Below are 56988 nucleotides of genomic sequence, written 5' to 3'. Positions count from 1 at the left end.
CCGGAATGACCGCGACGCCGAGGATCTCGATCTGCGCCTCCGGCTGCCACAGGGCGGTGCAGCCGATGCCCGCCATCGCGGGATAGACAGAACCGGCCAGTTCGCGCCACACGCGGCCGATCTCCCTTCCATGAGACTGGTAGTCGGGGATGTCCGTGAGGTACAGGGTCACGCTCACCAGGTCTTCCGGCTCTCCTCCCGCAGCGCGCAATGTGGTCAGCACATTGCCGAACGCCTGGCGGAACTGCTCGACGATCCCTCCCGGGACGATCTTCATCTCGGAGTCGAGGGCGGTCTGGCCGCCCAGGTGGAGGGTGTTGCCGGCGAGCGTCCCGTGCGAGTAGCCGCTGGGAGCGGGCAGGGCTGAGGGGTTCACGGCGACATGAGCCATCGGGGCCTCCGGTTCGAAGTTTCACGCCCTGATCGTCACAAGGCGTATTGACAATAAATGACGGTCGTGAAAAAAACGAGATGTCGAGTCACCGTGGTTGCGGCCCTTTCCCGGGCCGCGAGGGCCGTACGTCGACCTCTCACCAACTGCAGACCGCTCCTTCACCGACTGAAACGGAGCCTCCCCATGGATCACGAGCCCAGCGCCTACCGCCTCGAAGGCGATAATTCGATGTACCGGCTACCGAGCGGGATTGTCGCCCCTGTCGTGACCCGCGGCGGCCTGGAGGATGCCGGCGCCGCCGACTCCGGCGGCGCCGTGCGCGTGGCGGGTGTGAGCAGCGTGCACACGCCCGCCACCAAGCTCTGGTACGGCAAGGTCAGGAACGAACCCGGCTACCGCTCGGTCACCCACCATCACGGCGAGGCTGAGACCGGGGGGTACGTGTTGTCCGGTCGCGCCCGGATTTACTTCGGGGACCGCTTCGAGGACTACGTCGACATGGAGGAGGGCGACTGGGTCTTCGTCCCGCCGTTCATGCCGCACGTGGAGTGCAACCTCTCGCGGACCCAGCCGCTCACGTGGATGACCACGCGCACACCGGACAACATCGTCGTCAACCTCGCCGACGTCGCCGACGCCGACCTGCGGGATTGGCTCGACCGATGACAACGAGCCACCAGGCGACGTCCGAGGTGTTCACCTCGGCGGTCACCCTCGCCCCGGTCCCGACGGATCCCGGCAGGCTGTCGTTCACCGCCACCACCCAGCCCTGCCCGTGGCCCAAGGCGTACGGTGGTGACCTCGTGGCCCAGGCCGCGGCCGCTGCGATGCGGTCGGTCGCCGAAGGCAAGTCACTGCACTCCGTGCACAGCTACTTCCTGCGCCCGGCCGACATCGGGGCCGAGGTCCTGCACGAGGTCGACGTGCTCCGCGACGGTCGCGGCTACAGCACCCGCCAGGTCCGCACCAGCCAGAACGGCAAGCTCGTCTTCACCTGCCTGGCAAATTTCGCCGCAGGAGAGTCCAGCGGCGCCTTTCGAGCCGACCTCCCACGGACGGTGCCCGACCCCGAGAGCCTGCCTTCCGCAGCGGCCTACCTCGCGCCACTGGGGGGCGGGACCATGACGGAGGGGTCCAAGGCGTACTGGTCCGGCGGCCGCGGCTTCGACATGCGGCACGTTCCCGGCCCGGTCTACCTCACCGTCGAGGGCGGGCGAACCGCTCACCAGGCGGTGTGGCTGCGGCCATTCGACGGACTGCGGCCCGTCGAGGGCCTCACCACGGCCCAGCGCGACACCGCGGCTCTCGCCTACGTCTGCGACTACACCATCCTCGAACCGGTCCTGCGGGTACTCGGCCTGCCGTGGGCCACTCCCGGACTGGTCACCGCCAGCCTCGACCACTCCATGTGGTTCCACCGCCCCGTACGCATGGACGACTGGCTCCTCTATGTACAGGAGGCCGTCGCCGCCGACTCCGGCCGCGGCTTGGCGTTCGGCCGCTTTTTCACCCGCGACCGCCGCCACGTGGCCACCGTCGCCCAGGAGGGCATGATCCGCACGGCCTGAGCCGCCGTCCCGTCGGCAGCTCCCCGAAGGACTTATTGGTGCCTCTCGCGCCTCGGCCCGCCGGCTGCTCCGGCACACCTGCTGCCGTCGCCGCGGAGGGCGTGATCCGCGCCGACTGACCCACCGCACGCGCGGCGGGCTCACCGAAGGGCAACGAACGGTGTCTCTCTCGCCTTCAGTTCACCTCGATACCTTTACCCGCGACCATCTGCCAGCGGCCACACAGTGGCCGACGATCGAATTCACCACGCCCGAACTCCACTACCCGGAACGCCTCAACGCGGCCACCGAGATCATCGATGCGGCCGTTGCCTCTCTCGGGCCCGATCGCCCCGCGCTGTGCACTCCCTCCGGTGAGACCTGGTCCTACGGCCTGCTGCTGACCAGGGCCAACCAGGTCGCACAGGTCCTGGTCGAGGACCTCGGCGTGGTCTCCGGGAACCGGGTAATGCTGCGCTCGCCCAACACCCCCTGGGCGGTGGCGTGCTGGCTCGGCGTGCTCAAGGCCGGCGGAGTGGTGGTAACCACCATGGCCGCACTGCGTGCCCGGGAGATCGCCCAGATCGTCGAGCGAACGCGCCCGGCCGTCGCCCTGGTCGACCACCGCTTCGCCCAGGAGGTCGGCGCCGTGAAAGACAGCACCCTGCCGACGCTCAAGGTTGTCGAGTTCGGCGGCGAAGGCCGGGAAGACCTGGTCACACGCGCACACACCAAGTCGGGCCGGTTCACCGACGTGCCCACGGCCGCCGACGACGTGGCGCTGCTCGGCCCCACGTCCGGCAGTACAGGTACGCCGAAGATCACCATGCACTTCCACCGCGACCTGCTGTCCATAGACCGCACCTTCGGCCGGAAGGTGCTGGGGCTCGCCCCCGACGACGTGGTCGCCTGCTCGGCCCCGCTCGCCTTCACCTTCGGCCTGGGCATGCTGGTCGTCTTCCCCCTGCTCGCGGGCTCCTGCGTCCTACTGACAGAGTCCTCCACGCCGGCGCAGCTCGCCGGCATCGTGCGGCAGAACGGCGTGACTGTCCTGGCCACGGCGCCCACCGCCTACCGGGCAATCCTTCGCGAGGGGCTGGCCGGTGAACTCGCCGGGCTCCGGACTGCGGTGTCCGCCGGGGAGAGCATGCCCAGGAGGATCTGGGAGGAGCTCCACGACACGCTCGGCCTGAAGGTCGTCGACGGCATCGGCGCCACCGAACTGCTGCACATCTTCATCTCCGCGACCGGAGACGACATCCGCCCCGGCGCGACCGGCAAAGCGATACCCGGCTACCGCGCCGCGATACTCGACCTCGACGGACGCCCACTCGGCCCTGGGGTGCCCGGCCGACTGGCGGTCATCGGCCCCGTCGGCTGCCGCTACCTCGACGACCCCCGGCAGGAGACCTACGTCGTCGATGGCTGGAACGTGACCGGTGACATCTTCACCGCGGACGAGGACGGATACTTCTACTACCAGTCGCGTAGCGACAACATGATCGTCTCCTCCGGTTACAACATCGGCGGGCCCGAGGTTGAGGCGGCCGTCGAGACGCACCCTGACGTGCTCGAATGCGCCGTCGTCGGTAGACCCGACCCCGAGCGCGGTGCGGTCGTGTGCGCGTTCATCGTCCTGCGCGAAGGCGTCGAGGGCGGCGCGGCCAAGGCCAAGGAGATACAGGACCACGTCAAGCAGGTCATCTCTCCCTACAAGTACCCGCGCGACGTCCGGTTCCGCTCATCACTGCCGCGCAACGCCAGCGGTAAACTCCAGCGCTTCGCCCTCCGCGGGCTCATCGAGGAGGAGCAGGCGGCGCGGCCGGGATCGCGGGAACCACGGCCGAAGCTCCGTCGGGGGCCACGTCCAGTGCCGGATCCGGAGCCACGTAATGGCACCTGACCCCGCTCCTACGGGGCACACCCCGCCACCGGGCCGGCGGACCGGCCGAAGGCGACCGGGCTCCCACCTGGCAGACGGGCCGGCTGTGGCACACAGGGCGTTGAGAAACCGCGTGCCTCCGGTCCGTATCCCGGCTCCGGCTCGCGCGGTCTCCGCGACAGCCTCTCTACCTCGAAGGATCCACCCATGAAGATCGCAATTGCCGGCGGCGGTCCCGGCGGCCTGTACTTCGCCACGCTGATGAAACAGCTCGACCCCGCGCACGACATCACCGTCTGGGAGCGCAACGCCCCCGACGACACCTTCGGGTTCGGCGTCGTCTTCTCCGACGAAACGCTCGACGGCATCGACAACGCCGATACCGTTTTCTCCGCCGCGATGGCCCGGCGATTCGCCCGCTGGACCGATATCGACATCCACTACGGCGGTACCACCACAACGGTGGGCGGACAGGGCTTCGCCGCGATGAGCCGCAAGGAGCTGCTGCGGCTGCTACAGGAGCGCTGCCGAGCCCTCGGCGTCACCGTGCTCTACTCCACCCCCGCCCCGGACACTGAACTGCTCCGTTCCACTCACGATCTGGTCGTCGCCGCCGATGGCCTCAACTCAGCGGTCCGGCAGACATACGCCGAGGTCTTCAGTCCCACGCTCGACCACCGCCGCAACAAGTACATGTGGCTCGGGACGGACCGCGTATTCGAGGCGTTCCAGTTCTTCGTCAAACAGACCCAGTGGGGCACCATGCAGGTCCACGGGTATCCCTACTCCGACGGCGGCTCCACATTCATCGTCGAGATGCACGAGGACGTGTGGCGCAAGGCCGGCTTCGACGTCACCGAAGACACCCACTTCCCCCCCGGTGTCTCCGACGAGCAGGCCGTACGGCGTCTGGCCGAGCTCTTCCCGGAAGTGCTCGCCGGCCACGAGTTGCTGACCAACAACTCCAAGTGGCTCAGTTTCACCACCGTCCGCAACGCGCGGTGGCATCACGGCACCACCGTCCTCATCGGTGATGCGGCGCACACCGCGCACTTCTCCATCGGCTCCGGCACCAAGCTCGCGATGGAGGACTCCCTTGCCCTCGCCGCCTGCCTGCACGAACAGCCCCGCGTCGAGAGCGCTCTGGCTGCCTACGAGGCCGAACGGCGTCCCGTGGTCGAGTCCACTCAACGGGCCGCTCAGGCATCGCTGGAGTGGTTCGAGAACATCGGCGCGTATGCAGGGCAGGACCCGGTCCAGTTCTCCTTCAATCTGCTCACCCGGTCTCGACGGATCACCTACGACAATCTCCGCGCCCGCGACGCGGACTTCGCCGACCGGGTCGACGCCGTTTTCGCTTCCTCGCACAACCTTCCGTCCGTCGCACCGGCGATGTTCCAGCCACACCATCTGGGGTCGATGCGACTGGAGAACCGGATCGTGGTCTCTCCCATGGACATGTACACCGCGGTGGACGGCGTGCCCGGCGAGTTCCACCTTGTCCACCTCGGCTCCAGGGCGATGGGCGGCCCCGGACTGGTGATGACCGAGATGGTCTGCGTCTCCCCCGAGGGCCGCATCACCCCCGGCTGTACCGGGCTCTGGAACGACGAACAGCGCGACTCCTGGGAGCGGGTCGTCTCCTTCGTACACTCCAACAGCAACGCCCGCATCGGCGTCCAGATCGGCCACTCCGGGCGGAAGGGCTCCACACGCCTGATGTGGGAAGGCATCGACGACCCGCTGGAGAGCGGCAATTGGGAGGTCGTCGGCCCCTCTCCGCTTCCCTATGGAAAGGGGTCGCAGATTCCCCGCGAGCTCACGCGCGCCGACATGGACCGGATCACCGCCGAGTTCGTCGACGCCGCCCGGCGAGGCGCGGCGGCCGGGTTCGACCTGCTCGAACTGCACTGCGCGCACGGTTACCTGCTCTCCTCCTTCCTCTCCCCCGCCGCCAACCTGCGGACGGACGAGTACGGCGGATCGCTGGAGAACCGCCTGCGCTACCCCCTGGAGGTGTTCGACGCCGTCCGCGCGGTCTGGCCCCACGAACGGCCGATGAGCGTACGCATCTCAGCGACCGACTGGCTGCCGGAGGGCAACACCGTGGAGGAAGCCGTAGACATCGCCAGATCCTTCGCCGCTCACGGCGCTGACGCGATCGACGTCTCCTCCGGACAGGTCGCCAAGGACGAGCGGCCCGTATACGGCCGCTCGTACCAGACCCCCTTCGCCGACCGGATCCGCCAGGAGATCGGCGCGGCCACCGGTATCACCGTCATCGCGGTAGGCGCCATCTCCTCCTATGACGACGTAAACACGATTCTGCTCGCGGGCCGCGCCGACCTCTGCGCCCTCGGCCGCACACATCTGTACGACCCCCACTGGACGCTGCACGCCGCAGCTGAACAGGAGTACCGGGGTGCCGCCGCCCTGTGGCCCCTGCCCTTCCGCGCTGGACGCCGCAAACCGCCCTCTGCCCGAACCGACGCGGTACGCCCCCGCCTGTCCCTCCTGCGCGCCGACGAACCCGACAACCGGCACGTCCACCTCCGCTGGACCCCGCACCGTGACCAGGAACCCGTCGCGTGACTCGGTGCACGGCGCCGAACCGGTGGCCGCCGTGCACCGTGCCCGAATCGAGTGGGCGGACACCGACGCCGCCGGACACCACCACAACACCGCAATCGTCCGTCTGGTCGAGGCCGCCGAGGCCACCCTCATGCAGGAGCGCGGCATCACCGGCTACTTCGGTGTCGCTCCGCGTGTCCACTACGAGGCAGACTTCCACGCCCGTTTGTGGTTCGGGCAGTTCATTACGGTCACGCTCGTCATCGAACACGTCGGAAGGTCCTCGCTGACGTTCCGCTTCGAGGTGTGGGGCGAGGAGACCACCGATCACCCCCGGGCGCTCGCCGCAACCGGACGCTACGTGACCGTCCACGTCCCCCGAGCCGCACACACCGGCGTCCCCTGGCCTCCCGAGTGGCTGGCCGCGCTAACCCAGAACCTGGCTCTGCCTCCGACCGATTAAGGCTTAGGAGCACCCCCCGCGCGCACCAGCCCCGCGACCTGCAATTTCACGGTGCATACATGCCAATGGGGCGCGAGAGGCAACGTCAGGCGTTCAATGAGTCGGGAATGCGGTCGTGACATCACTGGTGACAGACACCAGGAGTTTGCCGGCGGTCGTCGCGTCGACGCGCACGTGGGCCTCACCGGGTCGGGTCGTCCCATAGCCCCTCCCTGAGCCCGGTGAAGGTCAGCCGTCCTCGGGGGCGGCAACGATGCCGCGCTTCGAGATCGACCAGGCTGATCCGCAGAGCCCCACGGGAGACGGCTTCACCTGCTAGCGCTTCCCCTGAACGTCACTCTCAACTCGGTGGTCGAGAGCAGCCAACGCCTCAGCCGTATCCCCTCCATGTGCTTGTCGGCCGTGATGTCCGCGCCGACCGACCGCGTGGCGGGCCGCCCCGACCACGACGAGGGCAGCAGCGGGATCACGACGTGCATGCCGACGCCCAGCGGATCCGGCCAGGCCGCCGCGCCGCTGAAGGCGATGGTGGCGGCGGTCAGGACATAGGTTCAGGTGCGTCCTCGGCCGAACAGCGGATGGTCCGGCTCCTCCCCGTCCGCGCGGGGACATTCCGTTCCGTGGCACGGCGGCTTCCAGGTCAGGAGTCGCTGACGTCTAATCCATCCCCCATCTCCAGCGGCGCCTCGCTGTCGTGCATCTCTCCGGCACGGATCGCTCCGGTGATCGCCACCGAGCGCAACCACCGCTGCCATCACAGATCCACTCATTCGACAGACCAGCGTCTGTGCCACTCGCGGAGCGCCTGGGCGAGACTCATCGCTGTTGTAGCTATGATGGTTACAATCAGGAGGTCAGAGAGACATACACGGCGTAGCCCAGGACCAGACCATGGCCCAGCAGCTGCTACCGCTGTGGAAAAACTTCAGGACGCGGGCACCTCACATCGAGGCTGTGACTACCCCTCAGTTCCACAGTTGAAGTGCGAACGGGCACACCTCAGCTCACGAAAAGGACAAGCGCAATGGCAACAGATACACAGACGTCTCGGGCCGTGGCGGAGCGGTTCCTGGACCGACTTGGCCATCAGGACCAAGACGGCATTCAGAAACTATTTGCCGCGGACATCGACTGGCACGTTCCGGGCAGCACGGCGCTGCCCTGGACCGGCCGTCGTACTCGTCGCGAAGAAGTAGCACCGTACTTCACCACGATGTGGCCACACTTCGCTCCCGGGAGAAGCCAAGTCACTCTGGAGCGCGTGATCGTCGATGGTGGTGATGTGGTCCTGCTGGGCAACTTCACTCACACGGTCACAGCCAACGGCAAGGAGTTCACCACACCTTCAGCCATGCACCTGGTTGTCGAGGACGGGCAGATCGTCCGTCTTCATCTCTACGAGGACACGCTGATCGTCGCCCAAGCGTTTGGAACAGACTGAACGACACGCAAACCTCCCTAGAGGCACGCGGAGAGTCAACATTCCGCCCTGATCTCCGTAGAACTGCTGCTGGGGTTGCCATACGGTGCCGTCAGCAGGCGTCCGCAAAAGCTGGCCATCAGAAAATCGCACGGTGTATCCGTGCTCGGCCAGGAGGGACTGAAGTTGGCGAACTGTCCTGGTGACGGTGCTGTCGTTGACCCGGAAACTGCCTAACTCACCAGTACGCCTCGAGGCTCCTGGGGGGCTCGGCTGCCCAGCGCAGGGGTGACTGCGAATCGCCCTGTTCGTCGGGTTCCGCAGTTCCAGCAGCGCCGGCCACCCGCCACTCATGCCGGACCATCGACACCGCAGGAAGTCGTGTCGTGTTGCTGACCGAGATTCCGTGAGGGCCGTCGATGCCTTCGCTCGGGCCGGCCCTGGCGCGCAGCGGAAGTCAGTAGCAATGCCGGCCTGCACCTCGAAGTGCTGGAGGGTGCGGACCGGTTCCAGCGGATGCGGAATAGCTCAGACGCCTGGGGATCGGCGCGGAGCGGTATCTGGAGGCGCTGACAAGGGGGAGATGCCCGCCAAGGTGATCGGGTAGATGAAGAAGTCTGCGCCGGGCGTTACCCCACCAACAGGAAGCGGCCGATGAAAGGTGTTGTCGATGGAGCACCAGTCGGTGGAGGCCACCGCCCTGGAGGCCAGAGCCGCCGCCGACACGCACCTCACGCGCGGTGTCGTGAGCTGCGGCATAGACCTCGTTCAGGCGGGGCGCCCTTTCAGGGCGCCCCGTCGCTTAGGCACTGTTCCAGCCCCCGATCAGCCGAGTGAACAACCCCAGGGGTAGGGCGTACCGGGGGTAGCGGACCTCACCACGATTGTGCGGGCAATTCTCAGCCCGGCCACTGAACGAGTGACATCTCCACGTCGACGAAGCACAAGGCTCCGCGCCGGTGCAAGAAGTGTTTGAGGTCCTACCCGGTCGCGAGCGTCTCCCTGAGCACTTCGGCCAGCGTAGTGCGGGCCAGCTGGGCGCGCAGTGCGATCTCGATCTCGCCATAGATGCCTCGCAGAGCTGGCTGTATTCCCGCGCCTACCACGCAAGCCTGGTTAGGAGGTGCGGTATGCATTGAAAACAGCGGACTCGGCTCCACTGCCTCATACACGTCCAACAGGGTGATGGCCTCGAGATCCCGCCCCAGCCGCCAACCCGCGCGGGCACCACGCCGGGATTCGACCAGGCCCGCATCCCTCAACAGCCCGAGCAGGCGTCGAATCACCACCGGATTTGTATTCACGCTCGTCGCGATCTGCGCAGATGTGGCCACATCGTGGCCCTGACGCTGGTACAGCCCAATCCACGCCACCGAGTGTGCCGCGATCGTCAACCTGCTATTTGCGCTCATCCCTCGCCCCGCCGTCAGTGTCCGCAGTTGCAACGCTAGGGGTTACAACAGCAGGGAGTCAATGATGATCAAACCTGATCGGAAGCGCCTGCGCCGCCCAGCTCCGATCCGAGTCACTCGGGGCGTGACGCCACCGGCCTTAGACAGCCCCTACGCCACCCTGCTCATTGGACGCTGTGTGGGGTGGGAGGGAGTCCAGGATCGCCGGGTGCGCATCGCCCATGGCCACATGGCGACGCCGGACCATTTCCGCACCCTGAGGTGGATGTTCCGCGCTGCGCACGGGCACGCTCCGGGAGAACGTGGCGATGACGAAGCGGGTGCGTGGCACTCTTTGGGCGCACTGTGAAGTGCGCCCGAGCCGGCGAGCAGCAACGCCTTGCGTTCCGCAAGAACTTTAGCGAAGACCATTTCCTCGGCGTCGTCCCTGCCCCAACTCCACAGGAAACCGACGGAGACACCCACGAGTCGCCCGCCAGTATCCCGAACGCCATCGGCGATGACCTTCATCAGGCCAGTGTCCGAGCCGCCCCACACCAGAGTGTGGCCTCCCTTTCCCAGCAGTTCAGCAAACTCCCGCGCCGGGCCGACGTAGCGCTCGTCGAGGTCGGCGGCGGAGAGGAAAACGCACATCTTAATGATGAACCCACAACTCTTGTCGGGAACGGTGTATGTGTCGGCCATCGTCTCGGACGACTGCGCAAAATCCCTCTGGGCGCTGCGACTGTCGAGTCACTTTGCTCGGGCAGGAGGTTGAGATTCCAGCAACCGACACTGGCCACGCTTCTGTCGGTTCACGGGAGCGGAGGGGCTGTGAAGCCACCGAAAGCCTCCTCCATTAGCTCGGCAAATCGAATGGGAGTGCGGTCCTCGTTCATGGGGCCAATAATTTGCGCACCTATTGGCAGGCCCTCCGCAGACCGGCTGACCGGTACCACCGTCGCGGGAAGGCCCGAAGTCGTTGCCATCCCCGCCCACACGAGCTGGTCCGCGTAGTTGTAGTCTGCGCCATCGATCCTGATTTGGCGGGTCCACTGGTCGGAGGTGTGGTCGTGCGGAAAGGCCGGCGTGGGCATAGCCGGGCACAGCACAACGTCGAATTCGGTGAATAGTTCGCGCCAGCGCGCGCGGTGCACAGCTCGCGTAGAGTCCGCGGCGATCCAGTCGCGGTGGCTGAGGACAGCACCGCGTGTACGTTCGGCTGCCAGACTCAAGTCCTCGGCGTCCACTCGTGCAGCGGCATCGCCCATCTGCTCATAGATCGCATCTGGGTAGTTGGCTGCCATGGCTGACAACAGCAGACGCATGTAGAGGCGAGCCGTCTCAGTCTGGTCGGGCAGCAGACCACTGCGTCGAGCCACGGTAACGCCGACGGCGGACAGTTGTTCGGCGAGAGTGGCGAGGGCATGGCGGACGCCCGATGCACTGGGTATGAGCGGGTGGGTATCGATGAAGAGAACCCTGAAACCGCCCAGACTGTCATGGCGGGGCGGTGGCAAGCGCAGTTTGTAGGCGACTCCGAGGGTGGTCTCATCCGGCCCCGCCAGGACGTCGAGCAGGAGGGACAGATCGGCGGCGCTGCGCGCCAATATGCCCGGTACCGTCAAATCCCGGTCGTAGGCGAGCGGCGGTAGGGGCGGCGGGGTGTGACCACGCGAGGGCAGCAAGCCGAACGAAGGTTTGTGGGCGTAGATCCCGCAGAAGTGAGCAGGCGCCCTTACCGAGCCAGCGATGTCGGAGCCGATGGACGCTGCACCATAACCAGCTGCGACAGCCGCGGCCGAACCCCCGGACGAGCCGCCCGGGGTCCGCCCAAGGTCCCACGGATTGTTCGTCGTACCGTACAAGTCGTTGTACGTTTGCAGATCCCCAAGCCCGAAAGGCACGTTCGTCTTACCCAAGATGACAGCGCCGGCCTCCTTGAAGCGGGTGACAGTGACCGCGTCCTCCCTCGGTGCGAAACCGCGGAATCTCGGCATGCCCCATGTAGTGGGTAGACCAGCCACATTGAAGGATTCCTTGACTGTCACCGGTACTCCGAGAAGTGCCGTCGCAACACCACGCGCCCGTGCGGTGTCGGCTGCCTTTGCCGCGGCCAGGGCGCGGTCGAAGTCGGGAGCGCATATCGCGTTGATTTCACCGTCGTGGCGCTCGATGCGCCTGATCGCAGCTTCCGCCAGCTCCACAGCGGAGACCTCTCCGGCATCCATGGCAGACAGGAGCTCGCGTACCGTAGCGAACGCATACATGTCGCTTGGTGTATCCACCATTACGATCCTGCCTCCCGATGGGACCGCTCGATGGTCGATGGGTCTGGCCCCAGGGAACCGGGCTTCGGCTGGGCTCCTTGGACTTTGGCTGCGGTGTTGACAATGACCACGCCGTGACCGGTGACCTCATCACCGGTACCCCGGTCGACGAAGACCGGAAGCAGCGTCCGCCCTGTCTGGGCATCGGCCACCCACACCTCACCCCGTTCGGGCGGGTCATACTTCTGCCCCCACGTGGCAAGACCGACGAGGACTGGCAGGAAATCCCTTCCAGCGTCAGTGAGCACATACTCATAACGCGTCGGAAGGTCCTGATAGGCCCTTCGCTCCAGCAACCCCTTACCCACCAGGTCACCCAGCCTGCGCGTGAGGGAGTTGTCAGAGATACCGAGGCTTCTCTGAAACTCCCCGAATCGCGACAGCCCCTGGAATGCGTCCCGCAGGATCAGTAGCGACCACCACTCACCTGCCCGATCCAGCGCACGGGCAATGGGGCACTGCACCCCTGCGAAACTGGTATGCCTCACCACGGCCTCACCCACTTCCTCGGCTCCACCGTACGTGACTCCCATCATGGAAGTCACTCAGGCTTTCGCCGAACGAGCCATGACGGTTTTGGAGGAGGGTCACCGCTCGACCCCACGCGGTCAGCTCATCAGCCACTTCTGCTAGTGACTTGTCGGAGCCCCTTCGGTAGTTCTCACCAGCAAACGGGCGCCGGCACGACGTATCCCGGACATCGTCCAGGACCTCCTCGGCGTTCCACTCGATCCGGTTCAGCAGCCGGTGGACGCGGTCAGGGCCTGCGTACCCGGCCTCCCCCGCGAGCGTCGAGCCGTTCTTCCGCTCCAGCGGAGCGATCAGCCCCCGCATGTACGTGTGTGAATGCCTGGACGGCTGCCGCATCCGCGCCTGGCTCCGATACTGGGAAGCAAGTGCCCCGTTGGTCAGGCTCTCGGCTTCATCGACGGCGGTGGGCTGCTGGGGCGCCTACTGCCGCTATGGATGTAAGTGCTGTGTCCACGGCGGCGATGAGGCGTCGCGGGTCACTGTCTGCCTTCACGAGCACCTGCAGCCCTTCGAGCAACATCGTCAGCATGGCAGCGCACGAGGGCAGGTCCAGAACCTCGGAGACTTCCCCGTGCCGGGCTGCTGCACGCAGGCCCTGAAGGAATCCGTCCTCGATGACGGACAGGATGTCGCTCACGCTGCCTGCGACTTCCTGGTCGGCCGGGAGCAGCTCTCCGGCGGCGTTGGCGATCAGGCACCCGCGGGGCGAGTCCTGCTCCGCGGCCAGTTCGATCCACCCGATCAGGACGGCACGGATCCGGGGCAGGACGGGACCTCCTGAAAGCAGAGTGGGTGCAAGGGCCTGGGCCCTGCTGTCGCGATAGTGGGCCAGCGCTCTCAGGAACAGTGCGTGTTTGTCCCCGAAGGTGCGGTACAGCGAACCCGGGTGGACGCCCAGTTCGGCGGTGAGGTCGGAGACGGACGTCGCTTCGTAGCCGCGGGTCCAGAACAGTTCCATGGCACGGTCGACGACGTCCTGTTCGTCGAAGTTGCGAGGCCGTGGCATGCCCCCAGCGTAGCCCTATTTGAGCAATCGCTCACAAAGCAGTAGCTTCGTTTGGGAATGATCCTTCACTTTCAGGTCGGGGTGTCGTGTGCCGCACCACGGAATCCCCCGGGCTGTTGTCGCAAGAGCTGAGGACGATGATGATCGAAGGTTTCACGAGCGGTTTCGCCGAGGTCAACGGCACCCGGTTGCACTACGTCGCCGGGGGTCAGGGGGATCCCCTGGTACTGCTCCCCGGATGGCCACGGACCTGGTACCAGTTCCACAAGATCATGCCGTTGCTTGCCCAGCGCTACCGCGTGATCGCCGTGGACCTGCGTGGTATGGGCGACTCCGACAAGCCCACCGCCGGATACGACAAGAAGACGATGGCCCGTGACATCTACGAGCTGATCCGCGCCCTCGGCTACAGCGAGGCGAACATCGCCGGCGAGGACATCGGGTCGATGGTGGCTTACAGCTTCGCCGCGAATCACCCCGAAGCGACCCGCAAGATCGCTCTGTGGGAGGTGGGACACCCTACGGAAGCATTCAACGACCTGCGCATGCTTCCGCAGCAAGACCGGCCGACGGCACCTTGGTGGTTCGCGTTCAACCAGATCGACCAGTTTCCCGAGCAGCTCCTCGAAGGCCGCTTCCGGCTCCTCGTCGACTGGCTCATCGACCACCAGGCCACGGATCCCGGAGCCTTCAGCGAGGAGGCCCGCGCCCTCTACGCCGCCGCGTACGACACACCGGACGCGATCCGCGCGGGAAACGGCTGGTACCAGACCTTTGGCCAGGACATCGCCGATGCGAAGAACTATCCGGTACTGACCATGCCCCTGCTCGGGCTCGGCGGCATCTACTACCCGTTCGTTCCCGCACTGCTGGAGGGCAAAGCGGCAGACGCACGCTACGTGGAATTCGCGGGTGCGGGCCACTACCTCGCCGAGGAACGACCCGACGACCTCGCACGGGAACTGACCGCCTTCTTCGCATAGTCCCGGGCTGGTGCGCATCAGACGCGGCTCAGCGGCTGACGTGGCCGGCACGACCGCCCGGCCGGACCAGTCCGGCAACCTTGCAGGCGTCCTGGATCGGCGTCTCGAACAGGTAGAAGGTCGACAGGAGCTTGCCGTGGCTGGTGCTGCCGACGACGTAGGCCAGGCCGTTGCGCAACGCGATCCGGGCCACCGACCAGTGCATCGCCATTGGGCATCGCCCCTGTTGACGCACTGATCTCGGTGACCAGCATGACGGCCCGGCTGTGCCGTGTAGAGGGGCGCAAGGGGCAAATCGCGCCTGGAGCCAACGCCGACCTGCTTGCCGTCAACGGCGATCCCAGTCAGGACTGCGCCGCACTCATGGATGTGAAAGCTGTTTTTCGCGCCGGTGTCCGTGTGAGGTGACCGCGGCCAGCGGGGCGGGGCGGTCGATTGCGGCAACCCGCTGGACGGGACGGCTCGGAAGGCTACCCGTATCCGAGATCGCCGATCGGCCGGCCACAGCACTCACGCATCGAAGGTTCCAGACACGCGGAACCCCTGCCCACCCGGCCGAAGCCACCCATTCATCCTTCACTCAACCGTTCGGTATTCGCCAGAAGGATTGAAAACGAAGTATCTTAGCAAGCACTATAGTTCCCAGCTGGATGGAGACGCGGCCATGGCAGGAGGACGACCACGTTCCTTCGACAGTGATGTCGCTCTTGATCAAGCACTGGAAGTGTTCTGGCGCCAGGGCTACGAAGGCACCGCAATCTCCGACCTGACCAAGGCCATGGGCATCAACAACGCTCCCAGCCTCTACAACGCCTTCGGCAACAAGGAAGAGCTTTTTCGCAAGATTCTCGACCGCTATGCCGAAGGCCCGGCGCGCTACATCAGCGAGGCGTTCGCCGAGTCGACCGCACGTGCTGTCGTACACGCCCTCTTGCACGGCGCCGCCGATGCGACGACACGGCCCGACGGACCACGTGGGTGCATCACCGTGCAAGGAGCTCTCGCCTGCTCCCCCGATGCTGAGGCGGCACGCGACGAGCTGACACTGCGCAGGGCTGCCGGCGAAGCGGCTCTGTGTGAACGACTGCGGCAAGCCGGCAAGAGCGGCGAACTACCCGCAGGTAGCGACCCCGAGGGCCTCGCTCGCTACTTCACCACTATTTACCAGGGCCTGGCTGTCCAGGCAGCGGGGGGCGCCACGCGTGAGCAGCTCCATAGCGTCGTGGATGCGGCCATGACTGTGTGGCCGCAGGAGCCAGACGACTGACAGGCCCGCTCCAGCGAGTCGGACCGCGCTCGGACATTGCGCCGTAGGTCCGCGTGTGCTGCACGTGGTCCGCGCCATGGGCCCCGCCGCGGCTTGACGGGTCGGTACCGTTCTGGTGCGGCGAGGACAAATGCAGTAGCTGTTGACAGGTGGCTGCCTCATGGGGTAGTTTTTTAGCGTTCACTAAAAAACAAGTCCGGGCGAGCGGCTTGAGATCGCCGTATCGCCTCTTCATAGAAATAAGGGCTCCTCATGGGACAGCTTGACGGAAAGACGGCCATTGTGACCGGGGGTACCAGCGGTATCGGTCTGGCAACTGCAGAGCGCTTCGCGGCGGAGGGCGCGTACGTTTTCGTCACCGGGCGCCGGCAGGACGCGCTCGACGCAGCTGTCAGCAAGATCGGCCCCAGCGCGACGGGTGTTCGCAGCGACGTTGCCAACCTGGCCGATCTCGACCGGCTCTACGCCGCCGTCGCGGAACAGAACCGGCGCGTCGACGTGCTCTTCGCCAACGCGGGCGGTGGCGAGTTCTCCACCTTGGAGCAGGTCACCGAGAAGCACTTCGATGAGACTTTCGGCATCAACACCAAGGGCATGCTCTTCACCGTGCAGAAGGCGCTGCCTCTGCTGAATGACGGCGCCTCGGTCATCCTGGCGGCATCGAACGCCGCCTCGCTGGGCAACGCATCGTTCGGTGTGTACGGAGCATCCAAGGCGGCAGTGCGCTCCTTCGCCCGTACCTGGGCTGCCGAGCTCAAGGACCGCTCGATCCGGGTCAACGCCATCAGTCCCGGAACCATCGACACCCCAGGCATCGACGGTCTCTCTCCCGACCCGGACCAGCTCAAGTCCTTCTTGGCCAGCGCTATCCCGATGGGCCGCGTCGGGCAGCCCGACGAAGTAGCCGGCGCTGCTCTGTTCCTCGCCTCGGACCAGAGCAGCTTTATCACAGGCATCGAACTCTTCGTCGACGGTGGTCGCAACCAGATCTAGCCAGCCTTACGGCGCCAGAGCAGTCCCTGCCGAGTCGGCAGCCGCCTCGTCCTACGAATGGCTTGCGACGTACCGGCATCCGACCCGGCGTCGATAGAGCTGTGGGAGTTGTTCCAGGGGGCGGTACCGGAGGTGCCGAACTCGCTTCACAAGGCGGCGGTCGGGGACGGCACGGTGACCGTGAAGTGCCGGCCGCGATCTTCTTCGTCACTTCGTCGAGCTGCACACGACAGCAGTTTCCGGTGTGGCCGCCGGCTCAGGTTCTGGTTGGTCTGTTCGTGGGCAAGAGGGAATCGCGTCCGTGGATCGTGTCGGACGAGCTGTGGTCACTGGTCGAGCCGTTGTTGCCGGATCCGGATCCGAAGCTGGTCACGGGGCGGTCGAGGATTTCTGACCGGCAGGCTCTGTGCGGGATTCTGTTTGTTCAGCCCGGTCGACCGAGCACGGCCGGTCAGCAAGCACCACGTCCTCGTCGACGGACAGGGCATCCCGCTCGCGGTGTAGCTGACCGGCGAAGACCGCAACGACGTCACGCGACTGCTGCGACCTCTCGCCGAGGCCCCGCCCGCCCCGCGCCTGATCGGTCATCGTCAGGGGTGACACCACTGGAATCGGTCTCGCCGCTGCGCAGCAGGCCCCCCGGCTCAAGAGCTACCCGGCGGCCCGGCACGCTTTCCCAGAAGTAGCGTCGTCCGCCCGCAGGGCGGGGCCCACGGCGTCTGGTGCGTGCGATCGCAAGGCGGAAAAAATCATGCTCGTACTGGACGTACGTGGATGACTTTCGACAACGCAGGGGGCTCCTCCCGTGCCCGAAGGGCTACGGGAGGAGAGCGTGCGTGCCAGGCGCCGTGGGCCAGACGGGACTTCTGAAACACGCCCTTGCGCGCATCGCCTACCCGCGGGGGATCGCCGATGCGGCAATCCCCTCGCCTCAGCCCAGAGCGTTTTCACCACCGGCACCGACATTGTCGTCGACAGGGGGCGCAACCAGATCCGACCCCCGGCACGACAGTCACGCCGGTGGATAAGCGGTGGGGGTCGGACGCTCGCAGCGACCCTGGCCCCGCCGGAGAAGTAATGCGGCTCGCCTCTCGGCGACGCCTGATTCGGCCACGAGACCATTCATCACAGACGGGACATGCAATGCAGTTGGGACTGACCGGGCTCTGGAGCATCGAGTTGCGGATGGCGGATCCCGCGGTGATCACGGACACTGCGGCAGAGCTGGACGAACTGGGCTGGGGAGCCCTGTGGATTCCGGGACTGGGCGGCGGCGACATCCTCGGCGACTCGGAACGTCTGCTGCGTGCCACCAGCAGGACAAAGGTGGCCATCGGCGTACTCAGCATCTGGCGGCACCAGGCCGAGGAGATGGCCGCCGGACACGCACGGCTGCAGAGTGATTACGATCGACGGCTGCTTCTCGGCCTCGGTGTGAGCGACCCTGCGGCCGCCCGGGCCGCAGGACACGCCTACCGCCCGTTGGCGGACATGGGCGCCTACCTGGACACGCTCGACCAGGCGCCGGTCCCTGTGCCGGAAGACGAACGCGTCATGGCCGCACTCGGACCCAAGATGACCCAAATGGCGGGACAGCGCACCGCGGGCGTGCATCCCTTCATGGTTACCCCGGAGTACTCGAGCGCGGCCAGGAAGCAACTCGGCGACGGTCCTCTCCTGGCCCCTTATCAGGCTGTTGTACTGGAGAGCGACCCCGGCAAGGCGCGTGCCGCCGCTCGGGACTTTCTCGGCGCGTTCCTGCAGATGGACCACTACGCGAGAAGCCTGCTCCGGCAGGGATTCACCGAGGAGGATCTGGCCAATGGCGGCAGCGACCGTCTTATCGACGGTGTTGTCGCTTGGGGTGACGTTGACGACATCGGTACGCGCGTCCGCGCACACCATCAGGCCGGCGCCGATCACGTCTGTCTGCACGTAGTTGGATCGGACTCCGACATCCCGCTGCCCCAGTGGCGGGAACTGGCTGTACTCACCCACTGACGTGTGCCGGGCGGGGCGTACGATCGCTCGGAGCGGTCCGACGGTGACCGGTCGCGGCCACACAGTCGTGGCGACGTCGACGATCTCGTGCAACTGCTCGCGTGTCGCGACGTCGGCGGCCTTCACGGCTATCCCCTGGTGGATCGTGGTGAAGTTGCGGGCGAGGAGCTGGGGATCAGCCCCCGCGGGGAGTTCGCCGGCGGCGCTCGGCTGCCGCAGCCTCTCTCGCGGGGGCCCACTTCACCCCCGGCCCTATCGCCGCCAACTCATGGCGCGCGGGTCAGCGTCCTGAACCACGCCAGGGCACCCTGGGCCGTCATGCAGCCGCGCGGTGGGGCGAGGTTGTCGCTCTTCCCTCCCCCCACCGCCACCGTGTGACGGCACGGGAAACAGCTTCTGTCCCCGGCCGGGTACTTGCCGACCAGGTCACCGCGGACAGGCCCACACGTTCGGAGGATCCCGCCAGACGCAGGGCCGGACCTGCGGGCACGAGCAGGGGCATGACGAGGCGGCCGCCGGTCAGATCACGTGTACGCCGGTCGACGGGAGTCGACGCGTGGCTGCGGCGGCGTGGTTGATGCGGGCCGCGGTTGCAGGACCGTCCCGAGGACCCGTACCTGTGCGCCGAGGAGGCAGCCTTGAGGCGGGTCGGGGACGAGCCGACTCAAGATGACAACCGCCGTGCTCAACGGGTCACCGGACGGCACCCCGAGAGTGCCCAACCCCGCCCGACACCGCCCGGTCGTCAGCACGAGCCTCCGGTGTGGTCAGCAACTGCACTTCTACTGCGGCGCTCGTGGCGGCAGAAGCGCAGTCAGCATCTCCACCAAGGCCGTGTCGTCGTGCACGTAGAACGCCTCCAACGGCCACACGGCGCGCTGCGTGGTGAACGGGATGATCCCCATGGGGCCAGGCGCGACCGGCATCACCGCCAGCACGGTAGGTTCCACGTCACTGATTGGGAGTTCGGCCCCAACGCGCAGCGCCCTCGGCGCTGCTGGGACATTGTTCCTGATGCCCTGGGCATCAACGAGTTGGTCTTCGAGGATGACGATGCGGCAGGCGACCTCGACGGGCGGGACCGTCGTCCGGCACGGACAAGTGAACCTCCCCCCTACCTGCCCACAGGAGTCCGGTGCCTCCCGCCCACGAGCACCGGCCGGTCCGCATACGGGCCGTCCAACCCATGCAGGCTGACCGACACGTGTACCAGGCCGGGGTACCGGGCCCGGATCGCCTCCGGAGCCAGCCCACGCCGCCGCAGCGCCGGTCCTTCGCTGGTGATCAACACCCGGGCCTCAGCCAGCAAGTCCACCGGCCGATCGGCACAGTCCTCCTCGTGGGGATCCAGCACGATGCCGCGCTTGCCGGCCTCGGAGAACGCCCACCAGGCGCTGGTCCCACCAGGCAAGGGGTAACCCCGCCGTCGATCCGCAGTTCCGTCGGGTGTTTCGAGTTTGGCGACATCGGCGCCAAGGTCCCCCAGCAGTCTCCCGACGGAGGCCCCGAGCCATATTGTCGCATCCAGCACGTATAACCTTCCTTCAACCGTCCCGGAGCGGCGGTACCATCATCCTCGGAGGTCGCGAGACTCGCGGATCCGTATATGCGAAGCATGATACGCAAATACGGAGTGATGGATGGAGGTCGGTGACCTTGTGGACGGAAGGGGAGGTCGGGTCGTGAACCCTGCTCGGATCGATCGCGCTTTGGCGGTGCTCGACTACCTCGCACATCACCACGACGGCCGCAGCATCAAACACCTCAGCGACGACCTCCGGCTGCCCATGAGCAGCACCCATGACCTGCTCCAAGCGTTGGTCGACATCGGCGCCGTGCGACTTGCCAGTCCCCGCACCTACACCCTGGGGCCGCGATCGATCGGTCTCGCTTTGTCCATTGTGGATTCCGTGAAGTTGCGACATGTTGCGCGCCCGTATCTGGTCGAACTATGCGAACAACTCAACGAGAACGTCTACCTCGCCGTCCGCAGCGGCGAGGACGTCGTCTACGCCGACCGGTATGAGGCGTCCCAGCTGCTATCCGTGGTCATACAGCTCGGCGGCGGCCGTCCCTTGCACGGCTCGGCTGTTGGGAAGCTCATCGCCGCCTACAACCCCGACCTGGAAAGCCGCGCGTTGGGCGCCTCCCGACTGGAACAGTTCACGCCGTTCACACTGACCAACCGCGACCGACTGCGGACCGAGTTCGCTGCCATCCGCGACGGTGCCTACAGCATCAGCGACGGTGAGAGCGTCGAAGGCATCATCGGGCTCGCTACACCCATCATCGACGCCAGCCGTACCGTGACCGCCGCGGTGCATATCAGCGCCCCCCGAGGTCGCCTGGCCCCTGACCGCCGTCCCATGGTCCTGGCCCATATGCTGCATACCGGCGTGCTGATCTCCCGCCACCTCGGCGCACCCGATGACGCTCTCCCGGACACCACCCTCGACACCGTGATCGCCCTTGAGGCACAGCGCACCCAGACATCGGCCTCGTAATCGGGCCGGCAACCGGGCGGTCAGTCCCGCTTGGCATCGGGGGTGGGCGCGGACTCTGCCACCCATCCAGAATGGCTCCTGCGTTCGGCGGGAGAGGGATCGGCGTTCCAGCTCGCGAGGAGGTTCCAGGCTTCCTGAGACTGCCGGTCCTGTGCCGGGAGGTAGACGAACAGGGTCTGGTCGTCCTGGCCGGGCATGGTGAATGCCTGGTAGTCGATGGTCAGGTCACCGACCTGCGGGTGGTGGAGCCTTTTCTGTCCGAAGGTGCGCACCAGCACCTTGTGGTCCGCCCACCAGCGGCGGAACGGCTCGCTTTTCATCGTGAGTTCGCCCACCAACTCGGCGGTACGTGTGTCTTCCGGGTAGCGTCCGGCGTCGAGACGAAGCATGGCGGTGGCCTCGGCGGCGATGCGTTCCCAGTCGGTGTTGAGCTCGCGGGCGTCCTCGTTGAGGATCATCCACCGGGTCAGGTTCCGTTCCCGGTGGGGCATGGCGTCGAAGTCCGCGATGAGCACTCTGCACAGGTGGTTGGTGGCCAGTACGTCGGTACGCAGCCCCAGCACGAACGCGGCATGGTCGGTGTAGGAGTCCAGGAGCCGCCGGAGCCCGGGACGCACCTTCTGCACCGTTGGCGCCGGGCGCCGTGCCCCGGCGGTCCTGCCGCGGATGAGGTCAAGCAGGTGTGAGCGTTCCGACGCGTCCAGCTGGAGCGCTGTAGCGATCGCGTCCAGCACACTTCCGGAAGGCGTGATCGGCCGGCCCTGCTCCAGACGCGTGTAGTAATCGGTGGACACTCCGGCGAGCTGGGCCACTTCTTCGCGGCGCAGCCCCGGCACGCGCCGGTAGGCGCCACGCTCCGGCAGACCGACCGACTCAGGGGCGATCCGAGCGCGCCGGCTGCGCAGGAACTCACTGAGATCGACGTTGTGAGGCATGAGCCCATTCTGCCTCGGATGCATCGTTCGGTTTCCGGTGAGAGTGGGACGCTGCGTCCTAGGCATCGGATTCCCCCGCAGTTCAGGGCCACCTATCAAGCTCCGTAGCAGTCGGGACGGTGGTGAAGTGGTGACAGGAAGGGCCGCTGCTTCCGGTGCAGATCGGGGGCGGGCCGTTCCGGGCTCGCACAGGAAGTAGCAGGTCTCCCGTAATGAGCCGGCCCGTACTCTTGTCACGAAAGTAGGAATTGGTATGACCAGGATTCTGATGGTGTTGTCGGGCGCCGACCAGTGGACCGGTGCGGACGGCACGAAGGAGCCGAGCGGGTACTGGGCGGAGGAGTTCGCCGTTCCGCACCGTCTGCTGACGGATGCCGGTTTCACCGTCGACATCGCCGCCCCGGTAGAAGGCCGGCCGACTCCCGATCCCGTGAGTCTTCGCCCCGAGGCCGCCGGCCCGGAGGCACCCGAGTACGCGGCGTACATCGACAGGAACGCCGGTGAACTGGCCGCTCCCAAGCCGCTGTCCGAGGTCGACACGGCGGCCTACGACGCCGTCTTCATCCCCGGTGGCCACGGCCCTATGGAGGACCTGGCCCACGACCCCGACCTCGGCCGCGTCCTCACCGAGTTCGACACCGCGGGCAAGATCATCGCACCGCTGTGCCACGGCCCCGCCGCGCTGCTGACAGCCAACCGGCCCGGCGGCGGATGGCTCTTCGAGGGCAGGAACCTGACCGTCTTCACCAACGAGGAGGAACGCCTCAACGGCACCGCCGACCACGCCCCGTGGCTGGTGGAGAGCGTCCTGCGGGCCCGCGGCGCCGTGGTGCGATCAGCCGCGAACGCCTGGGAGTCGAACGTCGTCGTCGACGGCAACCTCATCACCGGACAGAACCCCGGCTCCAGCAAGGCCCTCGCCGAAAAGGTCATCACCACGCTCAACGCTTCCTGAACACGGCGGCACCAGACCCCTCGGGCCCCGCCGACAGCAAGCAACGGCTCTCAGGCGGATGCTGCTGTCGGCGGTCCCAGGGCGTGACTCTGCGTTGTCGCTTTCCACCGCGAGCAGGCCCTCTTGTCGACACCGACCGTTCCATCGAAAACACGCACAAAATGGTGACCATCCAACCTTTTGAAGATCTGAAAGGAGACGGATCATGGCCGTCTACTTCGTGACCGGTTCCTCTCGCGGTTTCGGCGCCGAGATCGTCCGCGAGGCGTTGTCCCGCGGGCACCAGGTCGTGGCAACCGCCCGCTCGGCGGACCGTGTGCGCGACCGTTTCCCGGACGCCGGTGACGCGCTGCTCCCGGTCTCGCTGGACGTGACCGACGAGGACCAGGTGGGTGCCGCCGTCGAGCAGGCAAAAGACCGGTTCGGCACTGTCGACGTACTGGTCAACAATGCCGGACGTGGCCTTCTCGGCGCCGTCGAGGAGGCGGACGCCGACGCGGTACGCGCCGTATACGAGACGAACGTCTTCGGTGTGCTCAACGTCCAGCGCGGCATCCTGCCCGTGATGCGCGCCCAGCGCTCCGGCCGTGTGATCAACATCAGCTCCGTGGGCGGCTTCACCTCGTCGGAGGGCTGGGGAGTCTATTGTTCCACCAAGTTCGCCCTGGAAGGCATCTCCGAGGCCATGGCCATCGAACTCGCACCGCTCGGCATCAAGGTGACCATCGTGGAGCCGGGTTACTTCCGCACCGACTTCCTCGACGGCAGCAGCCTGTCGACGGTCGAGCGGGTGATCGAGGACTACGCGGAGACGTCGGGCCGGATGCGGGACACCGCACGCCGTGTCAACCACGCCCAGCCCGGCGACCCGGTGAAGGCCGCAGTGGCCATCCTCGACGTGGCCGAGTCCGACAACCCACCGCTGCGCATTCCCCTCGGCACCGACTCGGTCGCCGCCATGGAGACGAAACTCGGCTTCGTCGCCAAGGAGCTGGCACAGTGGCGCGCCCTCGCGACCTCCACAAATCTCACCGACTGAGTCCGCTCTCGACGCATACGCCTCGGGGCGGAGAGTGAAGTTCCAGTCGCCGGGCCAGTCGTGGCGGTTCAGGGGCAGGGCGTCCATCGGAAGACGTCGTCACCCAGGGCATCGGGCTGTGAACCGGCGGAGCGTCAGGCTGCCGCCGGTCACAGCATCTACCTGTAGCCGCTACAGGTAGATTTTGTTTGATCTTCTCTCTCGCGCACCGACATAATTCCTCAGTAGATCCAGAGCAGTTGATGGTGTGTTTGCCTCATGCGCTCCGCCACGGTCAAGAATTAAGCCTGGGAGTAAACGACACACCCTCATATGCGGGATTGATATAACTACGAGAGGAACGGTAAATGTTCAAGAAGACACGTCTCGCTGGAATCTGCCTGATGTCGGCAGCGGCGGTCGCGGTTCTCTCTGTACCCGCTTCGGCTACCCCCGCGACGCCCGGGCATCACGTAAGCGTCAAGTCGGCCGCCGCGTCCTGCCAGGACGAACTCAACAAGTACCTCCAGTTCGAACGAGACCAGGGCTTCGTGAACAAGTGGACGGGAAGCCCGAGCGACGCCGCGGGAATCGTGCAGCACATCACACAGCTTGCGCTCATCAGCACGGGGACCCTGCAGCAAACGCTTCTGAACGCCCGAGAGACCATCAACAGGGCCTGTTTCTGAGGGAATCACCTGTCACTTCTTGACCTGGGGCAGACGCCCCCGACTGTAGGGTGACTGCCAAACAATCAGCCACTGGCCAATGCGGCCGGGTACTTGCCCGATAGGTCAAGTACCCGGCCAATCCTGCAATGAAAACGAAAATTCAGCTGTACAGGAACCATGTCAAGTCCTTTCGGGACCTTCGCCGACCCGCCGGTGTCGGCGGGCCCGCTCATCTCAGACGTCCTGGCACACCAACGCCGTCCAACACCGTCTACTTGTTGGGGCGGTAGGCTATTCCTGTGGCTCCTGATCTTCGGCAGCTGAGGTATTTCGTCGCCGTCGCCGAGGAGTCCAATCTCACGCGGGCAGCCGAGCGGCTCATGATCAGCCAGCAGTCGCTGTCCCAGCAGATCACCCTGCTGGAACGCATGCTGGGCGTGAAGCTCTTCGACCGTGGCACCCGGGGTACCAAACTGACCGATGTCGGTGCCTGGTTCGTCCCCGAGGCCCGCGCGGTACTGGACCGAGCCGATGAAACCTTCGACGCCGTGGCACGAGTCGCGCGCGGCGAGATCGGCAGCCTCCGCCTCGCCTTCCTCACCACCACGGCGAACTACCTGCTGCCGCCGGTGATCCGGGCCGTATGCCAACGACTGCCGGGACTCAAGCTGACGACGGAGGAGACGACGATCGCGCCACTGGTCGAGGGTCTGCTCAAGGGACGCTACGACGTCGCGTTCACCCGGCCTCCGCTGGTGGACGGTCTGGAGACCAGAACGCTGCTCAGCGAACAGGTGTGCGCGGTTCTGCCGGAGAAGCATCCGCTCGCCGGACGCGCCGAATTAGCCCTGGGCGAGCTGGCCGACGAACGCTGGGTATTGACCCCGCGCAGCTCGTGGGAGCCCTGGCACAGGGCCTTCGACAGCTCTTTCCGTGCGGCCGGGTTCACCCCCGACGTGGTCCATCAGGACGCGAGTGTGCAAGGCCTGCTCGGCCTTGTGGCAGCCGGCGTCGGGGTGACGCGACTGGCTCGGTCGGCGAGCACTCTCCGCCGCACCGGCGTGGTGTTCGTGCCCCTGGCCGGGGAGTTCGTCCCGACCGAGATGGTCTGGTTGTCCGGCAACACCTCACCCGCGTTGCACGGCCTGTTGGACGTGGTCACCGAGCTGGCCGCCGCCACGGACTTCACCAAGTCCGGCTGACCGCTGTGCGACATTCCACCAGGGACGTTGGTCACCTGGAACAGGTGCAAACCTGGTTCGACCGATCTTGTCTGGCATGGAACTGTCCGGCGCCAACGCCCTGTCGAGCGTCGGCGGCCGATGTCACCGACATCGTTACGCGGTCACCCCACCGGGGTGATATCTCCGGCCTTCGGCGCCAGGCGCAGTGCGGCCTCATGCGTGCCCATACCGACCGGCAGCGGGAGAATGATCGGGATGGTGACGCCCTGCCGGACGTAGTCGTAGATGCGTCGTCGGCAGTAGTCGGGCGTGCCGTGCACGACCAGGTCGTCGATGACCTCGTCCGGAATCGCGGTCAGCGCCCGCGCCCGGTCCCCCGCTGCCCAGTGTCGCCACATCTCACCCAGCAGTTCACCGCGGGATCGAGGCTCCCTCGCTTCCCCTGCTGGCTGGCCTCGCGCGTGGTGAGTACCCCCAGGCCCGCGAGCTGTTCGACCTTGTGCTGGAAGAGTTGGGTCTGCTGCCGCTGGCCTCGGACGATCTTGCCAAGGCGCGATGGACCGCGGCCCAGTGGTGGACCGGTCAGATCGTGGCGTGCCGACTCGATCCCGTACACGGAGCCAAGCTGATCATCAGGAGTCTGCAGCCGAACTCGACTACCCCCACGCGCTGCAACCCATCGTTGATCTGGCGAGAGCACTCGACCTGCCGAACGGTCAACTTCCGGACCAGCAGCACATTCGCGACCGGGTCACCTCCGCGGCGCGAGACTTTCTCTCCTCAGAAGCGCACCAGAACCACAGCCTTTCAGCCACGTCGCATGACCCACCGTGACCGGTTCACCGAAAGCGAGCCAGAACCGCGGTAGCGACGTCACTTGTCGAGGCGTTGGGGAGGCGCCCAGAATCACGGAGGGGTGAAGTTGATGAGTTCGGGAGGCACCGGACCTCTTGCCAGGGCGGGATCGGCCATGCTTTTGGTGAAAGTTGCTGGTCATGTCGCAGAAGGAGACCAAGGGTGAACTGGACACTTGGCGAGGAATTCGAGACGCCCGAGGGGATGGTGCGCTGGAGGGTCCTCGGCAGCGGAGACCCGGTCGTGCTGGTGCACGGCACCCCGTATTCCTCCTTTCTCTGGCGGGACATCGCTCCAGCGCTCGCCCGCACCCGCACGGTCTTCGTCTTCGACCATCTCGGCTTCGGCCAGTCGGACCAGCGTGAGGGCCAGGACCTCAGCCTGGCAGCTCACGGGAGGAACTTCGCCCGGCTCCTCGACCACTGGGAGCTGTCCTGCCCCAGCGTCGTCGCCCACGACATCGGTGGGGCGGTGGCCCTCCGGACGCTGCTGCTGGAAGAGAGGAGCTACCGGGACCTGACTCTCTTCGACGCGGTGAGCGGCGGTGAGTGGGAGCGAGGGCTCTTCCGGCTCATTCTGGAGCACGCGGATGTCCTCCAGCAGCTTCCGGACTACGCTCACGAAGCGCTCGTTGCCAGCCACATGCGGCACGCGACGCACGTCGGCTTCCGGCCGGAAGTCCTCGACGCGTTTCTCACACCGTGGCGGGGGGCTGCGGGACAGGCCGCGTTCTACCGTCAGTACAGCCAGATCAGGCAGGCGGACACCGCCGCGTACGAGCACCTGCTGAGCGGGATGTCGCTTCCCGTACGCCTGATCTGGGGCTGTGAGGACCGCATCCTCCCCCCGAAGTACGCCGGTTGGCTGCACGCGCGCATCCCGCACGCCGAGCTGCACTGGATCGAGGGGGCAGGCCACCTTCTCCAGGAAGACGCGCCGGGGCAACTGTCGGCCTACCTCACCGCCGGGTTCCCCTCAGACAGGTGAGGGTGACGGTGGGAGCGCGGCGGGGCCGCTCACCGTCTTCCGCCGCCGCCTGTTCCCCCCGGCGGCGCGGAAACCCGGCCAACGCTCCGGACACCCCGGTCGCCTGCTGCCTGTCCCCCCCCTTCAGACCAAGATCGATTGTCAGTGGTGGGTGAGACGATCAGTGCATCGAACCGGAAAGAGGGGGAGCTTTTCATGTCGGGAACTCAGAACTACATCAACCACGTTGCTCTTGTGCTGGATGCCAGTTCGTCCATGTCACACCTGAGCGGCAAGGTCATCGAAGTCGCCGACCAGCAGATCGCCTATCTGGCCCGCCGGTCGAAGGAACTGGACCAGGAAACCCGCGTCACGGTGTACGTCTTCGCGAACAAGGTGGAGTGCGTCGTCTACGACAAGGACGTGCTGCGGATGCCGTCCCTCAAGCAGCTCTACCGGGCCGGCGGCATGACGGCTCTGCTCGCAGCCACGCTGAAGTCGCAGAACGAGCTGGCGCAGACAGCTCAACTCTACGGCGACCACAGCTTCCTGACGTTCGTCCTGACCGACGGACAGGAAAACGCAAGTCACCGCTGCCCCGACGCCCCCACCTCGGATCCGCGGGAACTGGTCCAGGCCGTGGCCAGGCTGGCCCGGACGCAAGCGGACAACTGGACGCTGGCCGTGCTGGTGCCGGACCAGATGGGCAAGCGCGAGGCCATGCAGTGCGGCTTCCCCAAGGACAACATCGCCATCTGGGACGCCACGAGCACGCAGGGTCTGGAGGAGGCTGGGCAGGTCATTCAGCAGGCAACCGAAAACTTCATGGTGGGCCGTGCAAAGGGCATCCGCGGGTCGCGGGCCGTGTTCTCCACCGGTGCCGACGCTGTCAACAAGGACACCATAAAAGCAGCTGGCCTCACCCCAGTGAAACCATCCGAGTACCAGCTGATTCCGGTCGCTCGCGAAGCGGGAATCCGGGACTGGGTCACGGAATGCGGGCACACCTACCGCACCGGCTGCGCGTTCTACCAGCTCAGCAAGTCAGAGAAGGTCCAGGCACAGAAGCAGATCGCGGTGCTTGAGAAGAAGACCGACCGCGTCTACACCGGACCGGCAGCCCGAACCCTGCTCGGCCTGCCCGCCGCCGAGGTCCGCGTCAAGCCGGACCACAACGACGACTTCACCATCTTCGTCCAAAGCACGAGCGTCAACCGCAAGCTCGTCCCCCACACCCGGCTACTGCTCATGATCTGACGCCCGTTCTCAGGAAAGCCTCGCCGGCCCAACCGGCGGGGCTCTGCAGCGCACGCCCGCGAACCCACCCAACGCACACGGCGCGTCACAACACCCTCACCGCCCGGAGGGCGGTCGGGTAGGTGGTCGAACTCCTCCAGATCTGCTCAGGGGTCTCCCAGGGGACAGCCAGCGCGCCCCGCCCCCCGTTGACCACACGGTCTGACCTGCACAGCCGTCCGGCGGCCGTACGGGTTCGAGGCGCGTTGTGAAGCGCCCTGGCGTCCTGCGATCGGCCCTCTTCGCCCCGGACGGGAACACCCTCACCACCAGCAGCGACGACGGGACCGTACGGCTGTGGGACACCGACGCCTTCATGACCTCGCCACCCTCACCGACAAGGCCTGCGCGATCGCGGGCCGGTCCCTGACCGAACGGGAATGGCGCCGCTACGTCCCCGACAGGGTCGTTTACCACAGATCTGCCCCTGAGCCGTGGCCGAAGCCATGACGAGGTTCCGCAGCGACGCTTGAGTCGGTGTCCAGCGTGAAGACCAGGACCGAGCGGACCTTCGACCCGGACACGGTGCGCAAGCTCAAGGCCGGGGCTGATCACGACCTCACCGTCGACGGCCTGGCTTCGTTCACGTTCAGCGACCGCGTTTGTCGACGAATTTGAGCTGCGGCTAGCGACCACTGGAGCGATGAGTGTTCACGAGTCTTGGTTCTGGCTCAGGTTGTGTGGTCTGGCCACGGTGAGTGACGGCGGGGGTGGTGGGAGGTGCCTGCGAGGTTGCCCGAAAACGGCTCTTCGGCTGGGTGGGTGGGCTGACAGTTCGGGCCCTGGATGACCTTACGGGTCGGCTGAAGGATTTGTTGTTCCCGTCGGTGGCGGAGTGGTGGCGCTGTCGTTGGACGTGAACATCGCGATAGTGCGCGTTGACGTCCGCTGGGCGACGGCGGGCGCGTCATGCCCGTTGTGCGGGACGTGGTCGAACCGCGTTCATGGCTCTTACCTGCGGTTTCCTGCTGATGTGCCGAGCGGTGGCAGAAGCGTGGTCCTCCGGTTGCGAGTCCGGCGGTTCATCTGCCCGAATGTCTCCTGTGGGCGGTGCACGTTCGTCGAGCAGATACCGGGGCTGACTCGTCGCCACGGCCAGCGGACGCAACGGCTTCGCCCGGCGGTGGCCGACATCGGGCTGGCCCTGGCCGGTCGGGCCGGTGCCCGCATGGGCCGGCAAGAGGTCCGAAGGCCCGCCAGGGATCCACTACGACCAGTGGCCCAAGCTCAGCAAGAAAGAGCAGCACCGCCGCCAGAACTGGTTAGGCCGGCACGGTCGCTCCCCCGTCCAACTCCTCCACGTCGACGCGGACATCATCCGAGATGCCGGGTTACACGTGGTCGACCGGGGACCACGCCAACCTTGATCCACGAAGAGCCGCACCCTGGGCCACGCCGACGCCGGTCCAAGACGCCGGGCACTCGCACCGCTGCCCGATACTCGGGCCACGGTGGCCGACGCCGCCCTCGAAGCGAGCACGACAGGAATTCCACGACATCCGAGAGGCGCCGCCAGCCCCGGGGGCTGACCTGCCCCTGATGGACTACGGCCCAGCGGCCCACCTTTCTCCGCCTGGGCGCGCAAGACCCGGCCCCGCTCCACAGCTTTTCCGGAGTGAAATCCGCGGCAGCCAGCAGCCCTCCAAACGCGGCAGCAAACTTCTCGGCCGCGTCCCCATCGTGCGGCCCCTCGTGACGCGTCATCGCGGCCGACCTCCCATCACACCCGTGAACAGGCCGTCGGGGGACCCGGTTACCTTCGAGCGACTGCGCATACCGGACCCATCAGGCGACCGGCACGGCGCATGTCCGAACCTGTCCGGACCACCCTTCCAGACATCATCAACATCCCGCGCCCCTCGTGACATGCAGCCAGCCCACGAGATCACCTGCACCGCCCAGCGGTACTCGGCAGCCGGGTTGAGGGCCATGAGCGCGGCCGTCGGCATACACGTGGGGCTGTGGCTCGCCGCCACGCCCGCCGTCGTCGCCCTCATATGCCTCGAAACAGCGATCGCCGCCGCGACGGTCCTCACCGCGCTATACGCGCCGCACCGGTTCAGCGAGCGTGCTTTCGGCCTCCCGTCATACGTCGGAACCCTGCCCGGCCTGCCCCCCCCACACACACAACCGAGGAGCCAGCGGCGATCACCGACGAGGAGCATCCGTCGGCCCTGGCCCTCTGCCGTGCAACGCCCCCGCGGAACGGAAAGGTTGACGTGGTGTGCGGATACGTACCGGTGCCCGAGTACCAACACTTGGCGTGACCATCTGCGCATTTAGCTGTTATGTCAATTATGGGTACTTCTCGTTCGAGCAGACGGGCCGTCATCGGCGCTGTCACATCACTTCTGCTGCTCGCCATCACGGCCGTGGCCGGCCCCACAGCCACCGCCGGCAGCAGCCCGCCGCCTTCAGCGGACCCCGGGGCGATCCGCGATTGGAACGCCATCGCCACCGACACCATCAGCACCAACCTCGGCGCCACACACCCCTCAGGGCAGGCGGCCATCTGGCACGGCTTCGTCTCGACCGCCGTCTACAACGCCGTGGTCGGCATCCAGGGCCACTACGCCCCGTACAAGTGGCGGGCGCGCGGGCCCTCCACCGCATCGCCCGAGGCCGCGGCCGTGACCGCCGCCCACCGCGTACTGCTCACCTACTTTCCCGCCTCCCGGGCCCCGCTCGACGCCGCGTACACCGACTCCCTCGCCAAGATCCCCGACAGCAGCGCGAAGAGCCAGGGAGTGGCCTTCGGGAAACATGCCGCCGACCACCTCATCGACCTGCGCGAAGGAGACGGGCGGTTCGCGCCGGTGGAGTTCACCGCTGCGCCCGCGCCCGGCATCTGGCGGCCCGCCCCGCCCGCCCACCTGCCCTTCCTGGACACCTGGCTCGCCGGACTGCGACCACTGACGCTCACCTCACCGGACCAGTTCCGTCCCGGCAAGCCGCCCGCCCTTTCCTCGGCCCGCTACGCCCGGGACGTGAACGAGGTCAAGACCATGGGGGCGAAGACCGGCTCGGCCCGTACCGCGCACCAGACCGAGACCGCCCTGTTCTTCGGGGGCAACCTGGTGGTACAGCTCCAGACGGCGTTCCGTGACCACACCGCGCGTCACCACTTCAGCATCGCCGAGACAGCACGGATGTTCGCCGCGGCGAACGCGGCGGCAACCGACGCCGTCGTCACTGCATGGGACGCCAAACTCCACTACGGACTCTGGCGGCCGATCACCGCCATCCACCTGGCCGGCACCGACGGCAACCCCGCGACCGAAGCCGACCCTCGCTGGGAACCGCTGCTCGTCACGCCACCACACCCCGACTACATCAGCGGCCACGCCGCGGTCGCCGGCGCCGTGACCCGAACCCTGACCGGGATCCTCGGCACCACCCGCCTCGACCTCACCATCCCCTCCGAAGTCACCGGCACCACACGGCACTACGAATACGCCGACCAGCTCAACGAGGACATGATCAACGCCCGCGTCTGGGCCGGAATCCACTTCCGCACAGCGGACGTCAACGGATGCCACACCGGCAGCCGCGTCGGCGCCTGGACGTTCACCCACTACTTCCAACCACTACGCCCGGCACGCCCCCAAACCTCACCCTCCACCCAGCCGACGTGCCGACACGGCGAACAGGGCAGCGCCACCGGAACGTGAACCCCGCTCTGCCTGCCCGTGGGGCGTGCATCACGAGCATGTCCGCGACCAACTCCGGGACGACCTGCCCGGCCGCCGTGACCGCGTTGAAATACTTACGTGGTGGCCGGACCCACACCCTCACCAAATCGGTCGACCGCATCACGCTCACCGGCCTGGCCAGCCCTTCCCGCGCTCAATCGCTGAAGGCGTCGGCTCCGGCTGCGAAAGCTGTCCACCGGCCACACCACGCCGCTTATCACACAAAAGGAAGAGAGGGCGTCCTCCAAGCACTCGATGTCCTTCTCCCGAGGACGCGCGCCTTGCTATTGCCGGCATTCCGCCTCGACTCCCCATCTGGGGAGTCGAGGCGAGAGAGCTGATGTCGGCACCGCCGGTTCAGGCGGAGAACCGAAGTCCGGCACGGACGACTACCAGGAGCGGGTAGGCAGCGGAAGTACCAGGCAGCTGACACCCACACCGCGGCCGTCCAGGCGAACTGGTGCCCGTCGGGTCAGCAGCTTTGAGAACGGAGGACAGCGAGCTCTTCTCCGTGGAGTTGACGGTGAGGCCGTAGTGGTGCTTGACCTGTACCCAGGCGCGGGCGCAGGTGCAGCGGCAGGCGGTGCGCGAGACCGATCAGCTTGCCGACTGGCTGCAGCAAGACAGCGGGCTGCCCGACCTGGGCGACTACGGCGCCGACCCCGACACCCTTGCGCCGGACTCCTCCTCCGCGCCGCAGCCACCCACCCTCCCCGAGCGCAGGACCACACCGCCGGACAACGACGCCACCAGCGCACGGGAGTACCTCGACCTTCTGGGGCGGCTCGGGTACGCCAAGGACACCACCAAGCATGAGCAGCTGCACAAGCCGGCCGAACGCTGGAGCGGGACGCCGGGTGCGGACAGCATCACTCCCCCACCCGCTGAAGATCCGCGTGAAATCGCTTGCGACACCGACGGGCAGCCGCTTCTGGCAGTGCCGTCCGTCCAGGAGTACAACTAGGAGGCAAGCGGCCACGACTGCTCTCTCGACGCACCCGTCGCACTCACCCTCCCCCTCCGATCGGCTCCTGGACGGCGCAGGTCTGACGCGCGACCCCGACAACGGCGACTGGTACACCAGCGAAGGCACCCGGGTGGTGCGGGCCCTGACCGGTCACCGGCCCACCGGAACCGTCGACACCCTCATCGTCCGCCGGGACTGGCTCGACCAGCGCCTGCTCACCCTCAACGCCACCCTCATCCAGGCCTGCTCGGCGAACGCCAGCCACGCACCACCGAACTCACCCGATGGCGCGAGTACAGCCAGACAGCCGGCCTGCAGCCCGGTCACGAACCGGCGGTCCAACAACAACTCACCCGTATATTGATACGGCGCATGCGCAGTGCACGCTGCCTGCCGGGCTGGACCGCCTCCTGGTCGACGGGGTAGATCTCGATCCTGGATCCGCGGCCGTTGTCCCACAGGCGCTGCTTGTAGTGGTCGACGAGGTCGGCGCGCCGGCATGACCAGAACGCCTGGTTGATCTTGAGAAGGTTGGCAGAGCGGGGGCGCTGTGTACCGTCTTTCCACCGGGCGACGGCCCGGTCGGTGACCTGGATTCCCGCTTTTCTCAGCCAGTCACCCCGGCTCAGCGCTCCAGCTTTGTTGCAAGTAGATAGGTAACTGACACCCGGTCCGCATGCTGCCCAGCACGCGGACCAGCTCGGCTGACCACCAAGTCGTCCCACTTTGAGGGAAGTAGTTCGCCCTCCGGCCGGCCGGTTACAGCAGGGGAGCGAGAGTATCGGCGACAGCCGCACTGCGCAGGTAGCCAGCGGCGCGGTGAAAATCGAACGCGCCAATACTGCCCGGAAGGTCGTGGTCCACGCCGGGGAAGTACCGCTTCAGCGGGCGCAGGACGGCAATCGGGTCGCCATGGTCAGCGATGTTGACCCAGCGTGCCACCCCAGGCGGCCGGGCTCCGATGCCATCGACGGGTGCGGGCAGCAGCCGGTGGAAGACGCCGTGCGGGAGGGCAAGCGGTGAGCCGAGGGTGAGCAACAGTTCGACAGTCAGCTCGGGATGAGCGTGGAGCGCCTCGTATGTGACGACGGTGCCCAGTGAGTGTGCGATAACTATCCGGGGCTGGTGTGTGGCGATCATCGAGGCGACCTCCTCTCGGGCAGCTGCCCGCGCCGGGGCGTCGGCGAGGTCGCCCCGCAGGTAGGCAGCAACTTCCCGGAAGCAGGTGGCGATGAACGCTCTGGTTAGCCGCCCGTTCAGGCTGAAGTGCCGGGCCACCAGGGCCGCGGCTGTGCGCAGTGGAACGGCCAGCTTGCCTTGAGGGGTGGCCTGGGGCAGGTCGAGGGCCTCTAGCCAGTGGGTTACAAGCTCGATCTCGTCCAGGGTCAGGTGGTCCAGCAGTTCGTCGGCGGCTCCTTGGACGACGGGGAGTTCTCGGTGCAGGTGGTGCGCGTAGTAGGCGTATGCCACGTCTTCGGTGGTGAGATCGCGCCCGATCCCGGCACTGAGATGGGTCGCCCACGTAGCGGCGCGGGCCTGGGCGATCTCCTGCGGCGTGTGCCCAGCTACGTGGTTCCAGATGCCGTGGACGCCGAGGATCAGGGCCATACGGGCTTCCTCCAGTACAGGTCAGGGAAACAGCAGGGGATCGATGGGTCGTATCTGCGGCAGGGGCGAGCCAGACTCCAGTGCGATGATCGTTGCATCCAGGGCGACGACAATTGAGCCGTCCGTGGTCACCGTTAGCCCGCGCGGCTTGCCCGGCAACCACATCGTGTCGGCCTCTGAACCAGCCTCCAGATCCCATAGGCGGACCGTGCCGTCATCGCCGCCAGTGACCGCGTGGGGACGGTCCTGAAGCATCGCCGGTATGATGTGACGAACTCTTCCTTCGTGACCGGTGAACGTGTTGACTCTCGTGCTGGTTTCCAGGTCCAAGACCTGGACTGTGCCGTCATCGCCGCCAGTGACCGCACACGGACGGCCGCTGAGGACCAGCGTCGTCAACGTCCGTACCGGTCCGCTATGACCGGTGATCGTGACGCCGGTGCCGGTTTCGAGGTCCCATAGGCGGACCGTGCCGTCCTCGCCCCCGGTCACCGCATGCGGATGGCCGCCGATGGTGACAGCGGCAACGGCCCGCACAGCGCCTCGGTGGCCGAGAAGCGGTTCACCCCACTCTGTCAGGTCCCGCAGATCCCAACAGCGCACAACCCCGGCCGCAGGAAGCCCCCGGCCAGTACGGCGACTTCCACCAGAGACGGCAATAGGTCGGTCCTGCACCGAGGTGCAGACGATGTCCTCAATCCGCTCCCTCTCACCCGAGAAGCTCTCATCAACGTGGAAGGTGAAATCTACAGGTTTTCGTTTGTCCAACGCTTGTTCCGGATTCCGCACCTTCCAGAGATTCAACTCCCTGAACGGGCCATCAGCCAGGACAACGAGATCGCCGTCGGAAGTCCCGCAACACAGCACACCGCCGTTGAGTAATCCCCCGCTGCGGGAAGGTCCACCGATCTCCCGCCCCTCCCGTACGTCCCAAAAACGCACCAAATCGTCGCCTGCTACGGAGATCACCAGGGGGCGGCCACCTAGATCTACGGCCGCTATGCCATTGACTTGAACATGTTTGGAGCCGCCGCCCTGCAACAAGCCTATGTCCCCGTCCAAACTCCGAGGAGCCTCCCAGTAGCCCTTCGGTACCGTGCCGATCTTCCGGGGACGCCAGGGGCGGGCTCCGGTGAGAGCCGCAGCCAACTCAACTAACCCTGCCTGCGCTGCAACAACGGCCAAGAGCTGCCTGCGCTCGCCGGGATGACGATCCCGATGAGCGGCGGCGGACCAAACGTACAGCTCAGCTGTCTGTTGCGGCTCGCGATCGTCACGCCTTTTGCGGACCCGATAGAACGAGGCGAGCAGCGACTCCAGCGAACGCGCGTCAGCGTGCACCAGGAACTCACAGTCCTCGAGCAGCTCCTCCAGCAGCCCAGCCTCAGCGGCATGGTGCGCGGCGTACTCCAGCAGGTAGGGCTGGGCCGTTGACCACCGCTCGCTGTGAGCGAGCAGCCGCGGCCAGATCGCTCCGGCGCCGGTGGCCGTACGCAACTGATCCGCCAAGCCCTGGTGGAAGAGGCGGTAGCGTGTATATCCCTCCCGGTCCACGTCCCTGCGCAGATAGAACCGCCCACCCTCCAAGGCCGAGCGGACGTCATCCATGGAAGAGGTGTCCTCACCCAGTCCCCTTGGCCGGAACGCCCCCACTGCCGCGTGGATGACCTCCTCAGGCATTCCACTGCCCTGAGCGAAGGCGAGCGTGGTCAGCACCGGCCGAAGCCACGGCGCATCCAGACGCTGCGACAGGTCCAACTCCATTAGTTCACGCAGGTCGCGCGGGACAGCCGCACCAAGCCTGCGCGCTGCGATAGCGGATTCGGGCACGGACCGATCCAACACATGCCGCACATACAGCGCCGCTGCCAAGAACTCCCCGACCTCCGCGCGCCGCCGCCGAGTCAACGCGCCCGAGATACCTCGGGCCAGTTCTTCGGCCAACCCCTCGGAGGCGGCCACCCCATACGTCTCGGTGGCGGCCAACAACTCCCGGACATAGGCGTACAACTCCTCCCGGAGCCTTCCGCGAGGTACTCTCCCCAGATCGAGGCGGCCTCGCGCCCGCCGAGCCCGCCTCAATAGCGGGCCAAATCGGCGCTCGGGCCGAACGCCGACCAGCAGCCGGCACACCGGGCGCCCGTCCGTGCGCCGCGCGTCGATCAGCGTGAGCAGCACCGTCATCAACTCTTGCGGATCCTGCGCCTCATCAACCGCGTCGATCACCAGTGTCGGCGGCGCCTCGCGGTTGCCGAGAACCGCGGCGACCTCCTCGGCAGTCTCACCTGCGACGGTCGCCAGTCCCCACTGACGGGCCATCGCTGCTAGCACGTCGGTCACCGAACGCCGCCGGGCGTGCACCACCGCCAGATCCGTCACTGCCGGCGGGGGGTCGGCCAGCCGGCGCCTCCACAGCTCAATGGTGTGCGGCCGCATGGCCGGGTGGGCAGCGCACACCAATACCCCCAACAGTGCTGACTTGCCCACACCTGGTTTGCCGGTGACCACCCGCAGTGCGGTGCCCTTGCCGCGTAACCAGTCGGCCAGCTGAGCCGCTTCTGCCTCACGGCCGCGGAAGAAACCGGGGCCGACACGACCGAAGACCGGCTCGGCGCCGGAGCCCCGGCCCGTGAAGTGCCGGAAGTCCACCGCTTCGTCCAGTAGATCCACCAGCTCAGGGGCTGGAGACGATGCTTCGCCTTCCTGCGCCTCCTCTCCTGTTTCTCCGGCGACATAGCGCGGGTTGGGGAAGAAAGTCAGGTGTGAAAGGTCGGTGCCCGCAGGAGTCAACGGTGTCTGCACCAGCTGCTCCACACCGGAGCCTTCGGCGACGTAGCGCTCAACCCGCTTCGCGACCTCCCTGCAGAACCGGGAGATGGGAATGTGCTGCAGCGACGGGTCGACGCGCAGCGTGTCGTTCTGAAACTCTTCCAGTACCTCCGCAACGGCTTGCGAAAGCCAGCCGTTGTAGGCCGGCTTGCCGGGCTCCGCAGCGGCGATCACCCAGGTTCGGCGGAGGTTGACGCGCATGACCTGCTGCCAATTGAGCCGGGCAGGTCCGCCGGAGTGGCACAGGTCGAGCAGAAACAAGACCAGCGGCGGCTCGATGTGCGGCTCAGCATCTTCGACCAGCTTTAGCCACTGCTCGATGTCTTGATCGGTTCGGCGGCCGTCCCCGCCGATCACGTATACACCGCCGCTATTGCCTACATTGCCGTGGGCGAGTAGATGGACCACTACGAAGCCCGGTCCAGTGTCACGGACAGACGACACTGCCGCTTGTAACGCCGCGGCCGAGGGACCTGGGTCACCGCCGGATAGTTGGGCTGCGTATCCGTACCTGCCCAGCGCATCGCGCACCTGCGAGGTGCAGTTTGGCGCGTAATCCAGCTGCCGCCACTCCTGTACGTCCTCATCGAGGCCCTGGAGGCTCGGTTTCTGGCCCTTAACCCCGATCACCAGCGCCCGGTACCAGCCAGGTTGATGACACGGTACTGACCTCACCATGTGCCGCCCCGTCGATTCGCCGCCAGCGTGTTGTCAGACCTCGATCATGCCAGCCACCCACCGAGGGCGAGTGGTAACCGCGAAGAGTGTGCGCTTCGGTGTCGTGCGGTGACAGGTCAACTGGGCGGACGTTTGCAGAGTGCCGTTGGCCAGCAGGCGATGGCTCGAAGAACCCGACAGGAGCCTTCCCGACAGCCCACTTGTCAGTGAATGCACTCCTTGGTTGCAGCCGGAGGTCCGGACAGGCGCACGCGGTTCCCAGTGCCTGCACGCTGCCGTCATGGGTGAACCGATCCACCCCTGGCTGGAAGGCCCCATCTGCGCAGCGCACTGTCGTTACCTCCGGCCAACACCACGGCCCGGCCGTTCACTTCGTCACAGCGGCCCGCACAACGGGCTCAACAGCCGACGCTTCGCCCTGCTGCCCGTACACATGTCCACTGCCGGCAGACGCTGCGGAGACGCGTGCCGGAGGCGCTTCCCCGACCTCAATTCGTTGCCAAGGCTGTTTTCGGTGGGTAATTCAGCCGTATTGAAGAGGTGCAGGTACTCCCTCTCCGCTCCTCATTCCACCGCCTGCACGCCATGGCCAGCGGGGGCGCCAGGGGCCACTCGTCGGTCTGGTGGCCGCCGGCCCGCGGGCGGCCGGTCGGCCGTCATGACGACGGCGAGGCCGGATTCTCCGACTGCTCCATGACGGACGCGGTCTCTTTCGCCGCCTTCTCCACGAGGGAGATTCCGGCGTCCATCCCGGCGTTGTCCTTCGACAGGACGGCGAGCAGGCAGGGGTGGTCTCCGATGGTCACCTCGCCGACGCTGCTGATGTCCCACAGGCTCGTCGCGCTGCGCTCCAGCCAGCCGTTCTTGAGACCTGTGGGGTCGCCCGCCGCGGAGACTCCCCAGTCCTGTCCGTCCGAAATCCCGCCCATCAGATCGCGTATGTAGTCCTGCGAGTCGGCGGTGAGTTCAGAGATGTTCCCGAAGATGTCGGACAGCAGCGTCAGCTGGTCGGCGGCCGTGGTCTGGGTGAGTCCCCACAGGGGGCCGGTGCCCGCGGTCGTTCCGGTCAGGCCCAGACGCTCGTTGGCGGCGTTCAGGCCGTCCGAGCCGCCGATGATCTCCCACAGGGCGTCCGCCGCGGCGTTGTCGCTGTCGACGATCATGGGGACGGCGTACGACTTCTCCCGCGCGGTCAGGGCGCGCCCGTCGTCCTGGGCCTGGAGCAGCAGTGTCGCCAGTATGTCGATCTTGACGATGCTCGCGGTGTCGTAGGTCAGGCCCGAGTTGACGTTGTAGTGGGCGGAGCGACCGTCCGAGAGGTCGAGCACGGTGACGGACAGCGTGGCTCCGCCCGTGTCCAGCGTCTTGAGCCGGTCGGTGAGCGCCTCGTTCCTGGCGTCCTCAGCCACCTGCTCGGCGTCGGGTGACGGGGACGACGACAGCGACGGCGTGGGCCGGGAAGCGGCCGCGACGGGAGCGGCGTCTTCGCTCCACCCGTCGGCACCCCGCGCCACCACGAGCGTCGTCAGGAGAAGTACGAGCGTGATGCCGGCGAAGATCATGGCCCGGGGCCGGTTGGAGGTGGCGGCGTTCGGCGCCGCGTGGCGTGCGGTCATGTCGCGATACCAGGAAGGCCGGCGTCAGGACGACGAGCTCGCGCTCGGCGCGGGCTGGTCCGTCGAGCTCTGGGGGAGCAGGTCCTCGCAGGCCGTGTACGCGGCGGCGGTCTTGGTGTCGGCGGTGTTCAGGCCGTCCACGACGTCGCCCTCGGAGCCGGGTGACGCGGACGGCAGCTCGACCCCGTGGTCCTTCATACAGCTGGTGAACGCGGCGACGGCCGACGCGTCCGCGTTGCCGCCCCCGCCGCCACCACCCTGCGGGCGCAGGCTCGCGCAAGCCTCCTCCGCCTTCTGGAACTCCGGGTCGGCCGACTGACCCCCGCCGAAGCCGCCGCCACCACCGTTGCCGGCGGCGCCGCTCGGCCGGTCGCTCGGCCGCCCGCTGGGGCGGTCACTGGGCCGCCCGCCGGGCCGACCGCCCGGGAGCGTCACTCCCTGCTCCTCAAGACACTGCCGGTAGGCATCCATGTCTTGCGCGCCGTCCGACGCCGAAGCCGACGACGACGCGGCATCGGTGGAAGACGACGAACAGCCGCTCAACAGCAGAGCGGCGGTGGCGACGATCGCCGCGGACACCGCGGAACAGCGAGTGGTGCGGAACATGGCCGGTCTCCTCGGGCAGGCGGTGATGGGGCGGTGGCGGACCACCGCCGCGTTACTCAACCCCGTCCGTTTAGCAGTGGGCTGTCAGTAACCCAGGAGTTTCCTGGGAACATGAACCGAGCTCACGGGGCAAGTTGGGCTGTCTCGCACCGTAAAAGACCGTTTCGCCACCGCGAGATGTACGGCCGAGATGGCCGCCACCTCAGAGAGTTCACAGGTAACTGCCAGGGTTTCGACAGGCCGGGCGGCCAGTCTCCCTGCCATGAGAGTGCTTCCACGGCGGCGCAAGACCGTCATGACGAACCTGGTGCTCGGCGTCGCGCTCCTGGGAGCCGCCGCCGGTGCCTATGCGGCGGTCAACAGCGACGACACCGCCCCCGCCACCACAAGCGAACGTACGGTGACGGTCACCAAAGGCACCGTCCTGGCAACGGTCTCCGGCTCGGGGTCGCTCGCCTCCCCCAGTGACGCCGGCGCCAACTTCACCACCGGCGGCACTCTGACGGAGGTGAAGGTCGAACCTGGTGACAAGGTCACCAAGGGGCAGGTGCTCGCGAAGGTCGACCCGTCCTCGGCCGAGCAGAGCCTCGCCGAGCAGGAGGCGGCGCTGACCGCCGCCGAGGCGAATCTGACCAAGGCGGAGGACGGCCAGGCGGTCAGCGGTTCCGGCGGGCAGACCGATCCCGATCCCTCCCCCGTCACGACGGTCGATCCGTCCGCGGTCGCCCAGGCGGAGGCCCAGGTGGCACAGGCCGAGAACGCGGTGGAAACGGCGCACCAGGCCCTGGACGGAACGGAACTGACCGCCCCGGTCAGCGGCACGGTGGCCTCGGTGGAGGGCGCGGTCGGAGAGACCGTCTCCGGTACCAGCGGCTCGGGCTCCACCAGCGGTTCGTCGTCCTCCTCGTCCGCGACGTCGACGACGACCACGGCCACGTCGGCTCCGACGGGCTTCGTCGTCATCACCAACCCCACCGGTATGCAGGTGACGGCCAATTTCTCCGAGACGGACGCGCTGAAGCTGAAGCAGGGACAGGCCGCCACGGTCACCCTGAACGCCGACGCGGAGAAGATCCTCAACGCCAAGGTCCTCTCGGTCAGTTCGCTGTCGACCGACAGCAGCACCAGCAGCGGCGGGTCGGGCGGATCGAGCGGCACCGCCGTGCAGTACGCGGCCACCCTGGCCATCGACGGTTCGACCACCGGGCTGCGGTCCGGGCTGAGCGCGAACGTCCAGGTGGTCACCGGTGAGGCGTCCGACGCACTGCATGTCACGGCCGCCGCTGTCAGCGGTACGGGCGCGAACCGCACCGTCACGGTGAAGAACGAGGACGGCACCACCGAGGTCGTCAAGGTCACCGTGGGACTTCAGGGCGACACCGACGACGAGATCACCAGTGGTCTGACCGAGGGCCAGCAGGTGCAGATCGAGAGTGTCGCCTCGGCGGGCAGCGGCGGATTCCCCGGCGGCACGTTCCCCGGCGGCGCCGGTGGCGCGGGTGGCGGTGGCGGTGGCCGGGGCGGCGCCGGCGGTGCCGGCGCGGCCGGCGGCGGAGGCCGGGGATGAGCCCGCTGCTACGCCGACGGCGTACGAGAGGGACCGAAGGGTCCGAGGCTACCGAGGCGGCCGGAACGGCCGAGGAGAACGGGACGGCCGAGGAGACGAGCCCCTGGGGCCCGCCACCGGTCATCGAAGTGCGGTCACTGGTGAAGAGTTACGGAGAGGGCGGCGGCGCGGTGCACGCGCTGTCCGGACCGGTGGATCCGGTCACCGGCGAACGGGCCGGTGTCGACCTGACCGTGATGCAAGGTGACCTGGTGGCCGTCATGGGCAGTTCAGGGTCCGGCAAGTCCACGCTGATGAACATCGTGGGCTGTCTGGACATGCCGACCGCCGGCCGGTATCTGCTGGACGGCATCGATGTGGGCGGGCTGGACGAGAGCCAGCTGTCGCTGGTCCGTAACCGCAAGATCGGTTTTGTCTTCCAGTCGTTCAACCTGGTGCCGCGCACGAACGCGCTCGCCCAGGTCGAACTGCCGCTGGCCTACGCCGGGGTGAAAGCGGCGGAACGCCGCCGCCGGGCGGTGGCCGCACTCACCGTCGTGGGTCTCGGCGACCGGCTCGATCACCGGCCCAACCAGCTCTCCGGAGGCCAGCAGCAACGCGTCGCGGTCGCCCGCGCCCTCGTCACCTCGCCGGCCATACTGCTGGCCGACGAGCCGACCGGAAACCTCGACAGCCGCAGCACCGACGAGGTGCTCGGCATCATCGACCGGCTCAACGCCACCGGCCGCACCGTGGTGATGATCACGCACGAGGACGAGGTGGCCCGGCACGCCAAGCGGGTGATCCGCCTGGTGGACGGCCAGATCGTCGCGGACGTACGACAGGCGCCCGTCGAGGGACCGCCACCCGCGCTGCGGGACCCCGGCGGCTTCGACCGGGCCGAGTACACCGCCCGGCCCGAGGCTCAACAGGCCGATCGGCCGACCGCGCTGCTGGGTACCGCGCCCGGAGGTGAGTACCAGTGAATCCCTTCGAGACTGTGCGGTTCGCGGTGGCCGGCCTGGCGGCCAACAAGGTGCGCTCCTCGCTGACCATGCTCGGCGTCCTCATCGGTGTCGCCGCTGTCATCCTGCTGCTCGCGGTCGGCAACGGCTCCTCGCAGGCCGTGAAGGACTCCATCGAGAAGCTGGGCACCAACTCGCTGACGATCTCCTCGGGCGGTTCCGGCGGCGCGGGCGCCGCGACCACGATCAAGCCGCTCACCGTGGACGACGCCGCAGCCCTGGCCGATCCCGAGCAGGCACCGAGCATCAAGTCCGTCGCCCCCCAGGTCACCACCTCCCAGACGGCGGTCTACCAAGGCACCTCGTACACCATCGGCCAGGTCGTCGGCACCTACCCCGCGTACTTCGAGGCGTCGAACAGCAAGATCGCCAAGGGCGACTACTTCAGCAACGACGACGTCCTCGACTCGCGCAAGGTCGCGGTGATCGGCTCCACCACGGCCACCAACGTGTTCGGTACCGCGGACCCGGTCGGCAAGACCATGGTGCTCGGTGGCACACCGTTCACGGTCGTGGGTGAGCTGGCCACCAAGGGCGGCACCGGATTCCAGGACCCGGACGACGTGGTGATCGCCCCCCTGCCCACCGTGCAGAACGCGTTCAGCGGTTTCGGCTCCCTCAACCAGATCCTGGTGCAAGCCGTATCGGCCGACGCGACGACCCCGGCACAGAGCGAGATCACCGCCGTCCTGATGGGCAGGCACGGCATCACCGAGGCGAACGCGGTGGACTTCCGGGTCAGCAGCCAGACGACTCTGCTGACCACCCAGGCTTCCACCAACGACACATTCACCGTCCTGCTCGGCGCGGTGGCCGCCATCTCGCTGCTGGTCGGCGGGATCGGCATCACCAACATCATGCTGGTGACCGTGACCGAGCGGACCCGGGAGATCGGCATCCGCAAGGCGATCGGCGCCCCCAAGGGCGTCATCCTCGCCCAGTTCCTGACGGAGTCCACCCTGCTGTCGCTGATCGGTGGCGGCCTGGGGGTCGCCGTCGGGCTGCTCGGCTCCCGGTTCAGCATCGTCGGCATCGAACCAGTGATCATCCCGGCGTCCGTCTACGGCTCACTCGGGATCGCCGTGGCCATCGGCCTGTTCTTCGGCAGCTACCCGGCGAACCGGGCCGCGAGCCTGCGGCCCATCGAGGCCCTGCGGCACGAATGACCCCGTACGTACGACTGCCCCCGAACGTACGGGGCGAGACGTACTGCGCGAGACGCACGACGTGAGACGCACGACCCGACACCACCGGCGCACCGGGGGCGGCGGCCACCGGCCACCGCCCCCGCGATGACGACGATCCGCCGTATGAACAGGAGTACCCGGACATGGCCCGCCACCGCCACTCTGCGAAAGCCGCCGCCCCCCTCGGACCTGCCCCGGCGCCACCGGAAGAGCCGGGGCCCGGCACAGCTCCCGGCATCCCGGACGCGCCCCGTCCCGTCGGGCCGACCGACGGCGCCGGCCGGCCCGACGGCGCCGAGCAGCCCGAGGACGTACTCGCCGATCCTCCGGACATGCGGGACATCAGTGCCGAGCTGAACGCCCCGCCCCGGCGCAAACTCCCCTGGCCCGCCCTGCTCATGACCGCCGCGGTCGTCGCGGCACTGGGCTTCACCGGGGGCGTGCTGGTGGAGAAGGACCAGTCGTCCGGCTCCACCGGGAACGGTGCCCCGGCCGGGGGTGGTGGCGGTCGCCCCGGCGGGGCTCAGGGCGGCGCGGGTGCACGGGCGCCCGTCGGCGCGAGCGGGACGACGGTCGGCACGATCAAGGTGATCGACGGCAGCACGATCTACGTCACCGACCAGCAGGGCGCCGTCATCAAGGTGACCACCGGCAAGTCCACCGAGGTCAGCCGGTCCACGACCGGCGAAGTCTCCGATCTGAAGCCCGGTGAGACCGTCACCGTGCAGGGCAGCCAGAACGACTCCGGCGACGTCAGCGCCACCACGGTGACAGAGGGCGGCGCCATGGGAGGGGGCGGCGGAGGCGGGCAGGCCGACGCAGCTGCCGGGGGCTCATAGCGCGTTTGGGGCCGGCCTCGGCCTGGCCATCGTCACCGCGCACAACGGCCACGTCGACCTCACTACAGCTCCCGGAGAGGGTGCGACCTTCCGCGTACGTATCCCCTCGGCGACATGACATCCCGGTACGGCCACCGGGCGCCCGGCCCTGCCGCACGCCGATCACCGCTCCCCGGCGCACCTGTCCAGATCGGACCAGGCCGCGGCGGACAGGTCGTCACCGGCCCATCGGGCGGCGGACACCACCTCATGGGCGGCGCGGAAGCCCGCGACAACGCAGACCACGGCGGGGTGGCACAGAGGAAAGCGGACGGCGGCGTGAGGCAGCACGGTGCCGTGCCGGGCACAGACGTCGGCGAGCCGGTGGGCCTGCCGCAGCACCGCCCCGGGGGCGGGACCGTAGTCGAAGGAGGAGTCGTCGGGCGGGCGGGGCCTGCTGAGCAGACCCGAGTTGAACGGTGCCGCGGCGACGGCCGAGACGCCCCGCCGCGCGCACGCGTCGAGCAGCGGCGCGGCGGTGCGGTCGAGGAGTGTCCAGCGGCCGGCCACCATCACCGCGTCCACGTCCGCCTCTTCGACGGCCCGCAGCAGCGGGGCGACCGTGTTCGCGCCGACACCGACGGCGCCGATGACACCTTCGTCGCGCAGGGCCGCCAGAGCGGGAAGTGCCTGGTGAAGCGCGGCGTCCAGGTGCTCCTCGGGGTCGTGGACGTAGACGATGTCCACCCGGTCGAGGCCCAACCGGGTCAGGCTCCTCTCCAGGCTCCGCAGCACGCCGTCACGTGAGTAGTCGGGCCGGCGGATCAGGTTGTCCGGTACGGCGAAGCCCCCGGCGGCCAGGTCGGATCCGGTGGGTGCGGGGTGGGGTTCGAGCAGGCGGCCGACCTTGGTGGAGACGGTGAACTCCGCCCGTGGCCGGTGGGCGAGCGCCGCGCCGAGCCGCCGTTCCGACAGGCCGAGGCCGTAGTGCGGGGCGGTGTCGTAGTAGCGCACCCCTGCGTCCCAGGCGGCGTCGACCGCGGCCGCCGCCCGGTCGTCGTCGAGGGGGGCGTAGAGATTGCCGAGGGGGGCGCCGCCGAACCCGAGAGAGCTGACGAGGACGCGCGTGCCGCCGAGCCGGCGGGCCCTCACGCGGCGATCCCGTACCAGCGGGCGGCCGTCGTCCCGAAGACCGCCTCGCGCTCGGCGGCGCTCAGATGGCCGGTGAGCGTCTCGGCGACGGTCTGCACGACGACGGTGACGTCGACGGCGTTCCGGGCGAGCGCCGGCCGTATTTCGTCGGCGGTGAAGGTCCCGCGCAGGGCGGGTACGTCGCGGGTCCATGGCTGGTCGCGCACGGCCAGGTCCCGCAGATGGTGATGGGCGTCGATGCGCACCGTTCGTTCCTCGGGGTCGGTGGACGGAATGGCCGGTGGACGGATTGACGGATTGGGTGAGGAGCCCGCGCGCCCACGTCCCGGTGCGGGCTCGGGCGGATGTGGGCGGGCGAGCGGGGGTGAGCACGGGGCGGGGCGCCACCCGTACCCACGCGGGGTGCGTGCCCTCAATCGAGGTGGAAGATCTCCTCGGCGGGGGCCCACCGCTGTCCCTCGGCCGCGCTGTCCAGCGGCTGCTGGCACGGGTCGGTCAGCGCCCACCACTCGCGCGTCACCGGGTCGGCGGCGATCAGCGCGGTGTCGGCGGCGTAGTCGGTCCCCGTGTACTCCAGATAGCTGAAGAGGAGGCCGTCCCGCAGGAAGATGGAGTAGTTGCCGATGTTGGCGCGCTTGAGGGCGGCGAGTACTCCTGGCCACGCGGCGGCATGCAGTGCGCGGTACTCCGGCTCCTTCTCGGGCCGCAGCCGGATCACGGCGGCGAAACGTCGCATGCCTCAGCCCTCCTTTCGTGTTCGCTGCCCGTCCGGGCCGCCGTCGACGGCCAGGGCGGTGCCCATGGTGGAGGCGGCGGCCGGGGAGGCCGACCCCTCGCGTAGAACGGCGAAGGATCTGCTTCATTTGACAGGCAGGACCATAAGGATCAGATCTCTCCCACGCAATACACTGGACTGAAACGCCCCTTTTTGTCCCAACTGAGGCGAGCAAGAAGAGCTGTTGAATGAATTTTCGCCCGGGGTCTTCTCAACACGTAACACCGCTGTCATAGTTGCGCCACCGATGAATCAGATTAATCTGAATGTGCATGAGGGGGTACGCCATGGCAGCTCCATCACAGGTCCCTGGCGAAGGGGATGACGACGCGTCGCGTCCATACCGGCCGGGTTACGAACTGGTCGCCGAGCAGTTGCTGGACCACATCGCCGAGCAGAACCTGCGGTCCGGGGACCGGCTGCCCACCGAACAGGGCCTGGCGGAGATCCTGGGCGCCTCCCGCAACGTCACCCGCGAGGCGGTCAAAGTCCTGGCGGCCATCGGCCGGCTGAGTGTCCGCCGGGGCGCGGGAATCTTCGTCGCCGACTCGTCCGGCGGGCTGCTGGACGAACACCTCGCGCACTTCCGGCCGACGAGCATGGAAGACGTCCTGATGCTCCTGGACTACCGGACCGTGATCGAGTCCGAGACGGCACGCCGTGCCGCCACCCACGCCACGCCGATCGAGGTGCGGACCGTCCGGGAGTGCGCCGAGACCTCACTGGTGGCGGCCAGGGCGGCCGACGGATACGCCTTCGCCAAGGCCGACACCGCGTTCCACGACGCGGTGGGCGCCGCCGCGCACAACGTGTTCCTGAGATCCAGCGTCGCCGGCGTGCGGCGCCTGGCGTCACAGTCCGATGTGCTGCTCTTCCACGGCGACGCGCCCGGCTCGCTGGAAGTCGCCGCACGACAGCATCTGGCCATAGCGGAAGCGATCGCCGCGGGGGAGGCCGATCTCGCCGGGACGCTGATGGTGGAGCACATCGCCACCACCCAGAGCCAGTTCGAACGGAAGATCCGCGACCGGTTGTTCAACCTCGGCGACCGCGGCACCTCCGGAGCGTCCGTGCCGCCCGCGAGGGGCACCGGTGCCGGGGACGAACCCCTGTCCCCGGAGACGTCCGCCTCGTAACCCGGCAGCACGCCGCCCCGGCTCACACACCGAGCCACCCACCGCCGGCGGAACCCGGAGGACGTCCGGGTTCCGCAGATGTCACTTCCTTGAGGCGATTGGATTTCCGTGTCAGACCCATCTGCTCGCAGAAACGTATTCGGGCCGCTACGAAGAATGCTGATAGCCGCCCTGTCCCTGGCCGCCGTCGCGGCACCCCTGGCCGCCGTGCCGGCCCAGGCGGCCCCGAAGGCGTCCGGCCTGGACGTCTACGTCTCGCCGACCGGCAAGGACGCGGGCACCGGCACCGCCGCACACCCGTTCAAGACACTGGAACACGCGCGGGACTATGTACGCGACGCCAAGAAGAGGGTCAGCGGCGATGTCCGCGTGCGGCTGATGTCGGGTACGTACCAGCTCAGCCGCACCTTCAGCCTCACCGCCGGGGACTCCGGCAGCGACGGGCAGCGGATCCTCTACGAAGCCGCCCCCGGCGCCCACCCGGTGATCAGCGGGGGCGAGCAGATCAAGGGCTGGACCCCGGCCGACGCGTCGGGACAGATCTACAAGGCCGAGATCGGCGACCTCGACACCCGCCAGCTCTATGTGAACGGTGAGCTCCAGACCCGGGCGCGCGGCGAGAAGAACCCGCCCGGCTTCAACAAGACGTCCACCGGCTACACGTTCACCGACAGCGCCATCGGCGCCTACGAGCAGCCCAAGGACCTGGAGGTCGTGAGCAGCTGGGGCTGGAAGCTGCAGCGCTGCGGTGTGGAGTCGATCTCCGGCACCACGATGACGATGGAACAGCCCTGCTGGAACAACGCCAACCTCCAGCAGGGCCAGGAGATCCAGAATCCGACCTGGCTGGAGAACGCCCGCGAACTGCTGGACACCCCCGGCGAGTGGTACGTCGACCGGAGCCGGGGCGAGGTCTACTACATGCCCGAGGCCGGTCAGAACCTGTCGACCGCGACCGTCACGGTGCCGGTCGTGCAGGACCTGGTCAATCTGAACGGCACCCGGGCCAAGCCCGTCACCGATGTCTCCTTCGAGGGCATCACCTTCTCCTACTCCACCTGGCTCGCCCCCAGTTCGTCCGACGGACTCATCGAGGGCCAGGCGGGCTTCCGGATGGTCGGCGAGGGCAACCCCGACTTCAACTCCACGCGTCTGAACTGGAAGAAGACGCCCGGGGCCGTCAATGTGAGCTACGGCCACGATGTCGCCTTCGAGGGCAACACCTTCACCCACCTCGGCGCGGTCGGCCTGAACCTGAACACCGGCACCCAGGGCACCGACATCACGGGCAACGTCTTCCGCCAGATCGCCGCCACCGGTATCCAGATCGGCGGCGTGGAGGTGGTGGACGCCCACCCCGACGACGCGCGTGACATCACCAAGGACACCATGGTCGACAACAACGTTGTCACCAAGGTCGCCGACCAGTACAACGGCTCCCTGGGCATCCTGGCCGGCTACACCGACCACACCGTGATCACCCACAACAAGGTCTACGACCTGCCCTACAGCGGCATCTCCGTCGGCTGGGGCTGGGGCCTGACCGACGCGGGCGGCGACTCCAACTACCCGGACGACAACCTGGGCGTACCGGTGTGGGACACCCCCACCACCAGCCGGGACAACATTGTCAGCAACAACGACATCTCCGACATCATGAAGTCGCAGGCCGACGGCGGCGCCGTCTACACACTCAGCGCCAACCCCGGTGGCACCGTCTCCGGCAACTACATCCACGGTGTTCCCACCCACGCCTACGGTGCCGTCTACCACGACGAGGGCAGCCGCTACTGGAAGAACACCGGCAACGCCTTCTGCGACGTGGCCTACCAGTGGCTGCTGATGAACCACGGCATGGACATCGACGCCACCGGCAACTTCACCACCCAGCCCGCGTTCACCACCCAGGCCAACAGCACGGGCAACAACGTCAGCGGCAACACCACCGTCGGCTCCTGCGAGCAGCTCCCGGCCTCGATCGTGAACAACGCCGGTCTCCAGCCGGACTACCGTCACCTCGACCCCGGCCCCGCCGTCACCGACCGCGAGGCGCCCAGCGCGCCCGGCACCCCCGCCGCCGTCACCGACTTCCCGACGGTGGCGGACCTCAACTGGCCGTCGTCCACCGACAACAAGGCCGTCACCGGCTACTCCGTCTACCGCGACGGCAAGCTCGTCAGCGCCTCCGGAAAGACCTCGGTACGCCTGTCCGGCCTGACGGCGGGCACGACGTACAGCTTCGAGGTCACCGCCCGTGACGCGGCCGGCAACGAGTCCCCGAAGAGCCGGGCGATCGAGGTCACCATGCCCGCCGGCTCCGACCTGGCCCTGAAGAAGCCCGTCACCGGGTCCTCCGACTCGGACGGCAACATCCCCGAGAAGGCGGTGGACGGCGACCTGTCCACCCGCTGGGCCCAGGGCCTCGGCCTGCCCGACCCGTCCTGGATCCAGGTGGACCTCGGTGCCCGCTACGACGTGAGCGGCGCGATCACCACCTTCGAGAAGAGCAGTGGGTACAAGTACCGCGTCGAGGTGTCGCCGGACGAGGTCACCTGGAAGACGCTCGCGGACCACACGTCCGCGAACACCACGGAGATGACCGACTACGCCCACACCGCCGAGCCCGTCACCGGCCGCTTCGTACGGCTGACGGTCACCGGCACCAGCGGGAACGGCGGGAGTGTCTTCGACTTCCAGGTGTACGGCTCCCCCGCCTCACCCAGCTCGGACAGCACGGCCCCCTCGGCCCCCGGGCAGCCCCACGTCACGCCGCTGCTGCCCAGCCTGGTGGAGCTCAGCTGGCCGGCCGCGACCGACGACACCGGTGTGACCAGCTATGTCGTCCACCAGGACGGCGAGCGGATCGCCGTCACCGGCGCCACGACCCTGCGGGTCTCCGGTCTGGCCCCGGTGAAGGAGTACTCCTTCACCGTCGTGGCCCGCGATGCCGCGCTGAACGCCTCCGAGCTGAGCGAAGCGGCCGTCGTCACCACGCCGGCCGACAACGACCTGGCGCTGAGGAAGCCCGTCACCGCCTCCTCCGACTCTGAGGAGAACTTCCCCGAGAAGGCGGTGGACGGCGACCTGTCCACCCGCTGGGCCCAGGGCCTCGGCCTGCCCGACCCGTCCTGGATCCAGGTGGACCTGGGCGAGGACACCGCGGTCTCCAGCGTGGTGACCACCTTCGAGAAGGCCGGCGGCTACAAGTACCGCCTGGAGTCCTCGACCGACGGGACGACGTGGTCCACGTTCGACGACCACACGTCCGAGAACACCGTCACGGCGGCCAACCACTCGTTCACGGACGAGCCTGTCACCGCCCGCTACCTGCGGCTGACCATCACCGGATCCAGCGGTAACGGCGGCAGCATCTACGGGCTCCAGGTGTACGGCGACTTCTGAGCCGTAACGCGCCCCCCGGGCCCGCACGCACACACAGAGACGAAAGCTCAGGATGAAGATCACCCATGTCGAAGTACACCGGATCGAAGTTCCGGCGGCCAGCCCGCCCTTCCGCTGGAGGGACGGACTGAGCGGAAGCGCTCCGGTGGGCGACGGCGCGGTCCTGCGCATCGGCACCGACGAGGGAGCCGAGGGGGTGGCCCTGTTCGCCAGGCCGGGAGCCTTCACCACCCTGCGGGACCTGGTGGACCGGGTCTTCCGCGACGAGCTGGTCGGAGCCGACCCGTTCCAGCGGGAATGGCTCTGGCACCGGGTGTGGGAGTTGGACCGTATCCACGAACTCCCGCTCCCCACCCTCGGCCTCATCGACATCGCCCTGTGGGATCTGGCGGGCCGCCACCTCGGCCAGCCGGTCTGGCGCCTGCTCGGCGGCTTCCGGGAGACGATCCCGGCCTACGCCTCCACCTCGACGTTCTCCAGCATCCCGGAGTTCCTCGACGTGGCGGACCAGTGCCTGGCACTGGGCTACCGCGGTATCAAGCTGCACGCCTGGGGTGACGCCCGGCGCGACGCCGAGCTGTGTCTGGCGCTGCGCGAGCACGTCGGCCCGTCGGTGCCGCTCATGTACGACGGGTCGGCCGGCTTCGACCTGCCCGACGCGATCCGCCTGGGGCGCACCCTGTCCGAGGCGGACTACCTCTGGTACGAGGAGCCGATGCGCGAGTTCAGCATCTCCGCGTACCAGCGGCTGGCGGCCACCGTGGACGTGCCACTACTGGTGGCCGAGACCTCCGACGGAGCGCACATGAACTCCGCGGACTTCATCCGGGCCGGCGCCGCCACCTTCGGTGTGCGGGCCGGCACCACCCTCCGGGGCGGGATCACCGGCGCCATGCGCACAGCACACCTCGCCGACGCCTACCGGCTCCGTGCCGAGGTGCACGGTTCGGACATCCCGAACCACCACCTGTGCATGGCCATCTCCAACACCACCTATTACGAGTCCCTGGTGACCGCGGCGGACGTCGTCCGCGAGCGCCATGTGGACGCTCAGGGCCTGGTCCACGCCCCCACGGCGCCCGGCATAGCCCTCCCGCTCGACTTCGAATACGGAAGCGGACTCCAGCGCTTCGTCGAGCAGCCGCGCTGACCGGGCGGTGGCCGTCCGCCCGGACGGCCACCTCGCCCGGCGCCCCCACAAGGCGCGTACCCGTCCCACGTAAGAACAGAAAGGCAAGACGATGAGGTCTTCCGGATCTCCGCGAACCGGCCGACGCCGCACCGCGACGCGCGCCGCCGCGGCCGCGCTCTCCCTGGTCACGGCGGCCGTACTGGCCGGCTGTGCCAGCGCCGACACCACCACCGACTCCCCGTCCGCGGACTCGGAGTTCAAGCCGGTCGCACAGAAGGACGGCTCGCAGATCACGGTGTGGGCCGACTCCACCCGGCTGCCGTCGGTGGAGGCGTACCAGAAGGCGCACCCCGACGTGAAGATGAAGGTCGTCACGTACGACGGCGGCGCCGACGGCTCCTCGTACCTCCAGTCGAAGGTGCAGCTCTTCGACCGCACCGGCAGCGGCTGGCCCGACGTGGTCTTCGGCACACCCACCGACATGACCTGGGCGTCCGAGCCCACCAAGCCCGGCGCGCAGCCGTTCGCCGCGCCCCTGAACAACAAGCTCGTACCGAGCGCCACGCTCGACGGCTTCGCCAAGGGCTCCCTCACACCCTGTGAGTTCAACGGCGACACCTACTGCCTGCGCAACGACATCGCGCAGGTCGTCCTCTGGTACAACCAGTCACTCATGGACAAGTGGGGATACGAGGTCCCCACCACCTGGGAGCAGTACGAGGCCCTGGGCAAGCGGGTCGCCAAGGAGCACCCCGGCTATCTCGTCGGCTCGGTCGGCGACACCAACTCCCACGAGTCCTACTTCTGGTCCGGCCAGTGCCCGGCGTTCGACCTCGTGAAGCCGGACACCCTGCGCACCGATCTGCAGGACAAGAACTGCGTCCGGACGGCGACACTGCTGGACGAGCTGATCGACGCCAAGGCCGTCACCACCAAGGGCTTCTTCAGCCAGGGATTCGCCAAGAACAGCGGCGACAAGGTGCTGATGGCGTACGGCCCGTCCTGGTACGGCCAGTACCTGTTCAAGGCCGCCTTCAAGACCCCGGCCAAGCAGATCGCCGCCGCGTCCCCGCTGACCTGGGAGGGTGAGACGACGTCCGCCACCGGCAACGTCGGCGGAGGCGTGTGGATGGCGTCCTCGCACAGCGCCAACCTCAAGGCGTCCACGGACCTGATCACCTGGCTGACCACGTCCGACGAGAACCAGGCGTCCGCCCCCACGTACCCGGCCTACACGAAGGCGGCCGATGCCTGGCTGGCCAACCCGGCCAACAGCGACTACTTCGCCAACGATGTGAGCAAGCCCTTCCGGGACGCGGCAGGCCAGGTGTGGACCGGCTGGTCGAACACCAGGTTCTCGGACGCCACCGCCTGGTCCAGCGTCGTCCTGCCGGCGCTGACCTCCGGCAAGAGCCTCGTCTCCACCCTGCCCGCCTGGCAGCGGGAGATCGGCAACGAGGCGAAGGCCGAGGGATATCAGGTGGTCGACGAATGACACTGCTGGAGACCGAGCGCGTCGCCGTCTCCGCCCTCCGCCGCGGCGCCACGCCGCGGCGGAGGGGCCGCGGCCTCGCCGGCTACTTCTTCGTCGCGGGCTACACGGTGCTGCTGCTCGCTTTCGGCGTCTTCCCGACCTGCTACTCGTTCTACCTGGCGCTCACCAACGACAAGGGCCAGTTCACCGGGATCAACCAGTTCCTGAAGGTCGCCCAGGACTACCGCTTCGTCCCGGCCTTCACGAACATGCTGATCTATCTCGTCATGTGGCTGGTCGTCCTGGTGGTCCTCGTCGTCCTGGTCGCGCTGCTCCTGCGCAGCCGGGTGCGGCCGGGCACCTCGGCGCTCTTCCGCTTCCTGTACTACATCCCCGGTGCCCTCGCCGGGGTCGCCAGCGTCCTGGTCTGGCTGTTCATGCTGGACCCGGACGTCAGCCCGGTGTCCTGGCTGCTCAACAGCATGGGCATGCACAGCTTCGCGGCCGTGCTCGCGCCCGGCAATCTGCCGCTGATCCTCATGCTGATCGCCTTCTGGACCGGCGCCGGCGGCTGGATGGTCGTCATGTACGGGGCGCTGAACAACATCCCGGACGAGGTGCTGGAAGCCGCCAGGATCGACGGCGCGGGGCCCTGGCGTACCGCCTGGCACGTCCAGATCCCGATGATCCGGCAGTGGATCGTCTATATGACGATCATGGCCTTCGCGACCGGCACCCAGCTGTTCGTCGAGCCTCAACTGCTCCAGACCGCCAGCCTCGGCCGGGTGAGCCCCACCTGGTCGCCCAACCAACTGGCCTACGTCTACGCCTTCCAGCAGGGCGACTTCAACGGCGCCGCCGCCATCTCCGTCTTCCTGCTGGCGCTGGGACTCGTTGCCGCCGGGCTGCTGGTCGCCCGATCGAACCTGTTCAAGTTGGACGAGAAATGACACAGACCGCCCTCCCCTCGGCAACCACGGGCAGGCGCCTCCGGCCCTCCCGGGCCGCCTCCTTCCTCATCGTGGGCCTCCTGCTCGCCGTACTGCTGGTGTTCTTCGTACTGCCGGTGATCTGGCTGCTGCTCGCTCCGTCCAAGACGGCCGGCGAAGTGGTCCGGGACAACCCGTTCTCCTTCGGCTCGTTCCAGCAGATCGCCATCGCCTGGCAGCACCTGTTCGACTTCCAGGACGGAGCGATGGTCAAGTGGCTGCGCAACTCGGCCGTCTACGCGGGCGGTTCGCTCGTGCTGACGCTGCTCGTCAGCGTGCCGGCCGGCTACGCGCTGGCCCTGACGAAGTTCCGGGGCCGCAAGACACTGTTGACCGTCACCCTGGTCACGATGATCATGCCGCAGGCCACCCTGGTCCTGCCGATCTTCCTGGAGCTCAACCGCTTCCATCTGATCGGCACCATCTGGTCGGTGATCCTGCCCTTCTCCTTCTACCCCTTCGGCGTGTACCTCGTGTACATCTACTTCGGCAGCAGCCTGCCCAGGGACCTGCTGTCGGCCGCCCGGATCGACGGCTGCACGGAGTGGCAGCTCTTCACCCGTATCGCGCTACCGCTGGCGAAGCCCGTGGTAGGACTGGTCGCGTTCTTCAGCTTCGTGGGCAACTGGAACAACTTCTTCCTGCCTTACCTCGTCCTGCCGAGCAGCGACCAGTTCCCTGTCCAGGTGGGCCTGAACCAACTGCTGAGCTCCACTCCCGCGTTCAACCCGGTGGCCGGCGCCGGCCTGAACATCACCATCCCGGAACTGTCCCTGGCGATTCTCGTCGCCATCCTGCCCGTGCTGGTGCTCTTCCTGTTCTCCCAGCGCACACTGGTGTCGGGAATGCTTGCCGGGGCGACCAAGGAATGACCGCACGCACGACGGAGACGGCGCCCAACCGGGACAACGCAATCGAAATACTCGATTAAGAAGATGTCCTATGTGGTGAGGCGGACGAGGCGTTTGTAGCAGCAGAGGGCTGCGGCGAGGCCGGGGAAGGCCAGGTAGTTGCGGGGGTTGCGTTGGTAGCGTGAGCTGAGTCCGCGGTAGCCCGTCAGCCAGGACATGGTGCGTTCGATGACCCATCTGCGGCGCCCTGACCGTTCGCTGGACTCGACTCCCTTGCGGGCGATACGGACGCCGATGCGTTTTCCGCGTAACCATTTCCGCAGGTGGGGGATGTCGTATGCC

At 67.4% G+C, this 56988-nt stretch carries 52 protein-coding genes and 4 pseudogenes (2 of these 56 cut by a window edge); 35 read left to right on the top strand and 21 right to left on the bottom strand.

Features of this window, described 5'->3' with window-relative positions; all coding sequences use genetic code 11:
* On the bottom strand, window positions 1-391 hold the 5' portion of the coding sequence (locus ACIBBB_RS33445) for a RidA family protein (protein WP_398988725.1). 44 nt of this gene lie to the left of the window's left edge; 391 of the gene's 435 nt are visible here — the first part of the coding sequence; it begins with the start codon at window positions 389-391; its stop codon lies off the left edge, out of view.
* 186 nt (window positions 392-577) lie between these two features.
* Between ACIBBB_RS33445 and ACIBBB_RS33440 the strand changes: the two genes are divergently transcribed.
* The 5 genes from ACIBBB_RS33440 (at window position 578) to ACIBBB_RS33420 (ending at window position 6857) form a co-directional block, all read left to right on the top strand.
* Entirely contained in the window at window positions 578-1060 is a 483-nt protein-coding gene (locus ACIBBB_RS33440) for a cupin domain-containing protein (RefSeq protein ID WP_398988723.1), read from the top strand.
* Window positions 1057-1962, top strand: coding sequence for an acyl-CoA thioesterase (locus tag ACIBBB_RS33435; RefSeq protein WP_398988721.1), 906 nt, complete (start codon window positions 1057-1059; stop codon window positions 1960-1962). Before ACIBBB_RS33440 ends, ACIBBB_RS33435 begins: the two co-directional genes overlap by 4 nt.
* A gap of 160 nt (window positions 1963-2122) precedes the next feature.
* Window positions 2123-3844, top strand: a complete 1722-nt coding sequence (locus ACIBBB_RS33430; protein WP_398988719.1) for an AMP-binding protein — start codon at window positions 2123-2125, stop codon at window positions 3842-3844.
* Window positions 3845-4030: 186 nt separating this feature from the next.
* Window positions 4031-6415 carry a bifunctional salicylyl-CoA 5-hydroxylase/oxidoreductase gene (locus tag ACIBBB_RS33425; protein WP_398988717.1) on the top strand — a complete coding sequence of 795 codons (2385 nt, stop codon included), beginning with the start codon at window positions 4031-4033 and terminating at the stop codon, window positions 6413-6415.
* Window positions 6393-6857 (top strand): acyl-CoA thioesterase, encoded by a 465-nt coding sequence (locus tag ACIBBB_RS33420; RefSeq protein ID WP_398988715.1) that lies wholly within the window; start codon window positions 6393-6395, stop codon window positions 6855-6857. Before ACIBBB_RS33425 ends, ACIBBB_RS33420 begins: the two co-directional genes overlap by 23 nt.
* A 308-nt stretch (window positions 6858-7165) precedes the next feature.
* On the opposite strand, the gene ACIBBB_RS33415 is transcribed toward ACIBBB_RS33420, so the two are convergent.
* A complete protein-coding gene (locus ACIBBB_RS33415) occupies window positions 7166-7348 on the bottom strand; it encodes a hypothetical protein (RefSeq protein ID WP_398988761.1) in 183 nt (60 codons plus the stop codon).
* A 533-nt stretch (window positions 7349-7881) separates the two neighbouring features.
* Between ACIBBB_RS33415 and ACIBBB_RS33410 the strand changes: the two genes are divergently transcribed.
* Window positions 7882-8298, top strand: a complete 417-nt coding sequence (locus ACIBBB_RS33410) for a nuclear transport factor 2 family protein (RefSeq protein ID WP_398988713.1) — start codon at window positions 7882-7884, stop codon at window positions 8296-8298.
* 959 nt (window positions 8299-9257) lie between these two features.
* Here ACIBBB_RS33410 and ACIBBB_RS33405 read toward each other — a convergent pair.
* From ACIBBB_RS33405 to ACIBBB_RS33380, 6 genes and pseudogenes are all read right to left on the bottom strand, one after another.
* Window positions 9258-9689, bottom strand: a complete 432-nt coding sequence (locus ACIBBB_RS33405) for an Rrf2 family transcriptional regulator (RefSeq protein WP_398988711.1) — start codon at window positions 9687-9689, stop codon at window positions 9258-9260.
* A 348-nt stretch (window positions 9690-10037) separates the two neighbouring features.
* A pseudogene (locus tag ACIBBB_RS33400) lies at window positions 10038-10328 on the bottom strand (TIGR00730 family Rossman fold protein); the annotation flags it as partial.
* 155 nt (window positions 10329-10483) lie between these two features.
* A complete protein-coding gene (locus ACIBBB_RS33395; protein WP_398988709.1) occupies window positions 10484-11938 on the bottom strand; it encodes an amidase in 1455 nt (484 codons plus the stop codon).
* Between the two features lie 20 nt (window positions 11939-11958).
* Entirely contained in the window at window positions 11959-12534 is a 576-nt protein-coding gene (locus ACIBBB_RS33390) for a winged helix-turn-helix transcriptional regulator (RefSeq protein WP_398988707.1), read from the bottom strand.
* A gap of 154 nt (window positions 12535-12688) precedes the next feature.
* Window positions 12689-12838: pseudogene (locus ACIBBB_RS33385) on the bottom strand (IS701 family transposase); the annotation flags it as partial.
* A gap of 82 nt (window positions 12839-12920) precedes the next feature.
* Entirely contained in the window at window positions 12921-13535 is a 615-nt protein-coding gene (locus tag ACIBBB_RS33380; protein ID WP_398988705.1) for a TetR/AcrR family transcriptional regulator, read from the bottom strand.
* 137 nt (window positions 13536-13672) lie between these two features.
* On the opposite strand from ACIBBB_RS33380, the gene ACIBBB_RS33375 reads away from it, so the two are divergent.
* On the top strand, window positions 13673-14518 hold the full coding sequence (locus tag ACIBBB_RS33375) for an alpha/beta fold hydrolase (protein WP_398988703.1): 846 nt from the start codon (window positions 13673-13675) through the stop codon (window positions 14516-14518).
* 28 nt (window positions 14519-14546) lie between these two features.
* Here the strand turns inward: ACIBBB_RS33375 and ACIBBB_RS33370 are convergent, their stop codons facing one another.
* Entirely contained in the window at window positions 14547-14729 is a 183-nt protein-coding gene (locus ACIBBB_RS33370; RefSeq protein ID WP_398988701.1) for a hypothetical protein, read from the bottom strand.
* A gap of 32 nt (window positions 14730-14761) precedes the next feature.
* Between ACIBBB_RS33370 and ACIBBB_RS33365 the strand changes: the two genes are divergently transcribed.
* From ACIBBB_RS33365 to ACIBBB_RS33345, 5 genes and pseudogenes are all read left to right on the top strand, one after another.
* On the top strand, window positions 14762-14926 hold the full coding sequence (locus ACIBBB_RS33365) for a hypothetical protein (protein ID WP_398988699.1): 165 nt from the start codon (window positions 14762-14764) through the stop codon (window positions 14924-14926).
* Between the two features lie 256 nt (window positions 14927-15182).
* Window positions 15183-15785: a TetR/AcrR family transcriptional regulator gene (locus ACIBBB_RS33360; RefSeq protein WP_398988697.1), complete on the top strand. Its 603-nt coding sequence runs from the start codon at window positions 15183-15185 to the stop codon at window positions 15783-15785.
* Between the two features lie 252 nt (window positions 15786-16037).
* Window positions 16038-16778, top strand: coding sequence for an SDR family NAD(P)-dependent oxidoreductase (locus ACIBBB_RS33355; protein WP_398988695.1), 741 nt, complete (start codon window positions 16038-16040; stop codon window positions 16776-16778).
* A 278-nt stretch (window positions 16779-17056) separates the two neighbouring features.
* Window positions 17057-17354: pseudogene (locus tag ACIBBB_RS33350) on the top strand (IS5/IS1182 family transposase); the annotation flags it as partial.
* Between the two features lie 567 nt (window positions 17355-17921).
* Entirely contained in the window at window positions 17922-18779 is an 858-nt protein-coding gene (locus ACIBBB_RS33345) for a TIGR03620 family F420-dependent LLM class oxidoreductase (RefSeq protein ID WP_398988693.1), read from the top strand.
* A 782-nt stretch (window positions 18780-19561) separates the two neighbouring features.
* On the opposite strand, the gene ACIBBB_RS33340 is transcribed toward ACIBBB_RS33345, so the two are convergent.
* Both ACIBBB_RS33340 and ACIBBB_RS33335 read right to left on the bottom strand, forming a co-directional pair.
* Window positions 19562-19729 (bottom strand): hypothetical protein, encoded by a 168-nt coding sequence (locus tag ACIBBB_RS33340; protein ID WP_398988691.1) that lies wholly within the window; start codon window positions 19727-19729, stop codon window positions 19562-19564.
* Window positions 19730-19893: 164 nt separating this feature from the next.
* Window positions 19894-20310: a CoA transferase gene (locus ACIBBB_RS33335; protein ID WP_398988689.1), complete on the bottom strand. Its 417-nt coding sequence runs from the start codon at window positions 20308-20310 to the stop codon at window positions 19894-19896.
* A gap of 109 nt (window positions 20311-20419) precedes the next feature.
* Between ACIBBB_RS33335 and ACIBBB_RS33330 the strand changes: the two genes are divergently transcribed.
* Window positions 20420-21283 carry an IclR family transcriptional regulator gene (locus ACIBBB_RS33330; protein ID WP_398988687.1) on the top strand — a complete coding sequence of 288 codons (864 nt, stop codon included), beginning with the start codon at window positions 20420-20422 and terminating at the stop codon, window positions 21281-21283.
* A gap of 20 nt (window positions 21284-21303) precedes the next feature.
* Here the strand turns inward: ACIBBB_RS33330 and ACIBBB_RS33325 are convergent, their stop codons facing one another.
* Window positions 21304-22218, bottom strand: a complete 915-nt coding sequence (locus ACIBBB_RS33325; RefSeq protein WP_398988685.1) for a helix-turn-helix transcriptional regulator — start codon at window positions 22216-22218, stop codon at window positions 21304-21306.
* A 253-nt stretch (window positions 22219-22471) separates the two neighbouring features.
* On the opposite strand from ACIBBB_RS33325, the gene ACIBBB_RS33320 reads away from it, so the two are divergent.
* The 4 genes from ACIBBB_RS33320 (at window position 22472) to ACIBBB_RS33305 (ending at window position 26064) form a co-directional block, all read left to right on the top strand.
* Window positions 22472-23173 (top strand): type 1 glutamine amidotransferase domain-containing protein, encoded by a 702-nt coding sequence (locus ACIBBB_RS33320; protein ID WP_398988683.1) that lies wholly within the window; start codon window positions 22472-22474, stop codon window positions 23171-23173.
* A gap of 205 nt (window positions 23174-23378) precedes the next feature.
* Entirely contained in the window at window positions 23379-24212 is an 834-nt protein-coding gene (locus ACIBBB_RS33315) for an oxidoreductase (protein WP_398988680.1), read from the top strand.
* A gap of 347 nt (window positions 24213-24559) precedes the next feature.
* Window positions 24560-24880 (top strand): hypothetical protein, encoded by a 321-nt coding sequence (locus tag ACIBBB_RS33310; protein ID WP_398988678.1) that lies wholly within the window; start codon window positions 24560-24562, stop codon window positions 24878-24880.
* Window positions 24881-25161: 281 nt separating this feature from the next.
* Window positions 25162-26064, top strand: coding sequence for a LysR substrate-binding domain-containing protein (locus tag ACIBBB_RS33305; RefSeq protein ID WP_398988676.1), 903 nt, complete (start codon window positions 25162-25164; stop codon window positions 26062-26064).
* Between the two features lie 143 nt (window positions 26065-26207).
* On the opposite strand, the gene ACIBBB_RS33300 is transcribed toward ACIBBB_RS33305, so the two are convergent.
* Window positions 26208-26603, bottom strand: coding sequence for an LLM class flavin-dependent oxidoreductase (locus ACIBBB_RS33300; RefSeq protein WP_398988759.1), 396 nt, complete (start codon window positions 26601-26603; stop codon window positions 26208-26210).
* A gap of 460 nt (window positions 26604-27063) precedes the next feature.
* Here ACIBBB_RS33300 and ACIBBB_RS33295 point away from each other — a divergent pair, with 460 nt between their 5' ends.
* The 8 genes from ACIBBB_RS33295 to ACIBBB_RS33260 all read left to right on the top strand — a co-directional run bounded on the left by ACIBBB_RS33295 (window position 27064) and on the right by ACIBBB_RS33260 (window position 34186).
* Window positions 27064-27888: an alpha/beta fold hydrolase gene (locus ACIBBB_RS33295; RefSeq protein WP_398988674.1), complete on the top strand. Its 825-nt coding sequence runs from the start codon at window positions 27064-27066 to the stop codon at window positions 27886-27888.
* A 195-nt stretch (window positions 27889-28083) separates the two neighbouring features.
* Window positions 28084-29124: a vWA domain-containing protein gene (locus ACIBBB_RS33290; RefSeq protein ID WP_398988757.1), complete on the top strand. Its 1041-nt coding sequence runs from the start codon at window positions 28084-28086 to the stop codon at window positions 29122-29124.
* Between the two features lie 247 nt (window positions 29125-29371).
* On the top strand, window positions 29372-29533 hold the full coding sequence (locus ACIBBB_RS33285; protein WP_398988672.1) for a WD40 repeat domain-containing protein: 162 nt from the start codon (window positions 29372-29374) through the stop codon (window positions 29531-29533).
* Between the two features lie 107 nt (window positions 29534-29640).
* On the top strand, window positions 29641-29781 hold the full coding sequence (locus ACIBBB_RS33280) for a hypothetical protein (RefSeq protein WP_398988670.1): 141 nt from the start codon (window positions 29641-29643) through the stop codon (window positions 29779-29781).
* 217 nt (window positions 29782-29998) lie between these two features.
* Window positions 29999-30703 carry a transposase family protein gene (locus tag ACIBBB_RS33275; RefSeq protein WP_398988668.1) on the top strand — a complete coding sequence of 235 codons (705 nt, stop codon included), beginning with the start codon at window positions 29999-30001 and terminating at the stop codon, window positions 30701-30703.
* Between the two features lie 757 nt (window positions 30704-31460).
* Window positions 31461-32834 (top strand): vanadium-dependent haloperoxidase, encoded by a 1374-nt coding sequence (locus tag ACIBBB_RS33270; RefSeq protein WP_398988666.1) that lies wholly within the window; start codon window positions 31461-31463, stop codon window positions 32832-32834.
* Window positions 32835-33396: 562 nt separating this feature from the next.
* Window positions 33397-33819 (top strand): hypothetical protein, encoded by a 423-nt coding sequence (locus ACIBBB_RS33265; protein ID WP_398988664.1) that lies wholly within the window; start codon window positions 33397-33399, stop codon window positions 33817-33819.
* A 136-nt stretch (window positions 33820-33955) separates the two neighbouring features.
* The gene (locus ACIBBB_RS33260) at window positions 33956-34186 is read left to right on the top strand and encodes a hypothetical protein (protein ID WP_398988662.1); all 231 of its coding nucleotides are present in this window, start codon (window positions 33956-33958) and stop codon (window positions 34184-34186) included.
* A gap of 395 nt (window positions 34187-34581) precedes the next feature.
* On the opposite strand, the gene ACIBBB_RS33255 is transcribed toward ACIBBB_RS33260, so the two are convergent.
* From ACIBBB_RS33255 to ACIBBB_RS33240, 4 genes are all read right to left on the bottom strand, one after another.
* A complete protein-coding gene (locus ACIBBB_RS33255; RefSeq protein WP_398988661.1) occupies window positions 34582-35430 on the bottom strand; it encodes a hypothetical protein in 849 nt (282 codons plus the stop codon).
* A 21-nt stretch (window positions 35431-35451) separates the two neighbouring features.
* The gene (locus ACIBBB_RS33250; protein ID WP_398988659.1) at window positions 35452-38616 is read right to left on the bottom strand and encodes a hypothetical protein; all 3165 of its coding nucleotides are present in this window, start codon (window positions 38614-38616) and stop codon (window positions 35452-35454) included.
* 977 nt (window positions 38617-39593) lie between these two features.
* Complete coding sequence (locus tag ACIBBB_RS33245) at window positions 39594-40553, bottom strand: serine hydrolase (protein WP_398988657.1); 960 nt, start codon at window positions 40551-40553, stop codon at window positions 39594-39596.
* Window positions 40554-40577: 24 nt separating this feature from the next.
* Window positions 40578-41159, bottom strand: coding sequence for a hypothetical protein (locus ACIBBB_RS33240; RefSeq protein WP_398988655.1), 582 nt, complete (start codon window positions 41157-41159; stop codon window positions 40578-40580).
* 262 nt (window positions 41160-41421) lie between these two features.
* On the opposite strand from ACIBBB_RS33240, the gene ACIBBB_RS33235 reads away from it, so the two are divergent.
* From ACIBBB_RS33235 to ACIBBB_RS33220, 4 genes are all read left to right on the top strand, one after another.
* Window positions 41422-42726, top strand: a complete 1305-nt coding sequence (locus ACIBBB_RS33235; protein ID WP_398988653.1) for an efflux RND transporter periplasmic adaptor subunit — start codon at window positions 41422-41424, stop codon at window positions 42724-42726.
* Window positions 42723-43691 (top strand): ABC transporter ATP-binding protein, encoded by a 969-nt coding sequence (locus tag ACIBBB_RS33230; RefSeq protein WP_398988651.1) that lies wholly within the window; start codon window positions 42723-42725, stop codon window positions 43689-43691. The genes ACIBBB_RS33235 and ACIBBB_RS33230 overlap by 4 nt, the downstream gene beginning before the upstream one ends.
* Window positions 43688-44896, top strand: coding sequence for an ABC transporter permease (locus ACIBBB_RS33225; RefSeq protein ID WP_398988649.1), 1209 nt, complete (start codon window positions 43688-43690; stop codon window positions 44894-44896). Before ACIBBB_RS33230 ends, ACIBBB_RS33225 begins: the two co-directional genes overlap by 4 nt.
* Before the next feature lie 164 nt (window positions 44897-45060).
* Window positions 45061-45756, top strand: coding sequence for a hypothetical protein (locus ACIBBB_RS33220; protein WP_398988647.1), 696 nt, complete (start codon window positions 45061-45063; stop codon window positions 45754-45756).
* A gap of 162 nt (window positions 45757-45918) precedes the next feature.
* On the opposite strand, the gene ACIBBB_RS33215 is transcribed toward ACIBBB_RS33220, so the two are convergent.
* The 3 genes from ACIBBB_RS33215 to ACIBBB_RS33205 all read right to left on the bottom strand — a co-directional run bounded on the left by ACIBBB_RS33215 (window position 45919) and on the right by ACIBBB_RS33205 (window position 47623).
* The gene (locus ACIBBB_RS33215; protein WP_398988645.1) at window positions 45919-46887 is read right to left on the bottom strand and encodes an aldo/keto reductase; all 969 of its coding nucleotides are present in this window, start codon (window positions 46885-46887) and stop codon (window positions 45919-45921) included.
* Window positions 46884-47132, bottom strand: coding sequence for a hypothetical protein (locus ACIBBB_RS33210; protein WP_398988643.1), 249 nt, complete (start codon window positions 47130-47132; stop codon window positions 46884-46886). The genes ACIBBB_RS33215 and ACIBBB_RS33210 overlap by 4 nt, the downstream gene beginning before the upstream one ends.
* Before the next feature lie 167 nt (window positions 47133-47299).
* Window positions 47300-47623, bottom strand: a complete 324-nt coding sequence (locus ACIBBB_RS33205) for an L-rhamnose mutarotase (RefSeq protein ID WP_398988641.1) — start codon at window positions 47621-47623, stop codon at window positions 47300-47302.
* 326 nt (window positions 47624-47949) lie between these two features.
* On the opposite strand from ACIBBB_RS33205, the gene ACIBBB_RS33200 reads away from it, so the two are divergent.
* From ACIBBB_RS33200 to ACIBBB_RS33175, 6 genes are all read left to right on the top strand, one after another.
* A complete protein-coding gene (locus ACIBBB_RS33200) occupies window positions 47950-48798 on the top strand; it encodes a FadR/GntR family transcriptional regulator (RefSeq protein WP_398988639.1) in 849 nt (282 codons plus the stop codon).
* Between the two features lie 156 nt (window positions 48799-48954).
* A complete protein-coding gene (locus ACIBBB_RS33195) occupies window positions 48955-52200 on the top strand; it encodes a discoidin domain-containing protein (RefSeq protein WP_398988637.1) in 3246 nt (1081 codons plus the stop codon).
* 52 nt (window positions 52201-52252) lie between these two features.
* Complete coding sequence (locus ACIBBB_RS33190) at window positions 52253-53350, top strand: enolase C-terminal domain-like protein (RefSeq protein WP_398988635.1); 1098 nt, start codon at window positions 52253-52255, stop codon at window positions 53348-53350.
* Window positions 53351-53441: 91 nt separating this feature from the next.
* Window positions 53442-54827, top strand: coding sequence for an ABC transporter substrate-binding protein (locus ACIBBB_RS33185; RefSeq protein WP_398988633.1), 1386 nt, complete (start codon window positions 53442-53444; stop codon window positions 54825-54827).
* Window positions 54824-55756 carry a carbohydrate ABC transporter permease gene (locus tag ACIBBB_RS33180; protein ID WP_398988631.1) on the top strand — a complete coding sequence of 311 codons (933 nt, stop codon included), beginning with the start codon at window positions 54824-54826 and terminating at the stop codon, window positions 55754-55756. Before ACIBBB_RS33185 ends, ACIBBB_RS33180 begins: the two co-directional genes overlap by 4 nt.
* Window positions 55753-56667, top strand: coding sequence for a carbohydrate ABC transporter permease (locus ACIBBB_RS33175; protein WP_398988629.1), 915 nt, complete (start codon window positions 55753-55755; stop codon window positions 56665-56667). The genes ACIBBB_RS33180 and ACIBBB_RS33175 overlap by 4 nt, the downstream gene beginning before the upstream one ends.
* A 68-nt stretch (window positions 56668-56735) precedes the next feature.
* Here ACIBBB_RS33175 and ACIBBB_RS33170 read toward each other — a convergent pair.
* A pseudogene (locus tag ACIBBB_RS33170) lies at window positions 56736-56988 on the bottom strand (IS5 family transposase) (its annotated part continues 221 nt past the right edge of the window); the annotation flags it as partial.

Source organism: Streptomyces sp. NPDC051217, from assembly GCF_044455465.1.
GTDB lineage: Bacteria > Actinomycetota > Actinomycetes > Streptomycetales > Streptomycetaceae > Streptomyces.
Note: the sequence above shows the minus strand (reverse complement) of the source record. Positions and strands in the feature narration are given on the sequence as shown.

Coding starts and splice junctions, on each gene's coding strand:
- ACIBBB_RS33440 (WP_398988723.1), top strand. CDS start 578: ATGGATCACGAGCCCAGCGCCTACCGCCTCGAAGGCGATAATTCGATG.
- ACIBBB_RS33435 (WP_398988721.1), top strand. CDS start 1,057: ATGACAACGAGCCACCAGGCGACGTCCGAGGTGTTCACCTCGGCGGTC.
- ACIBBB_RS33425 (WP_398988717.1), top strand. CDS start 4,031: ATGAAGATCGCAATTGCCGGCGGCGGTCCCGGCGGCCTGTACTTCGCC.
- ACIBBB_RS33410 (WP_398988713.1), top strand. CDS start 7,882: ATGGCAACAGATACACAGACGTCTCGGGCCGTGGCGGAGCGGTTCCTG.
- ACIBBB_RS33405 (WP_398988711.1), bottom strand. CDS start 9,689: ATGAGCGCAAATAGCAGGTTGACGATCGCGGCACACTCGGTGGCGTGG.
- ACIBBB_RS33395 (WP_398988709.1), bottom strand. CDS start 11,938: ATGTATGCGTTCGCTACGGTACGCGAGCTCCTGTCTGCCATGGATGCC.
- ACIBBB_RS33390 (WP_398988707.1), bottom strand. CDS start 12,534: ATGATGGGAGTCACGTACGGTGGAGCCGAGGAAGTGGGTGAGGCCGTG.
- ACIBBB_RS33380 (WP_398988705.1), bottom strand. CDS start 13,535: ATGCCACGGCCTCGCAACTTCGACGAACAGGACGTCGTCGACCGTGCC.
- ACIBBB_RS33375 (WP_398988703.1), top strand. CDS start 13,673: ATGATGATCGAAGGTTTCACGAGCGGTTTCGCCGAGGTCAACGGCACC.
- ACIBBB_RS33370 (WP_398988701.1), bottom strand. CDS start 14,729: ATGGCGATGCACTGGTCGGTGGCCCGGATCGCGTTGCGCAACGGCCTG.
- ACIBBB_RS33360 (WP_398988697.1), top strand. CDS start 15,183: ATGGCAGGAGGACGACCACGTTCCTTCGACAGTGATGTCGCTCTTGAT.
- ACIBBB_RS33355 (WP_398988695.1), top strand. CDS start 16,038: ATGGGACAGCTTGACGGAAAGACGGCCATTGTGACCGGGGGTACCAGC.
- ACIBBB_RS33345 (WP_398988693.1), top strand. CDS start 17,922: ATGCAGTTGGGACTGACCGGGCTCTGGAGCATCGAGTTGCGGATGGCG.
- ACIBBB_RS33330 (WP_398988687.1), top strand. CDS start 20,420: ATGGAGGTCGGTGACCTTGTGGACGGAAGGGGAGGTCGGGTCGTGAAC.
- ACIBBB_RS33325 (WP_398988685.1), bottom strand. CDS start 22,218: ATGCCTCACAACGTCGATCTCAGTGAGTTCCTGCGCAGCCGGCGCGCT.
- ACIBBB_RS33320 (WP_398988683.1), top strand. CDS start 22,472: ATGACCAGGATTCTGATGGTGTTGTCGGGCGCCGACCAGTGGACCGGT.
- ACIBBB_RS33315 (WP_398988680.1), top strand. CDS start 23,379: ATGGCCGTCTACTTCGTGACCGGTTCCTCTCGCGGTTTCGGCGCCGAG.
- ACIBBB_RS33310 (WP_398988678.1), top strand. CDS start 24,560: ATGTTCAAGAAGACACGTCTCGCTGGAATCTGCCTGATGTCGGCAGCG.
- ACIBBB_RS33290 (WP_398988757.1), top strand. CDS start 28,084: ATGTCGGGAACTCAGAACTACATCAACCACGTTGCTCTTGTGCTGGAT.
- ACIBBB_RS33270 (WP_398988666.1), top strand. CDS start 31,461: ATGGGTACTTCTCGTTCGAGCAGACGGGCCGTCATCGGCGCTGTCACA.
- ACIBBB_RS33255 (WP_398988661.1), bottom strand. CDS start 35,430: ATGGCCCTGATCCTCGGCGTCCACGGCATCTGGAACCACGTAGCTGGG.
- ACIBBB_RS33245 (WP_398988657.1), bottom strand. CDS start 40,553: ATGACCGCACGCCACGCGGCGCCGAACGCCGCCACCTCCAACCGGCCC.
- ACIBBB_RS33240 (WP_398988655.1), bottom strand. CDS start 41,159: ATGTTCCGCACCACTCGCTGTTCCGCGGTGTCCGCGGCGATCGTCGCC.
- ACIBBB_RS33235 (WP_398988653.1), top strand. CDS start 41,422: ATGAGAGTGCTTCCACGGCGGCGCAAGACCGTCATGACGAACCTGGTG.
- ACIBBB_RS33230 (WP_398988651.1), top strand. CDS start 42,723: ATGAGCCCGCTGCTACGCCGACGGCGTACGAGAGGGACCGAAGGGTCC.
- ACIBBB_RS33220 (WP_398988647.1), top strand. CDS start 45,061: ATGGCCCGCCACCGCCACTCTGCGAAAGCCGCCGCCCCCCTCGGACCT.
- ACIBBB_RS33205 (WP_398988641.1), bottom strand. CDS start 47,623: ATGCGACGTTTCGCCGCCGTGATCCGGCTGCGGCCCGAGAAGGAGCCG.
- ACIBBB_RS33200 (WP_398988639.1), top strand. CDS start 47,950: ATGGCAGCTCCATCACAGGTCCCTGGCGAAGGGGATGACGACGCGTCG.
- ACIBBB_RS33195 (WP_398988637.1), top strand. CDS start 48,955: ATGCTGATAGCCGCCCTGTCCCTGGCCGCCGTCGCGGCACCCCTGGCC.
- ACIBBB_RS33190 (WP_398988635.1), top strand. CDS start 52,253: ATGAAGATCACCCATGTCGAAGTACACCGGATCGAAGTTCCGGCGGCC.
- ACIBBB_RS33185 (WP_398988633.1), top strand. CDS start 53,442: ATGAGGTCTTCCGGATCTCCGCGAACCGGCCGACGCCGCACCGCGACG.
- ACIBBB_RS33180 (WP_398988631.1), top strand. CDS start 54,824: ATGACACTGCTGGAGACCGAGCGCGTCGCCGTCTCCGCCCTCCGCCGC.
- ACIBBB_RS33175 (WP_398988629.1), top strand. CDS start 55,753: ATGACACAGACCGCCCTCCCCTCGGCAACCACGGGCAGGCGCCTCCGG.